Below are 57,671 nucleotides of genomic sequence, written 5' to 3'. Positions count from 1 at the left end.
TCAGGTAGCGGAACTCCTCCGGGGTGAAGTCGAGCTCCTTCAGGAAGCTCCGGTTGCGCAGGTTGAATGCCATGGGCGTGTCCTTACGTGGTGGTGAGGGGTGGGGTGGGACGTCCCGCCCGGCGGGCGCGGGGCTAGATCCCGTCGCGCTCGATCGGGCAGCTCATGCAGCGCGGGCCGCCGCGGCCTCGGCCGAGCTCGCTGCCGCGGATGGTGACGACCTCGATCCCGTTGGCCCGCAGGTGGTTGTTGGTGGTGGTGTTGCGCTCGTAGGCCACGACCACGCCCGGCTCGATCGCCAGCACGTTGCAGCCGTCGTCCCACTGCTCGCGCTCGGCGGCGTGCACGTCCTGCACGGCGGTCAGCACCCTGATGTCGTCCAGGTCCAGCGCGGCGGCGATGGCCTTGTGCATGTCCTCCGGCGCGTGATCGGTGATCTTGAGTTCCTTCTCGTTGTCACCCGGCTCGATCGTGTGCGAGGGCAGCATGCCGAGCCCGGCGTACTTGGTGAAGGTGTCCGCGTCCACCTGGGTCATGACGGTGTCCAGGTGCATGAACGCGCGCGCCTTCGGCAGGTCCAGCGCGACGATCCTCCTCGCGCCGCCCTTGGCGAACAGGCTGCAGGCGAGCATCTCCACGGCCTGGGGCTGGGTGCGCTCGCTCATCCCGACCAGCACGGCGCCGCGGCCGATGACCAGCACGTCGCCGCCCTCGATGGTGGCCGGGGCCGCCGCGGTGCCGGGCATCCAGACGTGGTAGCCGTCCTCGGCGTCGGGCCGGTCGTAGCCGCCGGCGAACATCGGGTGGTAGCGGTAGACGGCCTCGTAGTTGACGGTCTCGCGCTGGCGGGCCTTCTTGCGCATGGCGTTGACGGACACGCCGTTGTAGATCCAGCAGGAGGTGTCGCGGGTGAACAGGTGGTTGGGCAGCGGCGGCAGGACGAAGTCGTCCATGCCCATGGTGTGGAAGGTCAGGCTCCTGGGCTCGGAGGAGAACTCCAGGAACTCGCGCTTGGTGAGGCCGCCGGTGAGGAAGGGCTGGAGCGTCGCCGCGTCCATGGAGTCGAGCGTGTTGCGGATGGCGTCGGTGGCCAGCGGCCCGAACCAGCGCGCGTCGATGCTGCCGTCGAGGATGTGCTTGCGCGCCTCGGGGATCTCGGTGATCGTGCGCATGATGTCGGAGAGCAGGTGCACGGTGATGCCGCGGTCGCGCAGGACCTGCTGCCACTCCTCGTGCTCCTCCATGGCGCGCTGCACCCACAGCACGTCGTCGAAGAGCAGGTCGTCCTTGTTGGACGGGGTGAGCCGCTTCAGCGCCAGGGCGGGCCGGTGCAGGATGACCTGGCGGAGCCTGCCCACCTCGGAGTCGACGTGAAAGGGCATGTCCGGATCTCCTTGATCGGTGTGTGCGGGTCAGGAGGGCGGCGTCGCGGGCGACGCCGGGACCTCGCCCCGCGGGCCGTACTCTCCTCGCTTGGCCTTGACCCAGATGTAGACCGGGATGCCGACGAGCATCATCAGGAAGCCGATGAAGATCGCCTCCATACCGGCACCGTACGTCATCCAGAAGGCGAACAGGATGGCGAGGGTGGTGATGGCGAGGTCGCGGCCCAGCCGGGCGCCGCTGACCCTGCGGGCCCCGGTGACGAGCCAGAACAGCTGGGCGCAGGCGGAGAAGAAGTACGGGATGACGGTGGTGAAGGTGGCGATGAGCAGGATCTGGTTGAAGCCGCTCCCGGTGCCGAAGTAGTTGTAGACGGCGACCAGCGAGGTCAGCGCCGCGCCGAGCACGATGCCGAAGGCGGGCGCGCCGCGGCGGTTCTCGCTGGCGAAGACCTTCGGGAACATGCCGTCCCGGGCGGCGGCCAGCGGCATCTCGGCCACCAGCATGGTCCAGCCGTTGATCGCGCCGATGCCGGAGACGATCGCGCAGGCCGCCATGACGCCGCCGCCGACGCCGCCGCCGAACATGGTGTTGATGGCGTCGGCGAACGGGGCGGTGGAGTCCACCAGCCGCTCGTGCGGGACGGTGCCGAAGACGGCGAACGTGCTGAGCATGTACATCGCGGCGCAGATCAGTACGCCGTAGACGCTCGCCCGGCCGATGTTGCGGACCGGGTCGGTGACCTTCTCGGCCACGATGGTGGCGCTCTCCACGCCGGAGTAGATGAACAGCGTCAGCGCGCCCGCGGTGGACAGGGCGGCCGGCCAGCTGCCGCCGGTGACGTTGAACCCGCCGAAGTTGGCGCCGTCGATGAAGAACAGGCCGACCACGGCCACGAAGACCAGCGGGATGAACTTCAGCACCGCGGTGACCAGCGCGAACCAGCCGATGTTCTTGACGCCGGACAGGTTGATCAGCGCCGGGATCCACAGGGCGACCAGCGCGAGGGCGAGCTGGCCGCCCAGGGACGTCCAGCCCAGGAAGTAGTTGACGTAGTTGACCCAGACCACCGCCATGGCGGCGTTGCCGATCCAGGAGGTCAGCCAGAACGACCAGGCGTTCCAGAAGCCGGAGAACTCGCCGAAGGCGTCCTTGGCGTAGGCGTACGGCCCGCCGCTGGCCGGGACGCGGGCGCCCAGGCGGCCGAAGACCACGGCCAGCGCGATGGCGCCGATCGTGACGACGCCCATCGACAGGATGCTGACCGTGCCGTAGGCCGCCAGCGAGCTGGGGAGCAGGAACACCCCGGTGCCCACGATGTTGCCCACCACGAGGGCGACGGCGGCCGGCAGCCCCAGCTTGCCGGGTCGGGCCACCAGGGCGCCCCCGGGGCCCGCGGGACCCCGGCCGGCCGGGCCCTGCTCGGAAGTGACCGGTCCCTGACGGTGCGAACCAGGTGTCTCCCCCATCGTGCGCCCCCCGACGCTCGGTCCTCCGCGTCACCCGCGTCCGCGGGCGACCCCCGCGGGGATGCCCGTGACGGATGGGGCGAAACGTTCGGTTTTCCCAGGTGAGACGGGTGTGCCGAGGGGGGTCGGGGCGGCCGCCCGGTCCCCGCCGTCGTCCTCGGTCTCCTCGACCTCCAGGGGAGGATCCGGTGGGCGGCGGTCCGCCGGGTGAGCATGGAGACGAACGCGGTGCGGACCACGTGCACCTCGCCCACCCCGTCCTCGCGGGTGGGCCGGTCGGAGGCTTTACCGGGCGAGAGCGCCTGGATGGTGCAGGTATCGTGCCATTTATCATCTTCTGTCGTTATTAGTGTGATAACCGCCCGGTTCTGGGCGGGCGTCCCGCGGCTGGTACCGTGAGGGCGTCGACTTCCTTTAAGACCCGTCCCGTGAGGCGGGAAAGGTGGTGTTCTCCTTGGCCGACGCCGTTTCGCATGCCCGAAGTCAGGTTCCCGACGGGGTCGCGGCGCACGCCGTCCTCGAAGGCCCCGACATCAACCGGGCACTGATCCGCATCTCCCACGAGATCCTCGAACGCACCAAGGGCGGCGAGGACATCGTCCTGCTCGGCATCCCGACCCGCGGGGTCCACCTCGCCCGCCGCCTGGCCGAGCACATCCGGCGCTTCGAGGGCCGGACCGTCCCGGTCGGCTCCCTCGACATCACGATGTACCGCGACGACCTGCGCACCAAGCCCGCCCGGCCGCTCGGGCGCACCGAGCTGCCCGCCGAGGGGGTCGACGACCGGACGGTCGTGCTGGTCGACGACGTGCTCTACTCCGGCCGCACCGTGCGCGCCGCGCTCGACGCGCTGGGCGACCTGGGCCGCCCGCGCGCCGTCCAGCTCGCCGCCCTGGTGGACCGGGGCCACCGCGAGCTGCCCATCCGCGCCGACTACGTCGGCAAGAACCTCCCCACCGCCAAGTCCGAGATCGTCAAGGTCTACGTGGAGGAGACCGACGGCCGCGACGCGGTCGTGCTCCTGAAGGAGGGGGACAAGTGAAGCGGCACCTCATCTCCGCTGCCGACCTGAGCCGCGACGACGCCCTGCTGATCCTGGACACCGCCGACGAGCTGGCGAAGATCTCGGAGCGGTCCATCAAGAAGCTGCCGACCCTGCGCGGCCGCACGGTGGTCAACCTCTTCTTCGAGGACTCCACCCGGACCCGGATCTCGTTCGAGGCCGCGGCCAAGCGCCTGTCGGCCGATGTGATCAACTTCTCCGCCAAGGGCTCCAGCGTCTCCAAGGGCGAGTCGCTCAAGGACACCGCGCTGACCCTCCAGGCCATGGGCGCCGACGCCGTGGTCATCCGGCACGGCGCCTCCGGCGCGCCGCACCGGCTGGCCGGCTGGGTGCGCGGCAGCGTCGTCAACGCCGGCGACGGCACGCACGAGCACCCCACCCAGGCCCTGCTCGACGCCTTCACCATGCGCCGCCGCCTCGGCTCGCTGGACGGCCGGAAGGTCACCGTCGTCGGCGACGTGCTGCACAGCCGGGTGGCCCGCTCGAACGTGCTGCTGCTGTCCACGCTCGGCGCCGAGGTGACGCTGGTCGCCCCGCCGACCCTGCTGCCGGTGAACGTCGACTCCTGGCCCTGCGAGATCTCCTACGACCTCGACGCGGTGCTGCCCAAGTCCGACGTGGTGATGATGCTGCGCGTGCAGCGCGAGCGGATGAACGCCGCGTTCTTCCCCACCGAGCGGGAGTACAGCCGCCGCTACGGCCTCGACCGCGACCGCGTCGCCAAGCTGCACGACGACGCGCTCGTGATGCACCCCGGGCCGATGAACCGGGGCATGGAGATCGCGGCGGAGGTGGCCGACTCGCCGCGCTCGACGATCGTCGAGCAGGTCGCCAACGGGGTGACCACGCGCATGGCCGTTCTGTACCTGCTGCTCGGCGGCGCCAACCTCGGGGGAGAAGACCAGTGAGCATCGTCATCAAGGGCGCGCGGATCTGCGGCGGCGAGCCCGCCGACATCCTGATCGACGGCACCGACATCGCCGAGGTCGGCCGGGGCCTGACCGGCGACGAGACCGTGGACGCCGACGGCCTGGTCGCCCTGCCCGGCCTGGTCGACCTCCACACCCACCTGCGCGAGCCCGGCCGGGAGGACGCCGAGACCGTCGAGACCGGCACCCGCGCCGCCGCGCTGGGCGGCTTCACCGCCGTGCACGCCATGGCCAACACCTCCCCGGTCGCCGACACCGCCGGCGTCGTCGAGCAGGTCTGGCGGCTGGGCCTGGCGGCCGGCCACTGCGACGTGCAGCCGGTCGGCGCGGTCACCGAGGGGCTCGGCGGCGAGCGGCTGGCCGAGCTCGGCGCGATGGCCGACTCCGCCGCCCGGGTCCGCGTCTTCTCCGACGACGGCAAGTGCGTCTCCGACGCGGTGCTCATGCGCCGGGCCCTGGAGTACGTCAAGGCCTTCGACGGCGTGGTCGCCCAGCACGCCCAGGAGCCGCGCCTGACCGCCGGCGCGCAGATGAACGAGGGCTCGGTCTCCGGCAGGCTCGGCCTGACCGGCTGGCCGGCGGTCGCCGAGGAGGCGGTCATCGCCCGCGACTGCCTGCTCGCCGCGCACGTCGGCTCCCGGCTGCACGTCTGCCACGTCTCCACCGCCGGCTCGGTGGAGATCATCCGCTGGGCCAAGTCCAAGGGCTGGAACGTCACCGCCGAGGTGACCCCGCACCACCTGCTGCTCACCGACGACCTCGTCGAGGACTCCCCGCTGGGCGCCTACAACCCGATCTACAAGGTCAACCCGCCGCTGCGCACCCGCGCCGACGTCGAGGCGCTGCGCGAGGCCCTGGCCGACGGCACGATCGACGTGGTCGCCACCGACCACGCCCCCCACCCGGTCGAGGACAAGGAGACCGAGTGGGCCGCCGCGGCGATGGGCATGATCGGCCTGGAGACGGCCCTGTCGGTGGTCCAGGAGGCGATGGTGGAGACCGGCCTGCTCGACTGGGCGGGCGTGGCCGAGCGCATGTCGTACGCCCCGGCGCGGATCGGCCGCCTGTCCGGCCACGGTCGGCCGCTGGAGGCCGGCTCCCCGGCCAACATCACCCTCTACGACCCCTCGGTGCGCGCGCAGGTGGACCCGTCCTCCTACGCCTCCAAGAGCCGCAACACCCCCTACGAGGGCCGCAGCCTGCCCGGCCGGGTCGTCGCGACCTTCCTGCGGGGCCGCCCGACCGTCCTCGACGGCAAGCTCGCGTGACGGCCGTGCCCCGTCCGCCCGCGCATGGCGCGGCGCGTCCCACATCGTGGAGACGCCCCGCGTCCATGCGCCGGATATTTCATACTTTCATTACCAATGACCGAGATGAGTGGGATGCTCTGTGACTGAGCTGAACGAGCGGACCGGCGCCCGGGCGGAGGCAGACGGCGCGCGGGCCGCGGTCCTCGTGCTGGAGGACGGGCGCGTCTTCCACGGAACCCCTTACGGCGCCGAGGGCGAGACCTTCGGCGAGATGGTCTTCAACACCGGGATGACCGGCTACCAGGAGACCCTCACCGACCCCTCCTACCACCGCCAGATCGTCGCGATGACCGCCCCGCACATCGGCAACACGGGCGTCAACGACGAGGACCCGGAGTCCGGGCGCGTCTGGGTCGCGGGCTACGTGGTCCGCGAGCCCGCCCGCGTGCACTCCAGCTGGCGCGCCACCCGGTCCCTGGACGACTACCTCGTCTCGCAGGGGGTCGTCGGCATCGCCGTCCCCGGCACCCGCGCGCTCACCCGCCACCTGCGCGAGCGCGGCGCCATGCGCGCCGGGATCTTCTCCGGCGAGGCCCTGGCCCCGGTGGAGGAGCTCCTGGAGCGGGTCCGGCGCAGCCCCGCGATGGAGGGCGCCGACCTGGCCGGGCAGGTCTCCTGCGCCGAGCCGTACACGGTGCCGGCGATCGGCGCCAGGAAGTACACCGTCGTCGCGGTGGACCTGGGCATCAAGGCCATGACCCCGCACCGGATGGCCGAGCGGGGCTGCGAGGTGCACGTGCTGCCCGCCACCGCCACCGCCGCCGACATCCTCGCCCTCGACCCCGACGGGGTCTTCTTCTCCAACGGCCCCGGCGACCCGGCCGCCGCCGACGGCCCGGTCGCGGCGCTGCGCGGCGTGCTGGAGGCCGGCAAGCCGTTCTTCGGCATCTGCTTCGGCAACCAGATCTTCGGCCGCGCCCTGGGCCTGGGCACCTACAAGCTGCGCTACGGGCACCGCGGGGTCAACCAGCCGGTCCAGGACCGCCGGACCGGCCGCGTCGAGATCTCCGCGCACAACCACGGCTTCGCCGTGCGGGCGCCGCTGGACGGGCCGTTCGACACGCCGTACGGCCGGGCGGAGGTCAGCCACGTCAACCTCAACGACGACTGCGTCGAAGGGCTGCGGCTGATCGACCGGCCCGCCTTCAGCGTCCAGTACCACCCCGAGGCCGCGGCCGGCCCGCACGACTCCGCGGGGCTCTTCGACCGGTTCTGCGCTCTGATGGAGCAGTCGAGGGGACGGGGGAGCGGAGCGGCCGGCGAGGGACGAGCCGTCCGCGCCGCGAGTGAGGAGCCGAGCGCGACCATGAACACAGGGGAGAACGAGCGTGCCTAAGCGGACGGACATCCAGTCGGTCATGGTGATCGGCTCCGGGCCGATCGTGATCGGGCAGGCCTGCGAGTTCGACTACTCCGGCACCCAGGCGTGCCGCGTGCTGCGCGCCGAGGGCTTCCGGGTGATCCTCGTCAACAGCAACCCCGCGACGATCATGACGGACCCGGAGTTCGCGGACGCCACCTACGTCGAGCCGATCACCCCCGAGTACGTCGAGAAGATCATCGCCAAGGAGCGCCCCGACGCGCTGCTGCCCACCCTGGGCGGCCAGACGGCGCTCAACACCGCCATCGCCCTGCACGAGGCGGGCGTGCTCGACAATTACGGCGTCGAGCTCATCGGCGCCGACGTGGACGCCATCCAGGCGGGCGAGAACCGCGAGCGCTTCAAGGAGATCGTCGCCAAGGTCGCCGCCGAGCACGGCCTCAACGCCGAGTCGGCCCGCTCGGTCGTCTGCCACAGCATGGACGAGTGCCTGGCCGCGGCCGAGCAGCTCGGCTACCCGCTGGTGGTGCGGCCCTCCTTCACCATGGGCGGCGTCGGCTCCGGCTTCGCCCACGACGAGGCCGGCCTGCGCCGCATCGCCGGCGCCGGTCTGGACGCCTCGCCGACCACCGAGGTGCTCCTGGAGGAGTCCATCCTCGGCTGGAAGGAGTACGAGCTGGAGGTCATGCGGGATGCGGCCGACAACGTCGTCATCGTCTGCTCCATCGAGAACATCGACCCGATGGGCGTGCACACCGGCGACAGCGTCACCGTGGCCCCCGCCCTGACCCTCACCGACCGCGAGTACCAGAACATGCGCGACGTCGCCATCGCGGTCATCCGCGAGGTCGGCGTGGACACCGGCGGCTGCAACATCCAGTTCGCGGTCGACCCGCGGACCGGCCGCATGGTCGTCATCGAGATGAACCCGCGCGTGTCGCGCTCGTCGGCGCTGGCGTCCAAGGCCACCGGCTTCCCGATCGCCAAGATCGCCGCCAAGCTCGCCGTCGGCTACACCCTCGACGAGATCCCCAACGACATCACCAAGGAGACCCCCGCGTCGTTCGAGCCCACGCTCGACTACATCGTGGTCAAGGTGCCGCGCTTCGCCTTCGAGAAGTTCGCCGGGGCCGACACGACGCTCACCACCCACATGAAGTCGGTCGGCGAGGCCATGGCCATCGGCCGGTCCTTCCCCGAGGCGCTGCAGAAGGCGCTGCGCTCGCTGGAGAAGAAGGGCGCCGCCTTCTCCTGGGCGGGCGAGCCCGGCGACAAGGACGAGCTGCTGGCCGCCTGCCGCGCGCCGCACGACGGCCGGCTGCGCACCATGCAGCAGGCCATCAGGGCCGGCGCCACCATCGAGGAGCTGCACGAGGCCACCTCCGTCGACCCGTGGTTCCTGGACCAGCTCATGGCGATCGACGAGATCGCCGCCGAGGTGCGCGAGGCGGCCCAGCTCGACGCCGCCGTGCTGGAGCGGGCCAAGCGGTACGGCTTCTCCGACGCGCAGATCGGCGAGCTCCGCGGCATGGACGAGGCGCGCGTGCGCGACCTGCGCCACGCCCTGGGGGTCCGCCCGGTCTACAACACCGTCGACACCTGCGCCGCCGAGTTCGCCGCCCGCACGCCGTACCTGTACTCCACCTACGACGAGGAGACCGAGGTCCCGTACGGCGACCGGCAGAAGGTCATCATCCTCGGCTCCGGCCCCAACCGGATCGGCCAGGGCATCGAGTTCGACTACGCGTGCGTGCACGCCTCCTTCGAGCTGTCGGCGGCCGGCTACGAGACCGTCATGGTCAACTGCAACCCCGAGACGGTCTCCACCGACTACGACACCTCCGACCGGCTCTACTTCGAGCCGCTCACCCTGGAGGACGTGCTGGAGGTCGTCCACGCCGAGCAGCAGACCGGTCCGGTCGCGGGCGTCATCGTCCAGCTCGGCGGGCAGACCCCGCTCGGCCTGGCGCAGGCGCTCAAGGACGCGGGCGTGCCGATCGTCGGCACCTCGCCGGAGTCGATCCACCTGGCCGAGGAGCGCGGCGCGTTCGGCCGGGTGCTCGCCGAGGCCGGGCTCCCCGCGCCCAAGCACGGCACCGCGACGACCGAGGCCGAGGCGCTGGAGATCGCCGCGGAGATCGGCTACCCGGTCCTGGTCCGCCCGAGCTACGTGCTGGGCGGCGCAGGCATGGCCATCGTCTACGACGACGACACCCTCGTCACCTACATGTCGAAGGCGGGCGCGGCGAGCGACCACCCGGTGCTGGTGGACAAGTTCCTCGACGAGGCCGTCGAGATCGACGTGGACGCGCTCTTCGACGGCGAGGAGCTGTACCTCGGCGGCGTGATGGAGCACATCGAGGAGGCCGGCATCCACTCCGGCGACTCGGCCTGCTCGCTGCCCCCGATGACGCTCGGCAGCCACGACATCAAGCGCATCCGCGCGGCCACCGAGGCCATCGCGCGGGGCGTGGGGGTGCGCGGCCTGCTCAACGTCCAGTACGCCATGTCCGCTGGCATCCTGTACGTGCTGGAGGCCAACCCGCGGGCCAGCCGTACCGTGCCGTTCGTCTCCAAGGCCACGGCGGTCCCGCTGGCCAAGGCGGCGGCCCGGGTGATGATGGGCGCGACCGTCGCGCAGCTGCGCGCCGAGGGCATGCTCCCGGCCGACGGCGACGGCGGCACCATGCCGCTGGACGCGCCGATCGCGGTCAAGGAGGCGGTGCTGCCGTTCAACCGCTTCCGGGGCGTCGACACGGTGCTGGGTCCGGAGATGCGCTCCACCGGCGAGGTCATGGGCGTCGACGCGTTCTTCGGCACCGCCTACGCCAAGTCGCAGGCGGCGGCCTACGGCTCGCTGCCGACCAAGGGGCGGGCCTTCGTCTCGGTCGCGAACCGGGACAAGAGGGCCATGATCTTCCCGGTGAAGGCGCTGGCGGACCTCGGCTTCGAGATCCTGGCCACCGAGGGAACCGCGGAGGTGCTGCGCCGCAACGGCGTCCGTGCCAAGATCGTGCGCAAGCAGAGCGACGGGACCGGGCCCGACGGCGAGCCGACGATCGGCCGGCGGATCCTGGACGGCGAGGTGGACCTCATCGTGAACACGCCCTTCGGCAGCCCCGGCCAGTCCGGGCCGCGGCTGGACGGCTACGAGATCCGCACCGCGGCCGTGCTGCGGGGCATCCCCTGCATCACGACCGTCCAGGGACTCGCCGCGGCCGTTCAGGGCATTCAGGCCATCGTCCGCGGCGACATCGGCGTACGGTCCCTCCAGGAGCACGCCCAGAGACTGCGGGGATGATGCCCTGAGCGGGAGGTGAGGGAGACGCCTGTCACGCCGGTACAGGTCACGGGCACGGTGCTGACGACGCGCCGGGTCGACGCCTACCATGCGCTGACCGTGGTCGCGCCCGGCATCGTCGAGCGGTTCCGCCCCGGCCACTTCGTGGGGGTGGCCGTCGGCGGGCCGGACACGTCGCTGCTGACCCGGCGCGCCCTCTCCGTCCACGACGTCAAACCCGACTACGGCGGCACGGTGGAGCTCGTCTTCACCGTGCGCGGCCCCGGCACGGCCTGGCTGGCCGAGCGCCGCGCCCGCGACACGCTGGACCTGGTCGGCCCGCTCGGCCGGCCGTTCCCGCTGCCGAGGGACCCGGTGACCTGCGTCCTGGTCGGCGCGGAGTACGGCTCCGCGACGCTCTTCGCGGTGGCCGACGCCCTCCAGCGGCGCGGCTGCCGGGTCGACTTCGTGCTCGGCGGCGCCTCGGCCGACCGGGTCTTCGGCGCCCTGCGCGCCCGCCGGATGGGGGAGACGACCACGCTCACCACCGAGGACGGCTCGCTCGGCATGCGCGGCCGGGTGACCGACGTGCTGCCCGGCGTGATCGCCGACGTCCGGGCCGACGCCGTCTACGCCTGCGGCCCCATGGAGACGCTGCGCGGCGTCACCGCGGTGGCGGTCGAGTTCGACATCCCGGTCCAGGTCGCCGTGGAGGAGCGGATGGCCTGCGGGATCGGCGTGTGCATGACGTGCGTGCTGCCGGTCATCGGCGACGACGGCGCCACCCGGATGGTGCGGGCCTGCGTCGAGGGGCCGGTCTTCCGGGGCGAGCGGGTGCGCTTCGACGACGTGGGGACGATCCCCTTCGACGCGCTCGGGGCGCCCGGCGGGGGCATGCGGCATGCCGGTTGACATGCGGACCTACCTCGGGCACGTGGAGCTGGCCAACCCGATCACCACCGCCGCCGGGTGCGCGGCCTCGGGCGCGGAGCTCGCCCAGTTCTTCGACCTGGGCCGGCTGGGGGCGGTGACCACCCGGTCGATCACGATGGCACCCCGGGCGGGCCGGCCGACGCCCCGGATGGCGGAGACGCCCTCGGGGCTGCTGTCGGCCGTCGGCCTGCAGGGGCCCGGCGTGGACGCGTTCCTGGCGCGGGAGCTGCCCTGGCTCGCCCAGCGCAACATCCGGACCGTGGTCTCCATCGGCGGCGGCACCGTGGCCGAGTACACCGCGCTGGCCCGCAGGCTGACCGACGCCCCCGGGGTGACCGCGGTGGAGGTCAACCTCTCGTGCCCCAACATCGAGGACCGGGGGCGGATCTTCGCCCGGGACGGCGCCGCCTCGGCGGAGGTGGTCGCCTCGGTGCGCTCGGTGATGCGCTACGACGTGCCGGTGGTCGCCAAGCTCGCGCCGGACGCGCTGGACGTGGTGAGCGTCGCCCGCGCGTGCGTGGACGGCGGCGCCGACGCCCTGTCGATGATCAACAACCCGCTGGGCATGAGCATCGACACCGAGACCATGCGCCCCTCGCTCGCCGCGGTCACCGGAGGCCTGTCCGGTCCGGCGATCCGGCCGCTGGCCGTACGCTGCGTGTGGCAGGTCCACGCGGCGCTGCCCAGCGTGCCCATCATCGGCATGGGCGGGGTGCTGACCGGCAGGGACGCCTTCGAGCTCGTCCTCGCCGGCGCCTGCGTCGTCGCCGTGGGCACCGCGCTGTTCCACGACCCCTTCGCCTGCCTGCGGATCCTGCGCGAGCTGGAGGAGCTGCTGGCGGCGCGCGGGTTCCACCGGCTGGCCGACGCCGTCGGCCTGGCCCACCGCCCGCCGGGGGCGACCGCCCGGCACCGTACGGACTTCGAGGAGAGCCCGCTGTGATGCCCGCACCCATCGCCGTCGCCCTGGACGCGCCCGACCTGGAGACCGCGGCCCGCTGGGCGAGCCTGGTGACCCCGCACGTCAGCACCGTCAAGATCGGGCTGGAGCTCTACCTGCGCTACGGGCCGGACGTCGTCGCCTCGGTGCGGGGGGCCAGCGGGGTGCAGGTCTTCCTCGACCTGAAGCTGCACGACATCCCCAACACCGTGGCGGGCGCGGCGCGGTCGGTGGCGCGGCTCAAGCCCGCGATCCTGACGGTCCACGCGGCCGGCGGGCCCGCGATGGTCCGGGCGGCGGTGGAGGCCGCGCCCGCGACGCGGATCGCGGCCGTGACGGTGCTCACGTCGCTCACGGCGGCCGATCTCGACCGGGCCGGGATCGCGGGCCCTCCCGGCGACGCGGTGCGCCGTCTGGCGCTCCTGGCCGTGGAGGCGGGCGCGCGGGCCCTGGTCTGCTCGCCCCAGGAGGTGGCCGCGGTGCGCTCGGAGGTCGGGCCGGACGTCACCCTCATCACCCCCGGGGTGCGCCCCGCCGGCGCCGACACCCAGGACCAGGCGCGGGTGGCGACGCCCGAGCGGGCGCTCGCCGACGGGGCCGACCTGCTGGTGATCGGCCGGCCGATCACCGGTGCGGCGGACCCCGGCGCCGCCGCCGCGGGCATCGCCGCGACGCTCCGCAAGGCCGCCGCCGCGGCCGGGCGGAGTGTGTGATCTTCGTCGCGAAAAAACACCGGGCAGGGCGCCATCTGACCGACGGTGAGCGATATTCCGGCCACGGAGGGTGAAGAAGAGTGCTTTCTGGGCGGAGAAACCGGGGTTGACGTTGCTTGGATCGCGATGACCAGCTAGTTTCCCTTCCCGTCCGAGTACATCCACAGGAAATTCGAGGTGACCCGGCGTGGCTCTTCCTCCCCTTACCCCCGAGCAGCGCGCCGCAGCCCTGGAGAAGGCTGCCAAGGCCCGCCGAGAGCGTGCCGAGGTCAAGAACCGCCTGAAGCACGGCGCGGTCTCTCTGGCTGAGGTCCTCAAGGACGGGCAGGCCGATGACGTCATCGGCAAGATGAAGGTCTCGGCCCTCCTGGAGTCGCTCCCCGGCGTGGGCAAGGTCCGCGCCAAGCAGCTCATGGAGCGGCTGGGCATCGCGGAGTCCCGCCGCGTGCGGGGTCTCGGCGCCAACCAGCGCGCGGCCCTGGAGCGTGAGTTCGGCGGGGCCGAGAGCTAGGACTAGTCTCGGTTCCACGCACGAACGCACGCTCACCCCGCGCAGGCGGGGACGGCATCACGGGGGGTCTGGAGTGGCCGGAACATCACGGCCCGGCGCGAGCCGGGTCCAGGGTGGGACCGCGGAGAGCGGATCCGGCGGCTCCACATCCCCGGCCGGGAGCCCGGAGGAGGCGCGCGCCTCCGCCGGGCGGCCCGGCAACCGCCTGACGGTCCTGTCCGGGCCGTCGGGCGTGGGCAAGTCCACGGTCGTCGCCGAGCTTCGGCGGGCACACCCCGAGGTGTGGCTGTCGGTCTCGGTGACCACCCGCAAGCCCCGCCCGGGGGAGACCCACGGGGTGGAGTACTTCTTCGCCGACGGCGAGGAGTTCGACCGCCTCGTCGCCTCCGGGGGGCTGCTGGAGTGGGCGGAGTTCGCCGGCAACCGGTACGGGACCCCGCGCGCCCCGCTCGAGGAGAAGCTCGCGGCCGGCGTCCCCGCCCTCCTGGAGATCGACCTCCAGGGCGCCCGGCAGGTCCGCGCGTCCATGCCGGAGGCGCTGCTGGTCTTCCTGGCCCCGCCGAGCTGGGAGGAGCTGGAGAAGCGCCTGCGCGGCCGGGGCACCGAGCCGGAGGACGTCATCGCCCGCCGCCTGGCCGCCGGCCGGGTCGAGATGGCGGCCGAGAAGGAGTTCGACGTCACGCTGGTGAACACGTCGGTCCAGGACGTGTGCCACCGGCTGATAACCTTGATGGCCGATGATTCCGAGGCGCCGCGCCCCGGACAGCCACCGAGCCAGGGGGAACACTGACGTGCCGACCACCGCGACCCACGCCGAAGGCATCACCCACCCGCCGATCGACTCTCTGCTCGAGGTCGTCGACAGCAAGTACAGCCTCGTGATCTTCGCGTCCAAGCGCGCCCGCCAGATCAACGCCTACTACTCCCAGCTCGGCGAGGGCCTGCTGGAGTACGTCGGCCCGCTGGTGGAGACCCACGCGCAGGAGAAGCCGCTGTCGATCGCGCTGCGCGAGGTCAGCGAGGGCCTGCTCAGCGCCGAGCCCATCGAGGGCTGAGACCCGCATGGCGGTGGCAGCAGCCGGCGGGCCCCCGGGCGCCCGGCCGGGCGTCGTCCTCGGGGTGAGCGCCGGCATCGCCGCCTACAAGGCGTGCGAGCTGCTGCGCCTGTTCACCGAGTCCGGCCACGACGTCCGCGTGGTCCCGACCCGCGAGGCGCTCCGCTTCGTCGGCGAGCCCACCTGGGCGGCGCTGTCCGGCAACCCGGTGGCCGTCGACGTCTGGGAGTCCGTGCACGAGGTGCCGCACGTCCGGATCGGCCAGGGCGCCGACCTGGTGGTGGTGGCCCCCGCCACCGCCGACGTGCTGGCGAAGGCCGCGCACGGCCTGGCCGGCGACCTGCTGACCAACACCCTGCTCACCGCGCGCTGCCCGGTGGTCTTCGCCCCGGCGATGCACACCGAGATGTGGGAGCACCCGGCGACCCAGGCGAACGTGGCGACCCTGCGCGGGCGCGGCGCGCTCGTGCTCGACCCGGCCGTGGGCCGCCTCACCGGCGCCGACACCGGCCGCGGGCGGCTGCCGGACCCCGTGGAGATCTTCGAGGTCTGCCGCCGGGTCCTGGCCGGGCGCGCCCTCGACCTGTCCGGCCGCCACGTGGTCGTCTCCGCCGGGGGCACCCGCGAGGCCATCGACCCCGTCCGGTTCATCGGCAACCGCTCCTCCGGCCTGCAGGGTTACGCCCTGGCCCGCACGGCCGCCGCCCGGGGCGCCCGCGTCACGCTGGTCGCCGCCAACGTCGCGCTGCCCGACCCCGCGGGGGTCACGGTGGTCGGGGTCGAGTCGGCCCTCCAGCTGCGCGAGGCCGTGCTGGAGGCGGCGGCAGGCGCCGACGCCGTGGTGATGGCCGCGGCGGTTGCGGACTTCCGCCCCGCCGCGCGGAGCGAATCGAAGATCAAGAAGACCGCGGCCGAGCCCGAGGCGATCCACCTGGTGAAGAACCCCGACATCCTCGCCGAGCTGGGCGAGCGCCGGCGCGAGGGGGGCAAGCCGTGCCCCGCGGTGATCGTGGGGTTCGCGGCCGAGACCGACGACGTGCTGGCGAACGGGCGGGCCAAGCTCGCCCGCAAGGGCTGCGACCTGCTCGTCGTCAACCAGGTGGGGGAGAACCTCGCCTTCGGCACCCCCGACAACGCCGCGGTGGTCCTGGCCGCGGACGGCGAGCCGGTGGAGATCCCGCGCGGGCCCAAGGAGGAGCTGGCCGACGTGGTCTGGGACCTCGTGGCCGCGCGCCTTCCCTGATCCGCTTGCCGGAGATCGCCGCCCGGCGGATACTGCGTCGGAGAGCGACCCGGAACGCCGTGCCAGGGGAGGATCCGACATGCCCGTGCCGGCCGCCGTCAGGGCGCGTTGCCGCGCGCTGCTCCCTTCCGGGCAGGACATCCGCTACGTCCTGCCCGCGCTGTCGGTGGGCCCGCCGGGGACGGCTGCCTTCCTGATCGTGGTGACCGACCAGGCGATCTACGTGCTGTCCACCACCTTCTTCGACCGGAACGTTCCGACCGCGATCCACGCCACGTACGCCCGGCGGACCCGGATGGGACCGGTGGAGTTCGCCGCGGGCGCGGCCATCGAGCTCGGCGGCACGGTCTTCGAGATCGACGAGGAGTACGCCGCGGTGGTCCACGCGGCCGACGCGGAGGTCTTCGCGCCGGAGACGCTCCCGCCCGACCCGCTCCCCGAGCTGTGACCCGGCGCCCCCGCTCCCGGCCCGCGGACGGCCGCGCGGCGGACGGGGACGGGCGGCCGGGGCGGGGCCCGGGTCCGGGTGCCGCCGGGGAGCGGTCCGGGTGCGGGACCGCCGCGGCGGACGGCCGGATCCCCGGTGCGCACGGCCTTCGCGGGCACGGCGAGGAGGCGGAGGGCAGGCGGAAGCCGGACAGGGGAATCACGGACGGCCTGCGAGCGCTAGACTTCGGCGAAGCGCTCCCGGCACCCGTGTGCCGGAAGCCCTTGCCGCCAGCAGCCGCTGCATGAGGAGCCACTGACTTGTCCCGTCGCCTGTTCACCTCCGAGTCGGTCACCGAGGGCCACCCGGACAAGATCGCAGACCAGATCAGCGACGCGATTCTCGACGCCATGCTCAAGGGCGACCCCAAGAGCCGGGTCGCGGTCGAGACGCTGATCACCACCGGTCAGGTCCACGTCGCCGGGGAGGTGACGACGGAGACCTACGTCGACATCCCGGGTCTCATCCGCGAGAAGATCCTGGAGATCGGCTACGACGCCTCGCACAAGGGGTTCGACGGCGCCTCCTGCGGTGTGTCGGTGTCCATCGGCGCCCAGTCGCCGGACATCGCCCAGGGCGTCGACGCCGCCTACGAGGCCCGCGAGGGCGAGGCCGGCGACGAGTTCGACCGGCAGGGCGCCGGCGACCAGGGCCTGATGTTCGGCTACGCCTGCCGGGAGACCCCCGAGCTGATGCCGCTCCCGATCCAGCTGGCGCACCGCCTGGCCCAGCGGCTGTCGCAGGTCCGCAAGGACGGCACCGTCCCCTACCTGCGCCCCGACGGCAAGACCCAGGTCACGATCGAGTACGACGGCGACAAGCCGGTCCGTCTGGACACGGTGGTCGTCTCCACCCAGCACGCCGCGGAGATCGACCTCAAGGAGATGCTCGCGCCGGACATCAAGGAGCACGTGGTCGACCCGGTCCTGGCGGGCCTGGAGATCGAGACCGACGGCTACCGGCTGCTGGTCAACCCGACCGGCCGCTTCGAGATCGGCGGCCCGATGGGCGACGCCGGCCTGACCGGCCGCAAGATCATCGTCGACACCTACGGCGGCATGGCCCGCCACGGCGGCGGCGCCTTCTCCGGCAAGGACCCGTCCAAGGTCGACCGCTCGGCCGCCTACGCGATGCGCTGGGTCGCCAAGAACATCGTGGCGGCCGGCCTCGCCGACCGCGCCGAGGTCCAGGTCGCCTACGCCATCGGCAAGGCCAAGCCGGTCGGTGTGTTCATCGAGACCTTCGGCACCGAGAAGACCGACGTCGCCAAGATCCAGGAGGCCGTGCTCCAGGTCTTCGACCTGCGCCCCGCCGCCATCATCCGCGACCTCGACCTGCTCCGCCCGATCTACTCGGAGACCTCCGCCTACGGCCACTTCGGCCGGCCGGAGTTCTCCTGGGAGGCCACCGACCGCGCCGACGCGCTGCGTGCCGCCGCCGGCCTGTAGGCCGCAGAGCACCCCGGGAGCCCCCGGTGAGCACCGCCTCACCGGGGGCTCCCGCGCGTCCGCCCGCCGCGCCGCCGGCCGCGCCGCGGAACGCCGCCGCACCCGCCCGGCGCCCCGGGGGCGTCCCCGCGCCGGAGCACGGGACCGGGCGGCCCCGCGCGGGTGCCGTCAGGCGTGCGCGGCCCCGGCGAGGACGGAGCCGTACTGGATGGCGACCAGGTCGCGGATCGGGATCACCTCACCGGGGGTGTCGGCCTCGGCCTCGGCGCACCACGCCGCGTAGGTCTCGCGCAGCGCGCCGGTGTGCGCCCGGATGGCCGGGGTGCCGTTGCCGATGGCCAGCTCGCCCTCCAGGGCGCGCAGCAGCATGCCGCCGAACCGGAGGCGGGAGCTGTGCACCGCCTCCCGGCAGGACTGCCGCTCGGCCGCGGTGGCGGGCCGGCCGGCCTCCGGCTCCTGCGCCCGCTGCTCGGCCAGGGCGGCCGCCTCGGCCACCAGGGGGAGGAAGAACCTGCTCGCCCGGATGAACGGGGAGCGGGCCGTCAGGTCGCCCGCCACGGCGGTCAGCGCGGTGTCGAGCACGGTGAACGTCTCCCGCAGCTGCCCGGCCTGGATCCGGAGCAGCTCGCCGTGGGCGGCCCGGACGGGGGAGCGGTCGCCGGCCGCCGGGTCGCGCCAGTAGGGCAGCTCGGCGGTCAGGGAGAGCGTGCCGTAGCGGGCGGCGTAGGAGTCGCTGGCCCCGCCCCCGATCTGGTCGGCCGGGTCCTGCCCGAGCGCCTCGATGTAGTCGTAGAGGTCCTCCATGCGCGGGGTCAGGAAGACGGCCTCGTCCAGCGAGCGCACCGAGGGGTGCTCGGGGTCGCCGGCGTGCAGCGGCACGCCGTACCGGACGGGCAGGGCCCGCAGCACGGCGTGCAGCTCGGGCACCGGGCGGCTGATGTAGAAGTACGCCCCGCCCAGCTCGCTGTTGTGCAGGGTGGTCATGAACGCCGGGCGCGTCTCGTCGATCAGCCGCATCAGCGCCAGGGTCTCGGGCATCACCCGGTCGAAGTAGGCGCGCTTGTAGGCGAACGGGAAGGTCCACTCGACCTGCTCGTCCCCGGCGGGGCGGTAGAAGTGCCGCCCGTAGTGCGCCTTGGTGAACGGCCCGGCGAACCACCCCTCGTTGAGCCGGGTCCCGTCGGGGTCCAGGCAGCCCACGATGTGCCAGGTGCAGCCGGTGGCCCGGCGCAGGGCGGCGTCGGCGCACAGCCTGCCCGCCAGGTGGATCGCGGTCAGGCCGCCGATCGGCTCGTTCGGGTGCGGCAGCGCGCCGACCAGCGCGTGGCGCGGCCCGTCGCCGACGGTCAGGCACCAGATCGGCTCGCCCAGGGTGGAGCTGCCCACCCGCCGCAGCGAGGCGGCGCCGGGATGGGAGGCGGCCAGCCGGGACAGGGCGGCCGTGATCTCGTCCACGGTGGCGAACCGGTCGTGGTCGGGGACGGAGTCGAGTTCGGCGGCGAGCATGGGATCGAGCACCCTCATAGTCTGCCGACACCCGGCGGCCGCGCGGTCCGCCGGTGCCGTCCCGGGGCGGCGCCCGCCCCGCCGCGGGGCCGCCTGCGGGGCCGGGGCCGCCTGCGGGGCCGGGGCCGCCCCGCGGGCGGGCGGCCCGCTCCTCTAGTGTCGGGCCATGGGTTCTCTGCTGCTGCGCAACGGGCGGATCGGTCCCGGCGGCCCGCTCCGCCACGTCCTGGTCGCCGACGGCCGGATCGCCGCCGTGAGCGACGAGCCGCCGCCCTGCGACGAGTCGGTCGACCTGCAGGGCGGCACCGTCCTGCCCGGCCTGTGGGACTGCCACGTGCACTCCGTGCAGTGGGCGCAGGCCCGGCTCCGGATCGACGTGGGCGCCGCCCGCTCGGCGCGCGAGGCGGTCGATCTCGTCGCCCCGCACGCCGGGGGCTCCGAGGCCGCCGCGGTCACGGTCGGCTTCGGATTCCGCGACGCCCTGTGGCCTGACGCGCCGGACAAGTCGCTGCTGGAGGCGGTGCTGCCCGGCCGGGCGGTCGTGCTGCTCAGCAACGACCTGCACACCGCGTGGTTCAGCCCCGCGGCGCTGGCGGCGGTCGGCCGGGGCGGGCACCCCACCGGGGTGCTGACGGAGCAGGACTGCTACGACGCGGTGGCCGCGCTGCCCCCGCCGCCGGAGGAGGAGCTGGACCGCCGGGTGGCCGAGGCCGTCACCGCCGCGGCGGCCCGGGGCGTGGTCGGTGTGATCGACTTCGAGTTCGCCGACAACGTCACCGACTGGGCCCGGCGGCTGCGGAGGGGGCGGATCGACGCGCGGGTGATCTGCTCGATCCCCAGGGACCGGCTGGAGGAGGCGATCGGCCGGGGCCTGCGCACCGGGGACCCGGTGGCCGGCTCCGGCGGGCTGCTGGAGGTCGGCCCGGTGAAGATCTTCTCGGACGGCTCGCTGAACACCCGCAGCGCCTACTGCGAGGACCCCTACCCGGATACGGGCTCCCACGGGGCGCCGGTGATGTCCCCCGAGGAGCTGCGGGGCGTGATGTCCCTGGCCGCCGCGCACGGCGTCCACCCGGCGGTGCACGCCATCGGCGACCTGGCGGTGGGCATGGCGCTGGACGCCTTCGAGGCGGTCGGCTGCCCGGGCCGGATCGAGCACGCCCAGCTGGTCCGCCCGGCCGACTTCGCCCGGTTCGCCCTGCCCGGCCTCATCGCCGGCGTGCAGCCCGCGCACGCCCCCGACGACCGGGACGTGGCCGAGCGGCTCTGGCCGGGCCGGACCGGCCGCGCCTACGCCTACGCGGGCCTGCTCGCCGCGGGGGCGAGGCTGGAGCTGGGCTCCGACGCCCCGGTGGCGCCGCTGGACCCGTGGGACGCGATCGCCGCGGCCGTGGCGCGGACCGACGACGAGCGCCCGCCGTTCCACCCCGAGCAGGGCCTCACGCTCCAGGCGGCGCTGGCGGCCGCGGCCCGGGGCCGCAGCGGCCTGCGCCCCGGCGACCCCGCCGACCTGGTGGTCACCGGGCGCGACCCGGCCGGCCTGGACGGCGACGGGCTGCGCCGGATGCCGGTCCTGGGGACCCTGCTCGGCGGCCGGTGGACCCACCGGGACTCCATCTGAGGCGCCCGCCCGGCCCGGGGCCGCCGCACGGGCCCGGGCCGGGCGGATCCGGTAAGACGCCCCCGCGGCGTCTGGTAGGACATGGGGGTGCCCCACACCAGCCTCCCGCCCGACGACGGCGCCCTGCTCCCGCTCGACGCCGTCCGCGGGCGCTCCGCGCCCGCCCGCGCCCTCGCGGCGCCGGGCGGGGCCGCCGGCGCGGCGCGGGCGGTGGTCAAGGGCGTGCCGGAGCCGGCCGCCGAGCTGCCGGTGGCGCGGGTCGCCGTGGACACGCCCCTGCCCCACCTGGACCGGCCGTTCGACTACCTCGTGCCGGCCTCGCTGGCGGCCGAGGCCGTGCCCGGCTGCCGCGTCCGGGTCCGCTTCGCCGGCAAGCTCGCCGACGGGTTCCTGCTGGAGCGGGTGGAGGCCAGCGAGCACACCGGGAAGCTGGCCAGGCTGGAGCGGGTGGTCTCCGCCGAGCCGGTGCTGGCCCCCGAGATCGCCGCGCTGGCCCGCGCCGTCGCCGACCGCTACGCCGGAACGCTGGCCGACGTGCTGCGCCTGGCGATCCCCCCGCGCCACGCCAGGGCGGAGGCCGAGCCCCCGGAGGCCGGGGCGGAGGTCCCCGCCGGGCCCGCCGGGGACGGCGGGCCGGGGCCGTGGTCGCACTACCCGGGCGGGGAGGCGTTCCTGGCCGAGCTGGCCGCCGGGCGCGGGCCGCGGGCGGTGTGGACGGCGCTGCCGGGCATCGGCCCGGAGGGCCCGCACTGGCCCGAGGCGGTGGCGACGGCGGTGCGCGAGACGCTGCGCGGCGGCCGGGGGGCGCTCGTCGTGGTGCCCGACGGCAAGGACGTGGCGCTGGCCTCCTCGGCGCTGGCGGCGGCCCTGGGGCCGGGCGGGCACGTGGCGCTCACCGCCGACCTGGGGCCGGCCGAGCGCTACCGCAGGTGGCTGCGGGTCCGCCGGGGGGCCGTCCGGGTGGTGGTCGGCACCCGGGCGGCGGCGTTCGCCCCGGTGCGGGACCTGGGGCTGGCGGTCATCTGGGACGACGGCGACGACCTGCACGCCGAGCGGCTGGCGCCGTACCCGCACGCCCGGGAGGTGCTGGCCCTGCGCGCCCACCAGTCCCGCGCGGGCCTGCTCGTGGGCGGTCACGCCTGCACGGCGGAGGCCGCCCGGCTGGTGGCCACCGGCTGGGCCGGAGCGCTCGGCGCGCCCCGCCGCACGGTCCGCTCCCGGGCGCCGCGGGTACGGCCGGCCGGCGACGACGCGGAGCTGGCCCGGGACGAGGCGGCGCGGGCGGCCCGGCTGCCCAGCCTCGCCTGGCGCACGCTGAAGGCCGGGCTGGAGCACGGACCGGTGCTGGTCCAGGTCCCCCGGCGGGGCTACCTGCCCGCGCCGGCCTGGGCCGGCTGCCGGGCCGCGGCGCGCTGCGGGCACTGCGCCGGGCCGCTCGCGCTGCGCGGCGGCCACGCGGCGCCGTACTGCCGCTGGTGCGGCCGGATCGCGGGCGACTGGCGCTGCGCGGCCTGCGGCGGGGTGCGGGTCCGTGCCCGGGTCGTCGGCGCCCGCCGTACGGCCGAGGAGCTCGGGCGGGCCTTCCCCGCGGTCCCGGTCCGCACCTCGGGCAGGGACGGCGTGCTCGCCTCGGTCGGGGCGTCCCGGGCGCTCGTGGTGGCCACCCCCGGGGCCGAGCCGGTGCCGGAGGGCGGGTACGCGGCCGCGGTGCTGCTGGACGGCTGGGCCGTGCTCGGCCGGCCGGACCTGCGGGTCGCGGAGGAGGCGCTGCGCCGGTGGATGAACGCCGCGGCCCTGCTGCGGCCCGGGGCCGGGCTCGTCGTGCTCGCCGACTCCTCCCTCCCCGTCGTGCAGGCGCTGCTGCGGTGGGATCCGGTCGCCCACGCCGAACGGGAACTGGCCGACAGGACAGAACTCGCTTTCCCTCCGGTGGTAAGAATGGCCACGCTGACCGGGTCGCCGGCGGCGGTGCGGGAAATGCTGGCGGAGACGGCGCTGCCGGAGGGCGCGCAGGTGCTCGGGCCCGTCCCGGTCGAGACGCCCAGGGGCGACCAGGTGCGGGAACGCGTCATCGTGCGGGTGCCCCGGGAGGCCGGGCCCGCGCTCGCCGCGGCGCTGAAGAGCGCCTCCGGAGTGCGTTCGGCGCGTAAGGCGCCCGAGGTGGTCAGGGTATGCATCGACCCCATGGACGCCATTTGAGCAGTTTCCCCGATTCGCGGCGCTGACAGTAAGCCGTTAATTTCTCCCTGTGTCGATTGAATGGGTGAATCGGGCCATCGACGAGCTGCGCGCCTGGGGGCGGGCGGGCGGCCGGGACGTGGACGCGGACGAGGTGCGCCTGCTCTGCGACTACGCGAGCGATTACCTGGATGTGAACGAGCTGGGTGATTTCACCCCGGCCACTTTCGAGGAGCTGCTGCTCAACATCTACCCGCGCAAGGTCATCGCGCCCCCGGAAAGCGCACCCGAGACGGTCGCCGCCGCCCGGACCCTGGTGGACTTCCTGCTCGAGACCGAGGAGATCGGCGGCAAGATGGCCGCGCGCATGCGCGCGACGCTGGACCGGATCGAGCCCGAGATGCCGGTCGCGCTGGCCGACACCTCCCGGTTCGGCATGGCCAAGAGCCTGTTCAGCGCGATGGGCGCCGACGCGCTGGAGCAGGACGTGTCCCTGCCCGCGGCCGCGGAGGCCTCGGAGGCCGGGGAGGCCGGGGCGGAGCCCTGCGACTGCCCGGGCTGCTCCCCGCTCCCGCCGGTACGGCTGGCGTCCCGCGAGGCGCTGGCCGAGGCCGCGCTCCGGGTCCCGCTGCTGACCGACGCCCGCCGCCTGGTCCAGTGGATGCTGGCCGGCGGGCGCACCCTGGACCCCGGGGGCGGGCTGCGGGACGGCGACGCCGCCGAGGCGGCCGCCCAGCTGTCCGTCGCCGCCCCGGCCTTCCTGTGGGAGCTGGCCGTGCGCGCCGGCCTGGTCGAGGTGGCGGGCACGGCCGTCTTCGACGCCGACCACGCCGACCCGCTGGAGGTGTGGGCCGCCGCGGTGCGCTTCGCCGTGGAGGGGGACACCGGCGGGCACGTCACCGGCGAGCCGCTCCTCGACGAGGAGCTGTACGCCCTGCTGGACCTGTTCTACCGGGTGCAGGCGCCGGTCCCGCTCGACGCCGTGCGGGAGTACCTCGACGACGACCTGGACATGGCGGACCGCGGCGGGGCGGACCTGGAGGCGGTCGCGCGGCGGCTGGTCTACTGCGGCCTGCTCCAGGAGGGCGACGGCACGCTGGAGCTGACCCCGCTGGCGGTCTGGGGCCTGCACGAGCTCTACGAGGACTTCGAGATGGAGCCGTCGCGGCTGCCCGACCTGGCCGAGGCCGACGCGGCCGACCTGATCGACGGGCTGCTGGCCGGAGTGCTCCCCGAGGTGGCCGAGGCCGACATCACCGGCTGGCTGGCCCGCAGGACGCCCGCCCAGGCCGCCACCGAGCTGCTGGAGGCGGTTTCCGGCGCGCCCGCCGTCGCCCGGGGGGTCGCGGTCACGATCGTGGACCGGCTCGGCGCGGAGGCGGAGGAGGCCGTGCGCGCCTTCCTGGAGGACGAGGAGCTGCGCCCGCACGCCGCCCACTGGCTCACCGCGCGCGGGCTGGCCGCCCCCGCCCTCACGCAGGACGAGGTGCTCTGGATGAGCGTGGACATGCTCGCCCTGGCCCTGCCGGCGGCCGAGGAGGACCCGGAGACGTTCGCCGAGAACATGGCGGCCTCCGGCCCTCCGTCGCACGTGATCGAGGAGATGTGGCGGGTGGACCACCCCGACCTCGTCGACGTGCTGGAACTGCTCGGCCGATCCCTGCCGGACCAGAACGCCGCCAAGGCCGCGCGCAAGGCGGCCTTCAAGGCGCGTTCCCGCGCGATCGGCTGAGCCGTACATCCGTGGGGCCGGTGTGGAGTAAGTTTCACGGGTGGCAAAGAGCGGGAACACGGGCAACGTCTTCGATCTCGGCGAGCTGCGCAGGCTGGTCGACGAGCTGGGCACCGCGCCCCGGGAGGCCCGGGCGGCCGTGCTCGACGAGGCCGTCGCGGGGGAGACCGGGGGCGAGGAGTGCGACTGCCCCGGCTGCGGCGCCGAGGCGCTGAGCTTCCCCCCGGTCGAGCTGGCCCCCGCCGAGGAGCTCGCCCGGGCCGTGCTCGACGTCCCGCTGGTGCGCGACGCCCGGCGCCTGGCGGTCTGGACCGGCACCCGGCGGGTCACCGCCGAGTGCCTGCTGCCCGACCCCGCCGGCGCGGCCGCCGAGCTGGGCCTGCCGGGACCCGACCGGCTCCACCTGCTCTGGGTCGTGGCGGTCAACACCGGCATGCTCCGGATCTCCCGGGGCACGGCCGCGCCCGGGCCGTTCACCCCGGCCGGCGACCTGCCGCCGCAGGAGCTGCTGGAGTTCTGGGACGGCGTGGTCATGGACGTCCTCGACCGTGCCGACGAGAGCCTGACCGGCTCCGCGGTGGTGGACGAGCACCTCGCCGAGATGCTCGCGACGCTGTACGCCATGGGCGACGGCCTGGCCCCGGCCACCCTGGTCAAGGGCATCCTCCAGTCGCACGAGGTGGCCTGCGAGGCCAGCCCGGCGCAGATGCGCCGGCTGGCGGCGGCGCTGCCGGGCGAGCTGGCGGCCGCGCTCGACCTCCTCGGCTACTGCGGCCTGATCGAGTGGTCGCCCGCCGGCCGGCCCCGGCTGACCCCGCTCGGCGTGTGGGCGGTCCGCCAGGACCTGATCAGGGAGGGCCACGACGCGCCCACCGGCGCCGAGGTCGCGGTCTTCGCCGACCTCGGGGCGGACGAGCTCGTCGAGGCGGTCATCAAGGGCTCCGCGGGGCCCAGCGCCGTCACGGTGTGGCTGGAGTCCCGCACCCCCGAGGCCGCCGCCCGCGAGCTGATCCGGACCGCCGCGTCCGGCGACGCCGGCCGGCGCGGCGTCGTCAACACGATCCTGGAGGAGCTCGGCCCGGAGGCCGAGGCCCCCGTCCGGGAGGCGCTCGCCGAGCCCTGCCTGTGGCGCTACGCCGCCTCCTGGCTGCACATCCGCGACCTGCCAGCGCCGGCGCTGACGCCCGCCGACAACACCTGGATCGCGGTCGACACGCTCGCCTCGCTGATCCACCGGGGGACGGCCCCGGAGGGACTGGGCGAGTTCGCCGCGCTCCAGCCGGGCGAGGACCTGGTGCGCATGGTCGAGGAGATGGCCCTCGTCGGCCACCCCGACGCGATCGTGGTGCTGGACATGCTCGGCGCGCACCACGCCGACGCGGCCGTGGCCAAGGCCGCCCGCAAGGCGGTCATGAAGGCCCGCTCCCGGTAGGCCCGGCGGTCCCGTCCCGCGGCCGGGCAGGCGGCCGCGGCCCGCGCCGCGGCCCCCGGCGGCCGCCGGGAGCGGTCCGCGCCGCGGCGGACCCGTAAACTGAGGGGATCCCGTGGAAGGAGCCCTGTTGGCCATTCAGTCAATCCGCCTGTTCGGCGACCCGGTGCTGCGCACCCCGGCGGCGCCGGTGACGGACTTCGACAAGGAGCTGCGCAAGCTCGTCAAGGACCTCACCGACACCATGCTGGACGCGCCCGGAGCCGGTCTGGCCGCGCCGCAGATCGGGGTCGGGCTGCGGGTCTTCACCTACTACGTGGACGACCAGCTCGGCCACCTGGTCAACCCGAGTCTCGACCTGTCCGACGAGATGGACGAGGAGGGCGAGGAGGGCTGCCTGTCCTTCCCCGGCCTGTCCTACCCCACGCCCCGGGCGATCCGCGCGGTGGCCAAGGGGTTCAACATGCACGGCGAGCCCGTCACCCTGGAGGGCACGGACCTCATGGCCCGCTGCTTCCAGCACGAGACCGACCACCTGGACGGCATCCTGTTCATCGACCGGATGGACCCCGAGCAGCGCAAGCTCGCCAAGAAGGCGATCCGCGAGGCCGAGTGGTTCGGGACGCCCGCGCCCACGTTCAAGCTGTCCCCGCACGCCACCCACGGGAAGGCTCTGTAGGAACCTTGCGCCTGGTCTTCGCCGGAACCCCGGACACCGCCCTGCCCTCGCTGCGGACCCTGCTCGACTCGCCGCGCCACGAGGTGGCCGCCGTGGTCACCCGCCCGGACGCCCCGTCGGGACGGGGCCGGAAGGTCCACCCGAGCCCCGTCGCCGAGCTGGCCGAGGAGGTGGGCATCGAGGTCCTCAAGCCGCTCAAGGCGGGCGACCCCGCGTTCCTGGAGCGGTTGCGCGCGATCGCGCCGGACGCCTGCCCGGTGGTCGCCTACGGGGCCCTGCTGCCGCAGGCGGCGCTGGACATCCCGCGCCACGGCTGGATCAACCTCCACTTCTCGCTCCTGCCCGCGTGGCGGGGGGCCGCCCCGGTGCAGCACGCCGTGCTGCACGGCGACGAGATCACCGGTGCGAGCACCTTCCGGATCGTCAGGGAGCTGGACGCCGGCCCGGTCTACGGCGTGCTCACCGAGAAGATCCGCGCCGCCGACACCAGCGGCGAACTGCTCGCCCGGCTGGCCGAGTCCGGCGCCGAGTTGCTGCTGGCGACCCTCGACGGGGTCGAGGACGGCACGCTGGAGGCCAGGCCGCAGCCCGGTGAGGGGGTGACCCTCGCCCCGAAGATCACCGTCGAGGACGCCCGCGTCGACTGGACCGCCCCGGCGATGCGGGTGGACCGCCTGGTCCGGGCCTGCACGCCCGCGCCGGGCGCGTGGACCGAGTTCCGCGGCCAGCGGGTCAAGCTCGGCCCGGTACGGCCCGCGCCCGAAGCCCCCGTGCTCGCCCCCGGGCAGGTCGCGGCGGGCAGGAGCTCCGTCCTGGTCGGCACGGCCACCCACCCGGTGGAGCTGGGCGAGGTCCAGCCCCAGGGCAAGCGCCTGATGACCGCGGGCGAGTGGGCGCGCGGCGTGCGGCCCTCCGACAGCGATCGGCTGGTCTGAGGCGCATGGGTGAGCGGGGGAACGGCGGTGCTCCGCGCGGCGGAGGCCGCGCCGGGGGCTCCGGTGCTTCCGGCGGAGGCCGGGGCGGAGGGCACGGTGCGGGCCGCGGCGGAGGAAACGCCGGAGGACGCGGTGGGAGCCGTCCGGGTGGCGGTTCCGGCGGGAGCGGCCGGGAAGGGCGCGGTGGGCGCGGCGGCGCGGGCGGGAGCCGGAGCGGCCGTCCGTCCCGGCCGGTCCGCGACGAGGCCCGCAACGCGGCCTACGACCTGCTGCGCGCGGTGGACGAGCGGGACGCCTACGCCAACCTGCTGATGCCCGCGCTGCTGCGCGAGCGCGGACTGTCGGGGCGCGACGCGGGGCTGGCGACCGAGCTGGCCTACGGCACCCTGCGCGGCCTGGGAACCTACGACGAGGTCATCGCCGCCTGCAGCGACCGGGCCCCGCACGACCTGGACCCGCCGCTGCTGGACGCCCTCCGGCTGGGCGCGCACCAGCTGCTCAAGACCCGGGTGCCCCCGCACGCGGCGGTCGGCACGACCGTCGACCTGGTCCGGCTCCGCGTCGGCGCGGGCCCGGCCAAGTACGCCAACGCGGTGCTGCGCAAGGTCGCCACCCGCTCCCTGGAGCAGTGGCTGCCGATCGTGGCCCCGGATCCGGCCGGCGACCCGGTCGGCCACCTGGCCGTGGCGCACAGCCATCCCCGGTGGGTCGTCACCGCGCTGCGCGACGCCGTCGGCGGCGACCTCGCCGAGACGGCCGCCCTGCTGGCCGCCGACAACGAGCGGCCCCGGGTCACGCTGGTGGCCCGCCCGGGCCGCTGCTCGGTGGCGGAGCTGCTGGACGCGGGCGCCGCGCCGGCCGACTTCTCCCCGTACGCGGCCTACCTGCCCGAGGGCGACCCGGGGACGGTCCCGGCGGTGGCGCAGGGGCGCGCCGCGGTGCAGGACGAGGCGAGCCAGCTGGTGGCGCTCGCCCTCACCCGGGTCCCGGTGGAGGGGGGCGACTCCCGCTGGCTCGACATGTGTGCCGGGCCCGGCGGCAAGGCCGGCCTGCTCGACGCGCTCGCCGTCCAGGAGAGCGCCCGGCTGCTGGCGGCCGAGCTCCAGCACCACCGGGCCCGCCTGGTCCGGCAGGCCGTCGGCGAGGCGGCGGTGGTCACCGCCGACGGCCGGGTCCCCGCCTGGCGGCCCGGCGTCTTCGACCGGGTCATGCTCGACGCCCCCTGCACCGGGCTGGGCGCGCTGCGCCGCCGCCCGGAGGCGCGCTGGCGCCGCGACCCGGCGAGCCTTCCCGAGCTGGGCGCCGTCCAGCGCGACCTGCTCGGCTCCGCGCTCGACGCGGCCCGCCCCGGCGGGGTGGTGGCCTACGTGACCTGCTCGCCGCACCTGGCGGAGACGGCCGTCGTGGTCGGCGACGTGCTGCGCCGCCGCGACGACGCCGAGGTCCTGGACGCCCGCGCGTACCTGCCCGAGGCCGAGGGCCTGGGCGAGGGGCCGTACGCCCAGTTCTGGCCGCACCGGCACGGCACCGACGCCATGTTCCTGGCCCTGCTGCGCCGCCGCTGACCGTTCCGAGGGCCCTCGCCCCGCTCCCGGAGCGGGACGGGGGCCGGGAGCGGATCCGCCCCGGAAACGGGGCGGCCCGGTGCGGAGGGGCGGCGGGGGGCGGACAGGGGGCGCCAATAGACTCGGGGGCATCATGGCCGTACAGATCTCGCCCAGCATCCTGTCCGCCGACTTCGCCCGCCTCGCCGAGGCGGTCGCGGCGGTCTCCAACGCCGACTGGATCCACGTCGACGTCATGGACAACCACTTCGTGCCCAACCTGACGCTCGGCCTGCCGGTCGTCGAGTCCCTGCTCAAGGCGACGTCCACGCCGCTGGACTGCCACCTGATGATCGAGGACCCGGACCGCTGGGCCCCCGCCTACGCCGAGGCCGGGGCGGGCAGCGTGACCGTGCACGCCGAGGCGGCCAGGGCCCCGGTCCGCACGCTGCGCCAGATCCGCGCCGCCGGGGCCCGCGCCGGGTTCGCGCTGAACCCGGCCACGGCGGTCGAGCCGTACGAGGACCTGCTCGGCGAGATCGACATGCTGCTGCTGATGACCGTCGAGCCCGGGTTCGGCGGGCAGAAGTTCCTCGACGTGGTCCTGCCGAAGATCCGCCGGGCCCGGGCGCTCATCGAGCGGCACGGCGGCGAGGTGTGGCTCCAGGTGGACGGCGGCGTCTCGGCCGAGACCATCGAGCGCTGCGCGGAGGCGGGCGCCGACGTCTTCGTGGCGGGCAACGCCGTCTACGGCGCCGCCGATCCGGCCCGCGCGGTGGACGAGCTGCGCGCCCTGGCCGCCGAGGCCTGACCCCTCTCCGGTGCCTTCTCCACCGCCTCCCCGGCCTGCGGGGAGGCGGTGGCCGGCCTGCCGCGGCCGCGTCCCGCGAATGTGACGGTCCTGGTACACATCGCCCACGGTGGGTAGGGTAACCAGTCACTTACAAGGGAGGTGGGCCATGGACCACGGACTCTTCGGGCCGGGCTCGGTGACCTGGCGGGTGATGGGGGAGCCGATCCTGCTGGTCGGCGGCTTCCGGGCGCTGCTCATGCAGGGGCTGCACCCGCGTGCGATGCGCGGGGTCGCGCAGAACTCCGCGCTGATGGACCCCGGCGAGGCGTGGGCCCGCTTCCAGCGGACCACCGAGTTCGTCCGGGTGCGCACCTACGGCACGCTGGAGGAGGTCGAGCGGGCCGGCGCCCGGGTCAGGAAGATCCACGCGAGCCTCAGCGCCGTCGATCCGGACACCGGGGAGCGCTTCCGCCTGGACGACCCCGAGGCGCTGCGCTGGGTCCACATCGGGGAGGTCGACTCCTACCTGTCGGTGGCCCGCCGCGCCGGGGTGGGCCTGAGCGACGCCGACGCCGACCGGTTCGTGGCCGAGTGGCGGCGCGCCGCCGAGGTCGTGGGCCTGCGCGCCGACGACGTGCCGGGCTCGGTGCGGGAGATGCGCGACTACATCCGCAGCCGCCGCCCGGGCCTCTACTTCGCCCCGGAGGTCCCGCACCCGCTCCGCCAGGCGCTCAACGCCCCGCTGCCGCGCTACCTCTTCCCGCTCAAGCCGGTCTTCCCGGGGTTCGTCCTGTTCGCCTTCGGGACGCTGCCCCGCTGGGCCCGCAGGCTGTACGGCCTGCCCGCCACGCCCATCGAGGACCTGTGGACGACGGCGGCGCTGCGCGCGCTGCAGGCCGGGATCGGCCTGGTGCCCGCGCCCGTCCGGTACGCCCCGGACGCCCGCCGGGCCCGGAAACTCAGCGCCGCCTGATCCCGCCCCGGCGGGATCCGGGCGGGAGGTGCCCGTGCCGACGGGGCCCGCGGCGCGGCCCCGCCGGCCGTCTCACCCAGTGGAGGGGCGTGCCGCCCGGTTTGCCGGGCATGGCACACTGATGTACGGGACCCGCCTCATCGCGAGGCGGTGTGCCCGAATGCACAAGCAGCGTGCTCCGGGGTCGGTGAAAGTCCGAACCGGCGGTGACAGTCCGCGACCCGGCCGAAGCCATCGGCCGGTTGACCCGGTGGAATTCCGGGACCGACGGTTAAAGTCCGGATGGGAGGCAGCGCGCGAGCGGACAGTGCCGTCCAGGCACCCTCCGCTGACGGACCCGTGGGGTCCGTCGCCCCCGGGGCCCGCCGTGGCAGGAAGCTACTGGCGAGTAGGAGGCCCCCCGGATGTTCACCGGAATCGTCGAGGAACTCGGCGAGGTCGCGGCGATCGAGCCGCTCAAAGACGCCGCGCGGATCGCGATCCGCGGCGCGACCGTCACCGCCGACGCCCGGCACGGCGACTCGATCGCGGTCAACGGCGTCTGCCTGACCGTGGTCGGCGTCGACGGCGAGGTGTTCACCGCCGACGTCATGAAGGAGACCCTGGACCGCAGCAGCCTGGGCGTGCTGCGCCCCGGCTCCCCGGTCAACCTGGAGCGCGCCGTCCGCGCCGACGCGCGCCTGGGCGGGCACATCGTGCAGGGCCACGTGGACGGCACCGGCGTGCTGCTGTCGCGGGAACCCGGCGAGCACTGGGAGGTCGTGCGGATCTCGCTGGCGGCCGGGCTGGGCCGCTACGTGGTGGAGAAGGGCTCCATCGCGGTGGACGGCGTCAGCCTGACCGTGGTGGCGGTGGACGGCGAGGCGTTCTCGGTCAGCCTGATCCCCACCACCCTGAAGCTCACCACCCTCGGCGCCAAGCGGCCCGGCGACCCGGTGAACCTCGAGGTCGACGTGGTCGCCAAGTACGTGGAGCGGCTCGTCGGCTCCTACGTGCCGGGAGGCCGGGCATGAACTGGGCGCACGCGGGATTCGAGCTGTTCGGGGTCGAGGTCCTCTGGACCGACCTGGTGGGCAACGTGGCCGCGCTGGCCACCGTGCTGCTGGCGATCCGCAAGTCGATCTGGACCTGGCCGGTGCAGCTCACCGGCGCGGTGCTGCTGCTGATCGCCTCGCTCAGCGCGCACATCACCGGCAACGCGCTCAAGCAGGTGATGTTCGGCGCGCTGGCCGTCTACGGCTGGTGGAAGTGGTCGCGCGGCACCTCCGGCGGCCAGGAGCTGGCCGTACGGCCCGCGACCGGGCACGAGCGGCTCGCCCTGATCTGGTCCATGCTGGCGGGCACCGCCGTGGTGGCCGTGCTGTTCTACGTGTTCAAGCTGTCGTGGGGCGTGCGCACCCCGGGGGTCGAGGGCTACCTCCTGGTCGCCGCCGACGCCTACATCTTCGTCGGCAGCGCCGTGGCGACCTGGGCGCAGGGCCGCGCGCTGGTCGACTTCTGGATCATCTGGGTCGCGGTGGACCTGGTCGGCGTGCCGCTGGCGTTCAGCTCCGGCCTGGTCGTCTCCGGCGCCGTCTACGGGATCTTCTTCGTGCTGGTCCTCGTCGGGTTCGCCAACTGGCTCAAGGAGTACCGCTCCCGGACCGCGACCGTCTCCGAGGAGGCCGTGTGAGCACCGTGCTGGACCCCGTCGAGCGGGCGATCGCCGACATCCGCGAGGGCAGGCCCGTCGTGGTCGTCGACGACGAGAACCGGGAGAACGAGGGCGACGTCATCTTCGCCGCGGCCAGGGCCACCCCGGAGCTGCTGGCCTTCACCATCCGGCACACCAGCGGCGTCATCTGCGTGTCGATGCCGGGCGAGGACCTCGACCGGCTCGGCCTGCCGCTGATGGTCAACGACAACCGCGAGCGCATGCGCACCGCCTACACGATCAGCGTCGACGCCCGGGACGGCGTGACCACCGGCATCTCCGCCGCGGACCGGGCCAGGACCATCCGCACCCTGTGCGACTCGGCGACCGAGCCGTTCGAGCTGGTCCGGCCCGGGCACGTCTTCCCGCTCCGCTACCGGGAGGGCGGCGTGCTGGCCCGGCGCGGCCACACCGAGGCGGCCGTGGACCTGGCCCGGCTGGCCGGGCTGGCCCCGGCGGGCGCGCTCGCCGAGGTGGTCAACGACGACGGGAGCATGAAGCGCCTGCCGGAGCTGCGGGAGTTCTGCGACGAGCACGACCTGGCACTGATCTCCATCGAGCAGCTGGTGGAGTTCCGGCGCAGGACCGAGCGGATGGTGACCCGGGTCGCCGAGACCCGCATCCCCAACGCCTACGGCGTCTGGCGCGCCTACGGCTACGCCAGCGCGCTGGACGGCGGCGAGCACCTCGCCCTGGTCTACGGCGACCTCGGCGACGGCGAGAACGTCCTGGTGCGGGCGCACTCGGAGTGCCTGACCGGCGACGTGCTCGGCTCGCTGCGCTGCGACTGCGGGGTGCAGCTCGACCACGCGATGGCCGAGATCGCCGCCGAGGGGCGCGGGGTGGTGGTCTACCTGCGCGGCCACGAGGGCCGCGGGATCGGCCTGCTGGCCAAGCTCCGGGCGTACGGCCTGCAGGACGCCGGCAGCGACACCGTCGACGCCAACCTGGAGCTCGGCCTGCCGGTGGACGCCAGGGAGTTCTCCAACGCCGGGCAGATCCTCGCCGACCTGGGCGTGAAATCGGTCCGGCTGCTGACCAACAACCCCGCCAAGCTGCGGGGCATGGACGGCTACGGCGTCAAGGTGCTGGGCCGCGAGCCGATGCCGGTGGCGGTGAACCCCTACAACGAGCGCTACCTGGCGGCCAAGCGCGAACGCCTCGGCCACGACATCCAGGAGGAGGCCGAGGTCCCGTGAGCGGACGGAGCGTGCGGGCCGCGGGGCGTGCCCGCGGCGGGAGGAGACGGGACGCATGAGCGGTGAGGGACGTCCGGCCGCGGAGGCGGTCGACGCCGGAGGGCTGACGGTCGGGATCGTGGCCGCCCGCTGGCACGAGGAGATCACCGACCGGCTCGTGGAGCGGGCCGTGCGGGCCGCCCGGGACAGCGGCGCGGTCGCGACCGTGGTCCGGGTGGCGGGGTCCCTGGAGATCCCCGTGGTCGCCCAGGCCCTGGCCCGCAGGCACGACGCGGTGGTGGCGCTCGGCGCGGTGATCCGCGGGGAGACCGCCCACTTCGACTACGTCTGCGAGTCGGTGACCTCGGGCCTGACCCGGGTCTCCCTCGACGAGGGGACCCCCGTCGGCAACGGGGTGCTGACCTGCGAGACGGTGGAGCAGGCCCTGGACCGGTCGGGGCTGCCGGGCAGCCGCGAGGACAAGGGGTACGAGGCCGCCGTCGCCGCGCTGGAGACCGCCGTGCTCCTGCGCGGCCTGCGGGGCTGAGCCGCCCGCGGGGGCGGGCGGGGCGTGCGGTAGGTTGCGACCGCGGGCCCCCGTCCCGCCCCGGCGGGCCGCGGGGCCCGGCCGGAGTCCCATGAGGAAAGTGATCGTCGATTGAGCACCGAGGACGTCCCGCCGCCCGATCTGCCCGTCGTGTGGCGGCCGCAGAAGGGGCGGGTCGTGGCCTACGCCCTCGCCGCCCTGATCATGCTGGGGGCGCTGCTGATGGCGCTCTTCCTGCCGGCGCCGTTCGCGATCGCCGACAGGGTGGCGGTGGTCGCGCTGGCCGGGCTGGTCGCCTGGGTGCTGCACCTGCTGGGGCGCTGCCGGGTGGAGGCGGACGAGCGGGGGATCACCCTGGTCAACGCCCTGCGGGTGCACCGCCACGAGTGGCCGGAGGTGCTCGCGGTCACCCTGGTCGAGGGCGAGCCCTGGGCGAAGATCGACCTCGCCGACGGGACGACCGTCGGGGCCATGGGGCTGCAGGGCTCGGAGAAGGGCCGCACCGCGCGTCAGGTCCGTGAGCTCGCCGCGCTCATCCGCGAGCGGGGAGAGGCCCGGGAGGACGACTGAGCCGCGGCCTCAGGTCTCCTCGGAGAAGCGCTCCGTCCCGTCGGTGTCGCCCGCGACGAGCAGGGTGTCGCCGGAGCCGATGACGGTCTCCGAGGTGGCGTAGGTGAACCTCGCGCCGGGCTTCTTGACCGCGACCACGGTGACGCCGTACTCCGTGCGGATGCGCAGCTCGCCCAGCGTCCGCCCGGCGGCCCAGCCGGGCGCCTTGGTCTTGACGAGGGCGTAGTCCTCCTCCACCTCGATGTAGTCGAGCATCCGGCCGGTGACCAGGTGCGCGACCCGCTCGCCCATGTCGGCCTCCGGCTGCACCACGTGGTGGGCGCCGACCCGCTCCAGGATGCGGGCGTGCTGGCGGCTGATCGCCTTGGCCCAGATGTCGGGCACGGCGAGGTCGGTCAGGATCGAGGTGGTCAGGATGCTCGACTCGATGTTGGTGCCGATGCCGACCACCACCCGGCCGAAGTCGGCCAGGCCGAGCTGCGCCAGCGCCTCCGGGTCGGTGGAGTCGGCGCAGACGACGTGGGTGAGCCTCGCCGAGAACTCCTGCACGTTGCGGGAGTCGCTGTCCACGCCGAGGACCTCGACGCCGCGCCGGATGAGCTCGTCGGCGATCGCTCCGCCGAACCGGCCGAGGCCGATGACCGCCACGGCGTCGCCGCGGTCGTCGCGGTTCTTCTTGTCAGCCAACGAGTGGACGCTCCTCCGGGTAGCGGAACCTTCGGGTCTGCACGCGCAGCGCGAGCGCGGTGCCGAGGGTCACCGGGCCGAGCCGGCCGATGAACATCAGGGCGGTGAGCACCACGTGCCCCGCCGTGCCGACGTGGGGGGTGATCCCCGTGGACAGGCCGACGGTGCCGAACGCGGAGACCACCTCGAAGAGTACGCGATCGAGCGGGAACGGTGTGATCATCATCATGGCGAGCGTGCCGGCGACCACGGCGGCGACGCTGACCAGCGCGATGGTGAGGGCCTGCCGCTGCAGGTGCTCGGGGATGCGGCGGCGGCCCGCCGTGACGTCGGGCTCGCCGCGGATCTCGGCCAGGATGACGTAGCCGAGCAGCGCGAAGGTCGTGACCTTGATGCCGCCGCCGGTGCTGGCGCTGCCCGCGCCGATGAACATCAGCACGTCGCTGATCAGCCAGGAGTTCTCGTGCATCTGGGAGGTGTCGACCGAGTTCAGGCCGCCGCTGCGGGTCATCGCGCTGTGGAAGAACCCGGCCAGGATCCGCAGGCCGGGGGAGAGGGGGCCGAACGTCGCGGGGTTGGTCCACTCCGAGACCGTGATGGCCAGGGCGCCGCCGAACAGCAGGACCGCGGTCATGCCCAGCGTCATCTTGGCGTGCAGCGACCACCGGGAGGGCCGCCGCCAGTGCCGCCGGAGGGCGGCGTAGACCGGGAAGCCCAGGCCGCCGATGACCACGGTCAGCGCCAGCGGGAGGCAGATCCACACGTCGCGCACGAACCGCATCACGCTGTCCGGCCAGAGCGCGAACCCGGCGTTGGTGAACGCCGAGACCGCGTGGAAGACCCCGAGGTAGGCGGCGCGGCCGAGCGGCTCGCCGTAGGCGGTGGCGAGGCGGACGGTGAGGATCGCGGCCGTGACCGCCTCCACCGCCAGCGTCACCTTGGCCACGCCCAGAAGCACCCGGCGGACCTCGCCGGGGCCGAGGCTCTGGGTCTCGGCCTGCGTGGTGAGCCGGGCGCGCAGTCCCAGCTTGCCGGAGACGAGCAGGGCGAGGATCGAGGCGAGGGACATGATCCCGAAGCCGCCGATCTGCATCAGCACGAGGATCACGGTCTCGCCGAAGACCGACCAGTGCCCGGCCGTGTCCACCGCGGCGAGGCCGGTCACGCACACCGCCGAGGTCGCGGTGAACAGCGCCGAGGACCACGACGCCTCCCGGCCCTCCGCGACGGCGACGGGCAGCGAGAGCAGTGCCGTGCCGGTGAGGACCGCGCCGAGGAACGCGATGACGACCGCTCGCGACGGCGAGTTGACCTTCCGGGCCGGATAGCTCACCGGGAGAGGATATCGGCGGCGACGGCGGTGGCGGCGGTGGCCGCCCGTGCGGCGGCGAGCCGCGCGGTCGTGGCCGTCCGTGCGGGGGCGGGCCGCGCGGTCGTGGGCCGTGTGCTGGTGAGTCGCACGGCGGTGAACCGTGCGGTGGTGAACCGTGCGGCGGCCGGACCGGCGGTGCGCCGCCGTCCCGGGCGGCGGACCCTGGATTCCCGCCGTTCCCGGCGCGTACTCTGAACCGGTGGTGCGGCGGACGAACACGACATCCGGCCTGTCCGATCTCGCCTCGCCCGGGCGGCTCGCCGAGCTGCTCGACCGGCGGGACTACCTGGCCGACGAGGGGCTGGCCACCGCGGCCTTCCTCGCGCTGCGGATGGGCCGCCCGCTGTTCCTGGAGGGCGAGGCGGGCGTCGGCAAGACCGAGCTGGCCAGGGCGCTCGCCGCGGTGCTGGACGCGCCGCTCATCCGCCTGCAGTGCTACGAGGGGCTGGAGGGCTCCCAGGCCCTCTACGACTGGGACTTCGCCCGTCAGCTGCTCCACCTGAAGGTCGCCGAGGCGAGCGGGACCGCCGACGCGGCCCGGCTGGAGGGCGAGGTCTACGACCGGCGCTTCCTGATCGCCCGGCCGCTGCTGCGGGCGGTCGAGACCCAGCCCAGCGTGCTGCTCATCGACGAGATCGACCGGGCGGACGTGGAGTTCGAGGCGATCCTGCTGGAGGTCCTGTCCGACTTCGCGGTCTCCGTCCCCGAGCTCGGCACGATCCGCGCCCGGACGCCGCCGGTGGTCGTGCTGACCTCCAACCGCACTCGCGAGGTGCACGACGCGCTCAAGCGGCGCTGCCTCTACCACTGGCTGGAGCACCCCTCCTTCGAGCGGGAGGTGGAGATCCTGCTGCGCAGGCTCCCCGAGTGCTCCCGGACCCTCGCCGGGCAGGTCGCCGCGGCGGCCGGACGGCTGCGCGGGGCCCGGCTGGTCAAGCCGCCCGGGATCGCCGAGACCCTCGACTGGACCGAGGCCCTGCTCGCCCTGGGCGCCCGGGAGCTGGACCCCGGCCCGGCGGCGGCCGCGCTGGGCGCGCTGCTCAAGCACCGCGAGGACCACGAGGCGGTGCTCGCGGACGGGCTCCTCGATGGCCTCCGCGGCTGACCTCCCCGGCGCCGGGCCGCGCGGGCGGGACCCGGCCGGGCCGCCCCCCGGCGCGGCGGAGGCGGGCCCGGAGGCGGCGGGCGCGGATCGGATGGACGGGGGGCCGGGCGGCGCGGACCGGGCGGACGGGGGCCCCGGGGCGGCGGAGCTCGTCGAGATCATGACGGGGTTCGCCCGGGCGCTGCGGGCCGCCGGGGTCCCGGCCGACCACGAGCGCACCCGGAACCTGCTGCGCGCCCTGGCCCACCTGGACGCCGCCCGCCCCGGCGACGTCTACCGGGCGGGCCGCGCCACCCTGTGCGCGTCCGCCGAGGACCTGCCCCGCTACGACCGGGTCTTCCGCGCCTACTTCGGGGGCCTGCGCGCCGGTCCCGGGCGGCCGGCGGAGGTCACCGTCGCCCGGTACGCGCCCCTGGGGGGCGGACCCGGGGGCGGGACGGGCGAGGAGTCCCCGACGGCGGCCGGGGCGAGCCCGCAGGAGGTGCTGCGCACCCGCGACGTGGCCGGGATGACCGCGGCCGAGCTGGCCGAGGTGCACCGGCTGTTCGCGCTGCTGCGGGCCGGGCGCGAGCGGCGCGCGTCACGGCGGTTCCGCCCGGCCCGCCGGGGGCGGCTCGACGTCCGGCGGACGGTCCGCGAGGCGCTGCGCAGGGGAGGCGAGCCCGTCCGGCTGCACCGCCGCGCCCGCCGGACCCGCCCCCGCCGGGTCGTGCTGCTGGTGGACGTCAGCGGCTCCATGGGCCCCTACGCCGACACCCTGCTCCGCCTGGCCCACGCGCTGGTCAGGTCCGAGCCGCGCGCCACCGAGGTGTTCAGCGCGGGCACCCGGCTCACCCGGCTCACCGCCGAGCTGCGCCGGCGCGACCCGGAGGCGGCGATGGCCGCGGTCTCCCGCGCCGTCCCCGACTGGCGAGGCGGGACCCGGCTGGGCGAGGAACTGCGGGAGCTGCTGCGCGCCGGCGACGCCCGGGGCGCGACCGTGGTGATCGCCTCCGACGGCTGGGAACGCGGCGACGTCTCGCTGCTGGGCGCCCAGATGGCCAGGCTCTCCCGCACGGCGCACCGGGTCGTCTGGGTCAACCCGCACAAGGGCCGGGCGGGCTACCGGCCGCTCACCGCCGGGATGCGCGCGGCGTGGCCGTACATCGACGACTTCGTGGCCGGGCACAGCCTGGCCGCCTACGAGGAACTGGCCCGCTTGCTGGGAGGCGCCCGTGCGTGACGTGCTGTCGCGGATCCTGCCGTGGTGGGAGTCCGGCCGGACCTTCGGTCTGGCCACCGTGGTGGAGACCTTCCGCAGCGCGCCCCGCCCGCCGGGCGCGTCGATGGCCGTGCTCGACGGCCAGGCCGAGGGGAGCGTCTCGGGCGGCTGCGTCGAGGGGGCCGTCTACGAGCTGGCGGGCGAGGTGGTCGCCTCCGGCACGCCGGTCCTGCAGCGGTACGGCGTGAGCGACGACGACGCCTTCGCCGTCGGCCTGACCTGCGGCGGCATCCTGGACGTGTTCGTCGAGCCGGTCTCGAAGGAGACCTTCCCCGAGCTGGGGGGGATCGCCGCCTCGGTGCGCGGGCACGAGCCGGTGGCGGTGGCGACCGTGCTGTCCGGGCCGGGGCGCGCCGGGGCCCGGCGGGTCGTCTGGCCGGACCGCTCGTCGGGCTCCCTCGGCTCCGTCCGGCTCGACGAGGCGGTCGACGACGACGCGCGCGGCATGCTCGCGCAGGGGCTCACCGGCGTCCGCAGGTACGGCGCGCACGGCGAGCGGCGCCTGGACGAGCTGGCCGTCTTCGTGCACTCCTTCGCCCCGCCGCCCCGCATGCTGGTCTTCGGCGCGATCGACTTCGCCGCCGCGGTGGCCCGGATCGGCAAGTTCCTCGGCTACCACGTGGTGGTCTGCGACGCCCGGCCGGTCTTCGCCACCGCCAGGCGCTTCCCCGAGGCCGACGAGGTGGTGGTCAGGTGGCCGCACGACTACCTGGCCACGGCCGCCGTGGACGAGCGGACCGTGATCTGCGTGCTCACCCACGACCCGAAGTTCGACGTCCCGCTGCTGGAGGTGGCGCTGCGCACCCCGGCGGGCTACGTCGGGGCGATGGGCTCGCGCCGTACGCACGCCGACCGGCTGGAGCGCCTGCGCCGGGCGGGGCTGACCCGGCAGGAGCTGGCCCGGCTGCGCTCGCCGATCGGCCTGGACCTGGGCGCCCGCACCCCCGAGGAGACCGCGGTCTCCATCGCGGCGGAGCTGATCCAGCTCCGCTGGGGCGGTTCCGGGCGGCCGCTCACCGGCGGGTCGGGCCGCATCCACGGGGAGGCGCCGTGAGCCCGGGGGCCCGGGGGGCCGCGCGGGCGCGGCCGGGGCGGGAGGCGCCGTGAGCGCGCGGGGCGCCGGGGCCGGCGGCGGCTGCGCGGGGCTGCTGCTGGCCGCGGGGGAGGGCTCGCGCCTCGGCGTGCCGAAGGCGCTGCTGGAGTTCGGCGGGGAGCGGCTGGTGGACCGGGGGGTCCGGGCGCTGCACGGCGGCGGCTGCCACCCGGTGGTGGTGGTGCTCGGCGCCGCGGCCGCGCAGGTGCGCGGGGCGGTGGCCGTGCACCATCCCGGCTGGCGCCGCGGGCTGGGCTCCTCGCTCCGCGCCGGGCTGGACGTGCTCCCGCCGGAGGCCGGGCACGTGGTGGTGGCGCTGGTGGACCAGCCGTTCGTGGGGGCCGAGGTGGTCGGGCGGCTCGTGCGGGCGGCGCGGGACGGCGCGCGGGTCGCGGTCGCCACCTACGGCGGCGCGCGGCGCAACCCGGTGCTGATCGCCCGGGAGCACTTCGCCGAGGTCGCGCGGCTCGCCGTGGGCGACGCCGGGGCCCGGCCGTTCCTGCGGGCCCACCCCGAGCTGGTCGTCGAGGTGCCCTGTGACGGCCTGGGCGACCCGGCCGACATCGACACCCCCGCTGATCTCGCGAAGCTGTCGGCCCTCGCCCGGGAGGGCTGGAAGGGCCGGGAGGGCTGGAACGGCTAGAAGCGGAACGACGCGACGGCGGCGCGGTGGTCGCTGCCGACGGCGGGCTCGACGCCCGCCTCGGTCGCGGCCAGCCCCCGGTAGAGGATGTGGTCGGGCCGGGTGACCGGGAACGACGCCGGCCAGGTGAAGCCGAAACCGGTCCCGGCCTCCTGCTGGGCGTCGGCGAGCGGCGGCACCAGGTGGGCGCGCTTGCGGTCGGTGGTGGCGGTGTTGAGGTCGCCGAGGAGCAGCAGGTGCTCGCTGTCGTCGGCGTCGACCAGCCGCCGGGCCTGGACGAGGGTCCGGTCGCGCTGGGCCGTCTCGCCGGGCCGGGCCGAGGCCAGGTGCACGACGTAGACGGTGACCATCCCTCCGGGGGTCTCCACCACGGCCCGCAGCGCCCGCACCCAGTCCAGGCCGATGTCCGCCTTGCCCTGTTCGACGATGGGGAAGCGGCTCCACAGCCCGACGGTGCTGATCTGCACCTTGTGCGGGAAGAGGGCGTCGAGCTCCTCGGCAGCGGGGCCGCCCGGGGTCAGCTCCTGGGCGGCGAACAGGTCGCGCCCCCGGGCGACGTCCCGTACGGCCCGCCCGGAGGCGTCGTTGGTCACGCCGACGTTGAGGGTGGCGACCGACAGGTCGTGCGGGCCGCCCGGCGGGGTGCGCAGCAGGACCGGGCCGAACATGACGCCCCAGACCGCCGCGGGCGCCAGCGCCGCGGCGGCGGCGAGCCGGGACCGGGCCAGCAGGGCGCCCAGGAGCAGCAGGGGGACGGCGGCCCCCAGCCAGGGCAGCAGGCTCTCCAGCACCGGGGTGAAGCCGCCGAGCTCCGGCAGCAGCCGGTGCCCCCCGAGCACCAGGGCCAGCAGCACCGCCACCGCGACGATCACCCGTCCCAGCACACCGCTCCTCGTCGTCCACCGCGCAGGCAACCGTTGACCGCGCGGACGTGATCCGCCGCGCGGACAGAGGCGTTCCATGCCCCGGAACGCGTAGGGTACTCGCCCCGGGCGCGGAGGCCGTCGCCGTCTCCGGCGGGGACCCGCGCCGGGTGCGGGGCTTGGTGGGCGGTGGCGGACTCGATAGCCTTTGTTGCGAACACAACGGAACAACATTCGGTTCCATCGCGCCCGCGGAAGGACGATCACACGATGCGCATCGGTATGGCCCTGAACTACTCGGGGGGCTTCAAGGAGACGGTGGCCGAACTGGCCGACTACGAGAAGGCCGGTCTCGACATCGTCTTCGTCGCCGAGGCCTACAGCTTCGACGCGGTCAGCCAGATGGGCTACATCGCGGCCAGGACCGAGCGGCTGCAGATCGCCTCGGGCATCCTGCCGGTCTACTCCCGGACCCCGACCCTGCTGGCGATGACCGCCGCCGGCATGGACTACGTCTCCGACGGCCGCTTCACCCTCGGACTGGGCGCCTCCGGGCCGCAGGTCATCGAGGGCTTCCACGGCGTGCCGTACACCGCCCCGCTGGGCCGCACCCGCGAGGTCATCGAGATCTGCCGGCAGGTCTGGAAGCGCGAGCGCGTCACCTACGAGGGCAAGCACTACACGATCCCGCTCCCTGCGGATCAGGGCACCGGCCTCGGCAAGCCGCTGAAGCTCATCAACCACCCGGTCCGCGAGCGCATCCCCGTCGTGATCGCCGCCATCGGCCCCAAGAACGTCGAGCTCGCCGCGGAGATCGCCGAGGGCTGGGAGCCGATCTTCTACATGCCGGAGAAGGCCGCCGACGTGTGGGGCGCCTCCCTGGCCGCGGGCAAGGCCAAGCGCGACCCCGGGCTCGGCGAACTGGACGTCATCGCCCAGGCGAGCCTGGCCATCGGCGACGACGTCTCGGGCTGGCTGGAGCTCGGCCGGCCCATGGCCGCGCTCTACATCGGCGGCATGGGCGCCAAGGGCAAGAACTTCTACAACGACCTGGCCCGCCGCTACGGCTACGAGAAGGAGGCCGAGCAGATCCAGGAGCTCTACCTGTCGGGCAAGAAGGACGAGGCCGCCGCGCTCGTCCCGCAGGAGCTGCTGGAGTCGATGTCGCTGATCGGCTCGGAGGGCTTCGTCCGCGACCGGATCCAGGCGATGCGGGAGTCGGGCGTGACGACCGTCAACGTCACCCCGCTCGCCCGCACGCACGAAGAGCGCATCCGGCTCATCGAGAAGGTCCGCGAGCTCGCCTCCTGACCGCTCCCCGACCCGTTCCGGCCCGGACCCCGCGCGAGCCCCGCCCCGCCGCCCCCTCGCGGGGCGCGGGGCGGGCCTCGCGCGCTCCCGCGGCGTCTCCGCGGCGCCCCCTGTGACCCCTATCACGCGGGAGCCGGGGAATGCCCCCGCGGGCGGAGGCGTTGCCACCCCCCGTGAGGTTCTCAGTGGTACCCGTACGGCTGGTCGAGCGGCTGCACGTCGACCTGTGCCGTCTCAACGGCACCCTCTGTCGCTGAACGCGCCTTCGAGTCCTTTTCCTCACCCCCGCGTGCCGTGTCCGGTCCGGCATGCCCTTTCTCGGAAGTCACGTTCGTGAAGAGATTCTCCTTCTCCCTGCAGCTCCTGCTCGGCCTGGTCGCCGGTGTCGCGCTCGGCCTGGTCGCCCGCGCCGCGGAGGCCGCCTGGCTCGCCACCACGCTGACCCAGGTCGGCTCGATCTTCGTCCAGCTCCTCAAGCTCGCCGTCCCGCCGCTGGTCTTCACCGCGGTCGTGGTCAGCGTGGCCAATCTGCGCAACGTCAACGGCGCCGCCCGGCTCGCCGGCAAGACGCTCGGCTGGTTCATGGCGACCTCGCTGGCCGCGGTGGCGGTCGCGATCGGCCTCGGCCTGCTGATCGACCCCGGCCGGGGCGTCACCATCGCCCTCGACGGCGCCAAGGCCGTGGACCTGGAAGGCGCCGGCACCTGGACCGACTTCCTGACCGGCATCGTCCCGACCAACATCGTCACCGCGTTCGCCGACGTCAAGGTCCTGCAGATCGTCTTCCTCGGGGTCGTGCTCGGCGCCGCCGCGCTGGCGGCGGGCGAGAAGGCCGAGCCCTTCCTCGCCTTCAGCCGCTCGGTCCTGGAGCTGGTCCAGAAGGCCCTGTGGTGGGTCATCCGGCTGGCCCCGATCGGCACCGCGGGCCTGATCGGCAAGGCCGTCGCCACCTACGGCTGGGACCTGCTGGCCCCGCTGGCCAAGCTCAGCGCGGGGGTGTACGCCGGCTGCCTCGCGGTCCTGCTGGTGATCTACCCCCTGCTGCTCTCCCTCGTCGGCAAGGTCAGCCCGCTCACCTTCTACCGCAACGCCTGGCCGGCCATCGAGCTGGCCTTCGTCTCCCGCTCCTCGGTCGGCACGATGCCGCTGACCCAGCGCGTCACCGTCGACCGCCTCGGCGTCGACCGCGACTACGCCTCCTTCGCGGTGCCGTTCGGCGCCACCACGAAGATGGACGGCTGCGCCGCGGTCTACCCGGCGCTCGCGGCGATCTTCGTGGCCCAGGTCTTCGGCGTCCCGCTCGAACTCCACCACTACCTGCTGATCGCCTTCGTGTCGGTGGTCGGCTCCGCCGCCACCGCAGGACTGACCGGCGCGATCGTGATGCTCACCCTGACCCTGAGCACGCTCGGCCTCCCGCTGGAGGGCGTCGGCCTGCTGCTGGCCATCGACCCGATCCTCGACATGATCCGCACCGCCACCAACGTCGCGGGGCAGATGGTCGTCCCGGTCCTGGTCGCGCGCTCGGAGGGCCGGCTGGACGAGGGCGTGCTGAACGCCCCGCCGCAGGACCTCGACGAGGCTCCCGCCGAGCGGCGGGACCGGGCCGCCGGGACCCCCGAGCCCGAGCCCGCGCTCGCCTGAGGGCCCCGCCGGCGCGGCGGCCCGCGCCCCCGCCCGGGGGCGCGGGCCGCGGCGCGTTCGCGGACGCCGCCGAACGTCCCCGCCGGTTCCCCGCCGACGGGGAACCGGCGGGAACGTCCGGCGGGCCCCCGTCTGAGGCGCCGGAGCGCGGGCGCGGGCACGGTAGACTAGACGACCGGGTTCCGTTCACCGCCTCACCCGGGCCGACCGCCCCGGCGGGCGGCCGCGCCGAGAAAGGCTCGCAGCGCGTGAGGGCCGGAGCTCCCCGCACGGACGACCGAAGAGCTGCTTGTCCCCAAGAGCGGCCGTACGCAGGAGAAATTCAGTGGCGACGACGAACGACCTCAAAAACGGCCTCGTGCTCAAGCTCGAGGGCGGTGAGCTCTGGACGGTGGTGGAGTTCCAGCACGTCAAGCCCGGCAAGGGCGGTGCGTTCGTCCGCACCAAGCTCAAGAACGTGCGCTCCGGCAAGGTCGTCGACAAGACCTTCAACGCCGGCGTCAAGGTCGACACGGCCAGCGTCGACAAGCGCGAGATGCAGTTCTCCTACATGGACGGCGACGAGTTCGTCTTCATGGACACCGAGACCTACGACATGCTCCACGTCTCCCGGGCCGCGGTCGGCGACGCCGCCAACTACCTGCTGGAGAACATGCTCGCCACCGTGGCGGTGCACGAGGGCGAGGTGCTCTACGTCGACCTCCCGGCCGCCGTCGAGCTGCTCATCGCCGAGACCGAGCCCGGCCTGCAGGGCGACCGCTCCACCGGCGGCACCAAGCCCGCCAAGCTGGAGACCGGCGCGGAGATCAAGGTCCCGCTGTTCATCACCACCGGTGAGAAGGTCAAGGTCGACACCCGCACCGGCGAATACCTCGGCCGCGCCTGATGTCGGCACGGGGGAAGGCGCGCAGGCGCGCGCTGGACATCCTGTTCGAAGCCGAGGCGCGCGGCGAGGACGCGCTCAAGGTGCTCGCCGAGCGCCTGGAGCGGGCCGAGCCGCCGGTCAACGAGTACACCGCGGCGATCGTCGAGGGCGTGTGCCGGCACCGGGCGCGCATCGACGAGCTGATCACCACCTACGCCGAGGGCTGGACGCTGGAGCGCATGCCCGCGGTCGACCGCAACCTGCTCCGCGGCGGCACCTACGAGCTGCTCTGGATGCCCGACGTCCCCGAGGGCGTCGTCATCAGCGAGTGGGTCGGCCTGGCCTCCGAGCTGTCGACGGACGAGTCCCCGCAGTTCGTCAACGGCCTGCTGGCCAGGTTCAAGCAGCTCAAGCCCTCCCTGGCGCTGTAGCCGCCGGGGCCGGCGGGCCCCGGCGGGAGGCGTGCCTTCCGGCGGCGGGCCGCCGTGTCCTCCCCGCGCGTCGCCGGTTCCCCCGGCGCGGCGTAGGCTGGGCATCGTCACCGATGCAAGGAGGCGATCGGAAGTTGCACGCCGTAGGCACCTCGCGGCAGGCCGGCGCTCCGGCGGTCCGCACCGCCGTCGTCTGGGACGTCCTGCGGGCGGCGCTGGCCGATCGCGTGGCCGTGACCGGCCGTGACCGGCTCGACATCGTCGACGCCGGGGGCGGCACCGGGGGCTTCGCCGTGCCGCTCGCGGCGCTCGGGCACGCCGTCACGGTCGTGGACCCCAGCCCGGACTCGCTGGCCGCGCTGGAGCGCCGCGCCGCGGAGGCGGGCGTGACCGTGCGGGCCCTGCAGGGGGACGCCGCCGACCTGGCGGACCTCCTGCCGGCCGGCGGCACCGACCTGGTGCTCTGCCACAGCGTCCTGGAGTACGTCGAGGACCCCGGCGGCGCGCTGGCCGCCATGGCCCGGCTGCTGCGCACCGACGGCATGATCAGCGTGCTGGCGGCCAACCCGCTGGCCGCCGCGCTGCACCGCTCCGCCGCCGGCCGGTTCGACGAGGCGCGCAGGGTCCTCGGCGACCCCGACGGCCGCTGGGGCGACCGCGACCCCACCCCGCGGCGCTTCACCCGCGAGTCCCTGCTGCACCTGCTCGGCGCCGCGGGCCTGCGGCCGGACGGGATCCACGGGGTACGGGTCTTCGCCGACCTGGTGCCGAGCCGGTTCCTCGACGGCGAGCCCGGGGCCGCCGCCGCGCTGATCGCCCTGGAGCAGGTCGCCGCCGAGCATCCGGTCCTGCGGGACATCGCCTCCCAGCTGCACGTCCTCGGACGCCGATGAGGCGTGCACCGAACGCCTGTTCCCATAAGATGACACCGTGTCGAGGAAGCAGCAGGTGCCGCGCCCGGGTGTCGACCTGGGCGACGACGACACCGGCTGCCCGATCCTCCACGTGGACATGGACGCCTTCTTCGCCAGCGTCGAGCTGCGCGAGCGTCCCGACCTCGCCGGCGCGCCCGTCATCATCGGCGCCCCCGGCCCGCGCGGCGTGGTGCTCAGCGCCACCTACGAGGCCAGGAGGTACGGCGTGCACTCGGCGATGCCGATGACGCGGGCCCGCCGCCTCTGCCCGCACGCGACGGTCATCCCGCCGAGCCACGGCAAGTACTCCGAGGTCTCCCGGGGCGTCATGGCGATCTTCCGGGACGTCACCCCCGAGGTGGAGCCGGTCGCCTCCGACGAGGCGTTCCTCGACGTCTCGGGGGCGCGCAGGAGGCTCGGCAGGCCGGCCGCGATCGCCGCCCTCATCCGGGAGAGGGTCGCCGCCGAGCACGGGATCACCTGCTCGGTCGGGGTGGCGAGCAGCAAGTTCGTGGCCAAGCTCGCCTCGCGGCACTGCAAGCCCGACGGGCTCTTCGTGGTGCCGGCCGACCGGGTGGTGGACTTCCTCCACCCGCTCCCGGTGGCCGCGCTGTGGGGCGTGGGGGAGCGCACGGAGCGCTCCCTGGCGCGGCTCGGCATCCGGACCGTCGGCGACCTCGCCGGGACCCCCCTGGCGACCCTCCAGCGCGAGCTCGGCCGGGCGGCCGGCGCCCACCTGGCGGAGCTGGCCTGGGGGCGCGACGAGCGCCGGGTGACCCCCCACGCGCCCGACAAGAGCATCGGCGCCGAGGAGACGTTCGCCGCAGACGTGGACGACCCGGTGGAGATCCGCAGGGAGCTGCTCCGCCTCTCGGAGCGGGTCGCCGCCCGCCTGCGGGCGGGCGGCCACGTCGGCCGCACGGTCGGCGTCAAGCTCCGCCGGGCCGACTTCAGCACGCTCACCCGCTCCCGGACCCTCGCCGAGCCCACCGACGTGGCGCGGGAGCTGTACACCGTCGCCTGCGACCTGTACGCCGCCTCCGGCCTGGAAGGGACGCTGATCCGCCTGGTCGGGGTGCGGGTGGAGAACCTGCTCCCGGCCGCGGGCGCGCCCCGGCAGCTGAGCCTCACCGAGCGGGAGGCGGGCTGGCGGGAGGCCGAGCGGGCGATGGACCGGGCGGCGCGGAGGTTCGGCCGCGACGCGGTGCTGCCCGCCTCGCTCGTCCGCCCCCGGCAGGAGGGGGAATAGCCGTGGCCACCCCTCCGGTTTGGACTACGTTGGACGTTTTCTTTCGTCTACGTCTACAGGCTCGTATTCTGGGGATAACCGACCGCGAGGTTCGGACACCCCGTGTCGTCCGTCACCGTTTTCCCCGTCCTGGGGCTGTCCTTGGGAGGCGCCGTGCCGCTCTCTGAGCACGAGCAGCGCCTGCTCGACCAGATCGAGCAGGCCCTCTACGCCGAGGACCCGAAGTGGGCCAATACCGTAAGGATCAGTGATCCCCGCAGTCACTACAAGCGGCGTCTGGTGAAGGCCTCGATCGGCTTCCTCCTCGGCGTCGTCCTGTTGATGGTCGGCGTTGTGATCAATTCCTTCCCCCTCGGTGTCGTCCTCGGCGTAGGCGGTTTCGTGGTCATGCTGGCCGCGTGTCTGTGGGGTCTGTCCTGTTGGAAGCGGATGAACGGGTTCGGTGACGGCGCCGCCGCCGCGGGCCAGCGGGGAGGCGGCCGGGCGGGGCAGCGCGGTGGCTCCCGCCAGAGCTTCATGGAGCGGATGGAAGAGCGCTGGCGCCGCCGCCAGGACGAACGCTGACCTCCTTCCGGGCCCCGGCCGCCGCAGGCGGCCGGGGCCTCGGCGCTGCCCGCCCCGGGCGTGACCGCCCGGTCCCCGGCGCCGGGCCCTCCCGGTCTCTCCTCCCTCGGCGGCGTCCCGGGGCACCGCGGGCCCGGGACGCCGCCGAGGACCTCAGGCGTCCCTGCGGGCCGGGAGCCTGAGCCGGATGCTCCCCAGCCGCTCGAACCCGTCGAGCAGCCGTGCGCCCGCGGCCCGCATCCGCAGCAGGGTGGACGGGGGCAGCAGCACCGCCCTGACGCGCCTGCCACGTGAGACGGTGGCCGCCAGCGCCCGCCGTACCCGCCGGACGTCCTCGCGCAGCGGGCCGGTCTCACCGGGCGACCTGGCGAAGAGCATGCGCTCCACCGCCCAGGCGATCTTCTCCATGGAGGCCCTGGCCTCGGCGTCGAAGCCGTACTCCCGGGCCAGGCGCACGGCCAGCGCCCGGGGGCTCTCACTCGGCTGCCGCGCCATGCCGTAGTCGCACAGCGCGTCGTCGAGTTCGGCCCAGGCAGCCGCGGCGGCCGGCTCTCCCGCCACGGACCTGACCGCCACGACCCCGGTCGCGTCCGGTGCCGCCGGGGTCTCGGCGCGCACCGCCGTACGGGAGTAGGCGCGCTGCCTGCGCAGCCGCGTCTCCCAGCGGAGCAGGGCCGGGACCAGGAGGACCAGCAGGGCGAGCGCCACGCCGATCGCGATCTTCGCGGCGACCGGCACGCCCTCGTCCACCGCCAGCGGCGCGCCGCCGAAGTCGCGGTCGAGCATGGGGTTGCGGGGGGCCTGGGACGGCCCGCTCGACGGGTCCGCGCCGGTGGTGCCGGTGCTGGGGGAGGTGCTCGGCTCGTCGTCGGCGTCGGTCACGACCTCCGGGAAGGTGTAGGACGGCCGGGACGCGCTGGCCTGGCCGGTGGGGCCGGAGGGGGTGGGTTCGAAGCGCAGCCAGCCCACGCCCTCGAAGTAGAGCTCGGGCCAGGCGTGCGAGTCGCGCGTGCGCACCTCCCACTGGCCGGAGGCGCTGATGCCGCCGGTGTAGCCGATGGCGACCCGGGCGGGGATGCCCAGGACCCGCGCCAGCACCGCCATCGAGGCGGCGAACTGCTCGCAGTAGCCCGCCCTGCTGCGGAACAGGAAGTCCGACAGGGCGGAGCCGCCGTGGCCCTGCGTCTGCAGGGTGTAGGTGAACCCGCCGTCCGTGGTGAAGAAGTCCTGGAGCTGGACCGCCTTCTCGTAGGGGGTGGCGCCGGACTCCGTCACCGCCTCGGCCAGCTGCCGGATCTCGGACGGCAGGTCGCCGGGGAGCTTCAGGTACCGCTCGCCGATCGCCTCCGGCGCGGAGCCGGCGGCCTTGAGCAGGGCGGGGGTGGGCTTGGGCTCGGCGCTGACGACCTCGTAGCTCAGCCCTCCGGCGGTGTCGGTGTGGGAGAACACCATGAGCGTGTCCCGGTCGGGCCGCCAGTCGCCCTCGATCCGGACCCTGCTCGGCGGGTACGGCAGCGGCAGGAACTTCAGGTCCAGGACGTCCTCGCTCACCGCGATCCGGGTGGTCACCTGGTCGGCGGGCACCCGGGCGCCCAGGCCGGGCGCGGGGGGCAGGGGCTTGTCGGAGGTGCGGTCCTCGGCCCGGCCGACCGGCTTCGTCATCGTCCACTGCTCGCCGTCGAAGACGTCCAGGGAGTACAGCCGCAGGTAGCGGGGGGTGTTGTCGCTGCTCCGGTAGGTGAGGACGGTGGCCTCGGCCGGCAGGGTGAGCTGCCTGCGCAGGCTGGCCACCGGGTTCGGGAAGCTGATCGTGCCTCCGGTCCCGCCCTTGCCGTTCCCCACGCCGAAGCCGAACAGCGGGTCGGGCTCCAGGGTGGGCAGCAGCGAGGGCAGCAGGATGGCCAGCGCGACGGCGGCGAACCCGACCCGCTTGCCCGACAGCCGCAGCCCCGAGGTGTCCGCGGGCCGGGGGGCGACGAAGGACGGGGCCCGGCGCACCAGCACCGGCCTGCCCCAGCGGCCGACCCGCTCCCGCCCGTCGGCCGCGAGCAGCCCGAGGAAGCCCAGCGCGGCGACCACGACCACCGGCCAGGACAGCGGGTCGCCGAGGAACGAGGCGGGCACCACGAACAGCGCCAGCAGCGGCAGGCCGGCCAGCGCGGCCCGCCGTACCCGCGCGGCGAAGAAGTCGACGAGTACCGCGATCAGCCCGACGCCCCCGCAGGTCAGCAGGATGATCCCGGGGGCCGGGGGGACGGGCACGGCGAACCGCTGGATGTCGTCGAACCCGTCGGCGGCCAGGAGGGCCAGCGCGACGGCCGAGTCCGTGGTGGGCACCACCCGGCCCCAGGCCTCCCCGCCGGTGAACACCGCCGTCAGGTAGACCCACAGCGCGAGCAGCTGGGCCGGCGGCGCCACCCAGTAGGGCAGCGTGGAGCGGCCGGTCAGCACGCCGACGGCGGTCACCGCCAGCACGGCCCCGAAGCTCGCCCAGAACCACGTGCCCCCCGCGAAGAGGGGGTGGAGCGAGAGCGCGACCGCTCCCGTGGCCACGCCCGACATGACCGGAAGTCTCATGAACCGCCCCCGCTGAGTGCGAATCGGCCGCGCTGCGCCGCGTCCGGCCACGCGCTCGCGATCGAGGCGCCCGCGGGCAGCCGTACGATCCGCCAGCCCGCTCCGGCGAGCACCGCCTGCGCCGCCTGGTATTCCTTGCCGTCGCGCAGCTCGGGCCGGTCCCATCCGGCCACGTCCAGCATGACGGCCACGCCCGTGACGTTGCCGTGCCGGAGCCGGGCCAGGGACTGCGCCTCCTCCGGGCCGACGCCGCCGAGCACGGCCACGATCAGCCCGTCGCCGCCGCCCTGCCGCAGGGCGGCGACGCCGAGCTCCAGCGACCGCGCCGAACTGGTCCGGACCACGGACAGGGCGTCCAGCAGGGACCAGCCCAGCCCGGTGTCGGGCAGGTGCTCGGCGCCCTGGTCGGTGACCAGGCGCAGGCCGAGGCCCTCGTGGGCCAGCTGGACGCCGATGGAGGCCGCGGCCGAGACCGCCACCTCGAAGGAGGACCGGGGCCCCTCGCCCCGGTGCGCGTATCTGCGGGTGTCCAGCAGCAGCGCGCCCCGGCTCTGCCACTGCTGCTCCTCGCGCCGGACCATCAGCTCGCCGCGCCTGGCGGTCGAGCGCCAGTGCACCCGCCGCAGGTCGTCGCCCTGCCGGTACTCGCGCGGCGCGACGTCGTCGTCCCCGGCCGCCGCCACGCTCCTGGTACGGCTGTCGCCCCCGCCGGTCCACTCGCCGGACAGGCGGACGTGGGGCAGGGGCACCACCTGCGGGGTCACCACCAGCGTGTCGCCGGCGGTGAACGACCGGGTCAGCTCCACCAGGCCGAAGGGGTCGCCGATCCGGACCGAGAGGGGTCCGATGGGGAACCGGCCGCGCAGGTCGGAGCGGACGCGGTAGTCGATCTCCCGGACGCCCCGCGGCTCCACCCGGTCCAGGACGAACCGGGGGCGGGCGCCGAGCGCGTAGGGGACGGTGTCCTCGATCATCAGCAGGCCGGTGGGCAGCCGGGTGACGTTCTCCAGGCGGAGGGTCACGGTGGCCTCGCCGCCCACCTCGGCCCGCGGCGGGTCGAGACGCCGCGCGCAGCTCAGCCGGTAGCGGGTGCGCGCCACCACGACCGCGGCGATCAGGGGCAGGGAGACGACCAGCACCCCGACGCGGAGCAGGTCGTGCTCCCCGATGAAGAAGGCGCACGCCAGCGCGGCGAGCCCTGAGGCGAGGAAGGAGCGGCCGCGGGTGGTGAGCGCTTTCAGGCCGGGCACCGCGTCACCTCCCGGGCCGGCGGGGCGGTCGTGCCGGCGGCCCGCCGCGCCCGCGGGCCCCGCCGCCCGTCCCGCCCGCTCATCGGGCCTGGGCCTCGGGTACGGGCACCCGGCGGACGAGGTCGGCGACCACCTGCTCGGGCAGGCGGCGCTGGCCCTGGGCCTCGACGCTGGGCAGCAGCCGGTGGGCGAGGACGGGGACGGACAGCGCCTGCAGGTCGTCGGGGATGACGTAGTCGCGTCCGGCGAGCGCGGCGTGCGCCCGCGCGGCGCGGACCAGCTGCAGGGTCGAGCGCGGGGAGGCGCCCAGCCGCAGCTCGGGGGAGGTCCGGGTGGCGGTGACCAGGTCGATCGCGTACTTCTTGATCGGCTGGGAGACGTAGACCGCGCGCACCGCCTCGATGAGGGCGCGCACCTCGGCGGTGGTGGCCACCGGCTCCAGCTTGTCGATCGGTGAGGTGGCGCCGTGCACGTCGAGCATCTCCAGCTCGGCGGAGGGCTCGGGGTAGCCCATCGCGATCCGGGCGGTGAAGCGGTCGCGCTGCGCCTCGGGGAGGGGATAGGTGCCCTCCATCTCGATCGGGTTCTGGGTGGCGATCACCATGAAGGGGGCCTCGAGCCGGTAGGTCGTGCCGTCGACGGTGACCTGGTGCTCCTCCATGCACTCCAGCAGGGCCGACTGGGTCTTGGGCGAGGCCCGGTTGATCTCGTCGCCGACCACGATGTTGGCGAACACCGGTCCCGGCTTGAACTCGAACTCCATCGTCTGCTGGTTGTAGGCGCTCACGCCGGTGATGTCGCTGGGCAGCAGGTCGGGGGTGAACTGCACGCGGCGCACGGGGCAGTCGATGGACCGCGCCAGCGCCTTGGCGAGCATGGTCTTGCCGACCCCGGGCACGTCCTCGATGAGCAGGTGGCCCTCTGCGAGCAGGACGGTCAAGGTCAGCCGGATGACGTCGCTCTTGCCCTCGATGACCGACTCGATCGCCTCGCGGATCCGGCGCGCGGTGGCGACCAGGTCGTCGAGTCGGGGCGGGACGTCATGGGTTACTGCCACCAGGCCTCCATGAGGGTGCGGCGGTTGCGCGCCGGGGGTACGTGTTGCAGGGGACCGTCTGGTCCCTCTCCCATTGTGAGTGCCGACACTACGTCTCTGCGGGTTCCTCGGCGACTTTATGCGGGCATTGGGGCTTATTCCGGATGAATGGGCCACGGTATCCATGGCCGATGCGCCGTTCCGGCCGCGCCCGGCGCACCGTTTCCGTGACGTCTTCCGGGGCGTCCTCCCCGACGGGTTCCGCGATGTCCTCGTGACGCCTCGGTGATGTGCCGACGGCGGCCCGGGGGCGTCCGCGCGACGCCTCCGGCACCGTCTCCGGGATGCGCTCCACTCTCCTCCGCCGGCGGTCCCGTCCCCCTGCCTCCGCCGCCCGGGCGGGCCCCGGTCCCGGGCGGGAGGCGCCGTGCCGACACGCCCGCGGCGTGTGGGGCCCCGCGTCCGCCCCCGGGGCACGCCCCGCTCCGCTCCACCGGCTCTGAGCTGGGGAAATATCGGCCATTCCGGGCGCGGAGCGCGGCGGAATCAGTTGACGGTGGAGAGAAGTGGAGTATGGTGGTGCGCAGTGGAGGGCAGGGGCTGCGGAGGAGTTTTGCGGCACTGGGCACTCCGCTGGGCACGGGAGGTGGGGGCCGATGTTCCTCGGCACTCACTACCCGCGTCTCGATGACAAGGGACGGCTGTTCCTGCCGGCGAAGTACCGCGAGGAGCTGGCGGAGGGTCTGGTGATCACCAAAGGCCAGGAGCGCTGCCTCTACGTCTTTCCCGTAGAGGAGTTCAAGCGCATCACCGAGGCTCTGCGGGCCGCGCCGGTGACCGCCAAGGCGGTCCGTGACTACAGCCGTGTCTTCTTCGCCAGCGCGTCCGACGAGTTCGCCGACAAGCAGGGCCGTGTCACCATCCCGCAGGCTCTGCGTGAATACGCGCGTCTGCAGCGTGACTGCGTGGTCATCGGGGCCAACACCCGGTTGGAGATCTGGGACGCGCAGGCCTGGGAGACCTACCTGGCCGACCAAGAGCAGGCGTTCGCTGATCTGTCGGAGGAGGTGCTGCCAGGGATTCTGTGATTTCACGGTCGATTCATCGGTGAACACGTCGTTCGGCGAGGTCTCCACCCGCAACCACCCACGCGCCAGCTGATGCACCTTCCCCGGTGTCAGGTGGCGCGCGGACGCGCGGGTGCGGATGGGGACCTGGCCGGGCGGCCCCCGGGGGGCCTGTCAGAGCCTGCATCGCGAACCCCGTACGCTGCCGTGGTGACGCCGTCCCGGCGTCTCCGCGCGCCGTCGCCTCGCTCCAGTGGACGCCCCGCCGCGCCCGCGTCCGTCGCGGGTCCGGTGGCGCCGGCGGGCGTTCACGACCGGGACGCCTCCTCGCCGCGGCCGGTCCGTCCGCCGGACGCCGCGGCAGGCGAGGCGCCGCGTAGCAGGTTCCACGACACCGATGAGCGTCCGCCGCACTTCCGCGAGCGAGGCGGCGAAGGGGGGGTGTGCTCAATGCGCGCCGAGAACGACAAGCGTGATCTCCAGAGTCCGGGCGGGCACGTGCCCGTGATGCTCGGCCGCGTGCTCGACCTGCTGGCCCCCGCGCTGGACCGCCCCGAGCCCGTGCTCGTCGACGCGAACCTGGGCCTCGGCGGCCACGCCGAGGCCCTGCTGGCCGCGCACCCCGCCCTCCACCTCGTCGGGATCGACCGCGACCCCACCGCGATCGAGCGCTCCACGGCCAGGCTCGCGCCGTACGCCGACCGGATCACGCTGGTCCGCGCGGTCTCCGACGAGCTCGCCGACGTGCTGGCGGACATCGGCCGTCCCCGGATCGACGGGGCCCTGTTCGACCTGGGCGTCTCCTCGCCCCAGCTCGACGAGGCCGGCCGGGGCTTCGCCTACTCCTACGACGCGCCGCTGGACATGCGCATGGACCCGGACCAGGAGCTGACCGCCGAGGGCGTGGTCAACACCTACCCCGTCGCCGAGCTGATCCGGATCCTGCGCGACTACGGCGAGGAGAGATTCGCCCCGCGTGTCGCGCACCTCATTGCCAAGGAACGGGCCAGGGAAGCCATAACGTCTACCAAGAGGCTTGCGGAGATCGTCCGGACGGCGATCCCCGCGGCCACGAGGAGAACCGGGGGAAACCCCGCGAAAAGGACGTTTCAGGCGTTGCGGATCGAGGTGAACGCGGAGTTGACGGCACTGGAACGCGCGCTGCCCGCCGCGCTCGATGCGCTGACGCTCGGCGGGCGCGTCGTCGTGCTCGCCTACCACTCCCTCGAGGATCGGCTGACCAAGCAGATCCTCGCCGAGCGAACCAGGGACACCAGCCCCCCCGGCCTGCCCGTCCCGCTCCCGGCCCACCAGCCCAGGTTCGCCCTGCTGACGAGGGGAGCGGAGCTTCCGAGCGAAGAGGAGGTGGCCCGCAACCCGCGGGCGGCCTCCGCCAGGTGCCGGGCGGCAGAAAGGATCCGTGAGGCAGTTGACGAGAGTTGAGTCGGATGTCCGCCGCGCCGCGCCCGGCCGGGACGGGCGACCCGGCCGCGCTCCCCGGGCGACGCCGCGGGGCCGCAGGCCCGGGCCGGCCAGGGTCGTCCCCGCCGCCGCGCCCGCCGCGCCGGCGGCTCGGGCTCAGGCTCGGGCGGCCCGGGCGCAGGCGGGCCCCCGCCCGGGACGGGCGCCGCGGGCCCCGTTCGTCCTGCTCGTGGTGGGCCTGCTCTGCGGCGGCCTGGTCACGCTGCTGCTGCTGAACACGGTGCTCGCCCAGAACTCCCTGAAGGAGAGCGAGCTGCGCGCGCAGATCAAGCAGCACCTCCTGGAGAAGGAGCGGCTCAAGAACGAGAACATGCAGCGGGAGATGCCCGGCGAGCTCGCCGAGGCGGCCGACCGGCAGGGGATGCTCCCCGACGACTCCGCCCGCGTGATCACTCCCGGCGGCTCCGCCGACAGCCGCGTCGCCAGCGAGGGCCAGGCGCCCGCCGGGCAGGAGCGCGAGCCGGACGCGGGTCGATGAAGGACGGCGGCGGTCGCGGGCCCGGCCGGCGGCAGGGCGGTTCCGGCCGTCGCGATCCGGGCCGTCCCCAAGGCGCGGGCCGTCCCGAGGGCGCGGGCCGCGGCGGTCCGGAGGGCACCGGCGGGCCCGGCCGCTCCGCCGGGGAGCCGGGCAGGTCCGCGGCGTCCGGCGGGCGCGGCAGGCCGGGCCGCCCCGACGGGCCGGGGCGCTCCGAGCGGACGGGCCGGGACGGCGGCACCCGCCGTGCCGAGGGCGCGGGGGGTCCGCGGCGCCCCCAGGGGCAGGGGAAGGCCGACGGGCAGCGTGACCGGGGACC

The 57,671-nt window shown here is 74.5% G+C and carries 52 protein-coding genes and 1 riboswitch (1 of these 53 running past the window's edge); of the genes, 42 read left to right on the top strand and 10 right to left on the bottom strand.

Going from position 1 to position 57,671, the window contains the following annotated elements; translation table 11 throughout:
- The 3 genes from argF to ABD823_RS25115 all read right to left on the bottom strand — a co-directional run.
- Window positions 1-73: the 5' portion of an ornithine carbamoyltransferase gene (argF, locus tag ABD823_RS25125; protein WP_344863656.1), read on the bottom strand. It extends 932 nt beyond the left edge of the window; 73 of the gene's 1,005 nt are visible here — the first part of the coding sequence; the start codon lies at window positions 71-73; its stop codon lies beyond the left edge, outside the window.
- A gap of 61 nt (window positions 74-134) precedes the next feature.
- Window positions 135-1,382: an arginine deiminase gene (locus ABD823_RS25120; protein ID WP_344863655.1), complete on the bottom strand. Its 1,248-nt coding sequence runs from the start codon at window positions 1,380-1,382 to the stop codon at window positions 135-137.
- A gap of 30 nt (window positions 1,383-1,412) precedes the next feature.
- Window positions 1,413-2,759: an amino acid permease gene (locus ABD823_RS25115; protein ID WP_344863654.1), complete on the bottom strand. Its 1,347-nt coding sequence runs from the start codon at window positions 2,757-2,759 to the stop codon at window positions 1,413-1,415.
- A 547-nt stretch (window positions 2,760-3,306) separates the two neighbouring features.
- Here ABD823_RS25115 and pyrR point away from each other — a divergent pair.
- The 14 genes from pyrR to metK all read left to right on the top strand — a co-directional run bounded on the left by pyrR (window position 3,307) and on the right by metK (window position 18,085).
- Window positions 3,307-3,894: a bifunctional pyr operon transcriptional regulator/uracil phosphoribosyltransferase PyrR gene (gene pyrR, locus ABD823_RS25110; protein WP_344863653.1), complete on the top strand. Its 588-nt coding sequence runs from the start codon at window positions 3,307-3,309 to the stop codon at window positions 3,892-3,894.
- A complete protein-coding gene (locus ABD823_RS25105; protein ID WP_344863652.1) occupies window positions 3,891-4,823 on the top strand; it encodes an aspartate carbamoyltransferase catalytic subunit in 933 nt (310 codons plus the stop codon). Before pyrR ends, ABD823_RS25105 begins: the two co-directional genes overlap by 4 nt.
- The gene (locus ABD823_RS25100) at window positions 4,820-6,112 is read left to right on the top strand and encodes a dihydroorotase (protein WP_344863651.1); all 1,293 of its coding nucleotides are present in this window, start codon (window positions 4,820-4,822) and stop codon (window positions 6,110-6,112) included. The genes ABD823_RS25105 and ABD823_RS25100 overlap by 4 nt, the downstream gene beginning before the upstream one ends.
- Before the next feature lie 130 nt (window positions 6,113-6,242).
- Window positions 6,243-7,490: a glutamine-hydrolyzing carbamoyl-phosphate synthase small subunit gene (carA, locus tag ABD823_RS25095; RefSeq protein ID WP_425566656.1), complete on the top strand. Its 1,248-nt coding sequence runs from the start codon at window positions 6,243-6,245 to the stop codon at window positions 7,488-7,490.
- Window positions 7,483-10,776: a carbamoyl-phosphate synthase large subunit gene (carB, locus tag ABD823_RS25090; RefSeq protein WP_344863649.1), complete on the top strand. Its 3,294-nt coding sequence runs from the start codon at window positions 7,483-7,485 to the stop codon at window positions 10,774-10,776. The genes carA and carB overlap by 8 nt, the downstream gene beginning before the upstream one ends.
- Before the next feature lie 15 nt (window positions 10,777-10,791).
- A complete protein-coding gene (locus tag ABD823_RS25085; protein ID WP_344863648.1) occupies window positions 10,792-11,667 on the top strand; it encodes a dihydroorotate dehydrogenase electron transfer subunit in 876 nt (291 codons plus the stop codon).
- Window positions 11,657-12,631, top strand: a complete 975-nt coding sequence (locus tag ABD823_RS25080) for a dihydroorotate dehydrogenase (RefSeq protein ID WP_344863647.1) — start codon at window positions 11,657-11,659, stop codon at window positions 12,629-12,631. Before ABD823_RS25085 ends, ABD823_RS25080 begins: the two co-directional genes overlap by 11 nt.
- Entirely contained in the window at window positions 12,631-13,341 is a 711-nt protein-coding gene (pyrF, locus tag ABD823_RS25075; protein WP_344863646.1) for an orotidine-5'-phosphate decarboxylase, read from the top strand. Before ABD823_RS25080 ends, pyrF begins: the two co-directional genes overlap by 1 nt.
- 187 nt (window positions 13,342-13,528) lie before the next feature.
- Window positions 13,529-13,852 (top strand): integration host factor, actinobacterial type, encoded by a 324-nt coding sequence (mihF, locus tag ABD823_RS25070; RefSeq protein WP_344863645.1) that lies wholly within the window; start codon window positions 13,529-13,531, stop codon window positions 13,850-13,852.
- A 205-nt stretch (window positions 13,853-14,057) separates the two neighbouring features.
- On the top strand, window positions 14,058-14,642 hold the full coding sequence (gmk, locus tag ABD823_RS25065) for a guanylate kinase (RefSeq protein WP_344863660.1): 585 nt from the start codon (window positions 14,058-14,060) through the stop codon (window positions 14,640-14,642).
- A 1-nt stretch (window position 14,643) separates the two neighbouring features.
- Window positions 14,644-14,907 carry a DNA-directed RNA polymerase subunit omega gene (rpoZ, locus tag ABD823_RS25060; protein WP_344863644.1) on the top strand — a complete coding sequence of 88 codons (264 nt, stop codon included), beginning with the start codon at window positions 14,644-14,646 and terminating at the stop codon, window positions 14,905-14,907.
- Between the two features lie 7 nt (window positions 14,908-14,914).
- Window positions 14,915-16,150 (top strand): bifunctional phosphopantothenoylcysteine decarboxylase/phosphopantothenate--cysteine ligase CoaBC, encoded by a 1,236-nt coding sequence (gene coaBC, locus ABD823_RS25055; RefSeq protein ID WP_344863643.1) that lies wholly within the window; start codon window positions 14,915-14,917, stop codon window positions 16,148-16,150.
- 79 nt (window positions 16,151-16,229) lie between these two features.
- Window positions 16,230-16,598 carry a hypothetical protein gene (locus ABD823_RS25050; protein ID WP_344863642.1) on the top strand — a complete coding sequence of 123 codons (369 nt, stop codon included), beginning with the start codon at window positions 16,230-16,232 and terminating at the stop codon, window positions 16,596-16,598.
- Window positions 16,599-16,897: 299 nt separating this feature from the next.
- Complete coding sequence (metK, locus tag ABD823_RS25045; protein ID WP_344863641.1) at window positions 16,898-18,085, top strand: methionine adenosyltransferase; 1,188 nt, start codon at window positions 16,898-16,900, stop codon at window positions 18,083-18,085.
- A gap of 168 nt (window positions 18,086-18,253) precedes the next feature.
- On the opposite strand, the gene ABD823_RS25040 is transcribed toward metK, so the two are convergent.
- Window positions 18,254-19,603 carry a M14 family zinc carboxypeptidase gene (locus tag ABD823_RS25040; protein ID WP_344863640.1) on the bottom strand — a complete coding sequence of 450 codons (1,350 nt, stop codon included), beginning with the start codon at window positions 19,601-19,603 and terminating at the stop codon, window positions 18,254-18,256.
- Window positions 19,604-19,757: 154 nt separating this feature from the next.
- Here ABD823_RS25040 and ABD823_RS25035 point away from each other — a divergent pair, with 154 nt between their 5' ends.
- The 14 genes from ABD823_RS25035 to ABD823_RS24970 all read left to right on the top strand — a co-directional run bounded on the left by ABD823_RS25035 (window position 19,758) and on the right by ABD823_RS24970 (window position 35,463).
- Window positions 19,758-21,212, top strand: a complete 1,455-nt coding sequence (locus tag ABD823_RS25035) for an amidohydrolase (protein ID WP_344863639.1) — start codon at window positions 19,758-19,760, stop codon at window positions 21,210-21,212.
- An 87-nt stretch (window positions 21,213-21,299) separates the two neighbouring features.
- Window positions 21,300-23,411, top strand: coding sequence for a primosomal protein N' (locus ABD823_RS25030; protein WP_344863638.1), 2,112 nt, complete (start codon window positions 21,300-21,302; stop codon window positions 23,409-23,411).
- 64 nt (window positions 23,412-23,475) lie between these two features.
- Complete coding sequence (locus tag ABD823_RS25025) at window positions 23,476-25,122, top strand: hypothetical protein (RefSeq protein ID WP_344863637.1); 1,647 nt, start codon at window positions 23,476-23,478, stop codon at window positions 25,120-25,122.
- A 40-nt stretch (window positions 25,123-25,162) separates the two neighbouring features.
- Window positions 25,163-26,554 carry a hypothetical protein gene (locus tag ABD823_RS25020; protein ID WP_344863636.1) on the top strand — a complete coding sequence of 464 codons (1,392 nt, stop codon included), beginning with the start codon at window positions 25,163-25,165 and terminating at the stop codon, window positions 26,552-26,554.
- Between the two features lie 127 nt (window positions 26,555-26,681).
- A complete protein-coding gene (gene def, locus ABD823_RS25015) occupies window positions 26,682-27,230 on the top strand; it encodes a peptide deformylase (RefSeq protein WP_344863635.1) in 549 nt (182 codons plus the stop codon).
- A 5-nt stretch (window positions 27,231-27,235) separates the two neighbouring features.
- On the top strand, window positions 27,236-28,165 hold the full coding sequence (gene fmt / locus ABD823_RS25010; protein ID WP_344863634.1) for a methionyl-tRNA formyltransferase: 930 nt from the start codon (window positions 27,236-27,238) through the stop codon (window positions 28,163-28,165).
- A 5-nt stretch (window positions 28,166-28,170) separates the two neighbouring features.
- Complete coding sequence (locus tag ABD823_RS25005; RefSeq protein ID WP_344863633.1) at window positions 28,171-29,730, top strand: RsmB/NOP family class I SAM-dependent RNA methyltransferase; 1,560 nt, start codon at window positions 28,171-28,173, stop codon at window positions 29,728-29,730.
- 133 nt (window positions 29,731-29,863) lie between these two features.
- On the top strand, window positions 29,864-30,520 hold the full coding sequence (gene rpe, locus ABD823_RS25000) for a ribulose-phosphate 3-epimerase (protein ID WP_344863632.1): 657 nt from the start codon (window positions 29,864-29,866) through the stop codon (window positions 30,518-30,520).
- A gap of 148 nt (window positions 30,521-30,668) precedes the next feature.
- Window positions 30,669-31,475 (top strand): oxygenase MpaB family protein, encoded by an 807-nt coding sequence (locus tag ABD823_RS24995; RefSeq protein ID WP_344863631.1) that lies wholly within the window; start codon window positions 30,669-30,671, stop codon window positions 31,473-31,475.
- Between the two features lie 169 nt (window positions 31,476-31,644).
- A riboswitch (FMN riboswitch) is annotated at window positions 31,645-31,775 on the top strand.
- A 104-nt stretch (window positions 31,776-31,879) separates the two neighbouring features.
- Complete coding sequence (locus ABD823_RS24990) at window positions 31,880-32,488, top strand: riboflavin synthase (protein WP_344863630.1); 609 nt, start codon at window positions 31,880-31,882, stop codon at window positions 32,486-32,488.
- Complete coding sequence (locus ABD823_RS24985) at window positions 32,485-33,147, top strand: nicotinamide mononucleotide transporter family protein (protein WP_344863629.1); 663 nt, start codon at window positions 32,485-32,487, stop codon at window positions 33,145-33,147. The genes ABD823_RS24990 and ABD823_RS24985 overlap by 4 nt, the downstream gene beginning before the upstream one ends.
- Complete coding sequence (locus ABD823_RS24980; protein WP_344863628.1) at window positions 33,144-34,367, top strand: bifunctional 3,4-dihydroxy-2-butanone-4-phosphate synthase/GTP cyclohydrolase II; 1,224 nt, start codon at window positions 33,144-33,146, stop codon at window positions 34,365-34,367. Before ABD823_RS24985 ends, ABD823_RS24980 begins: the two co-directional genes overlap by 4 nt.
- Before the next feature lie 55 nt (window positions 34,368-34,422).
- Window positions 34,423-34,893, top strand: coding sequence for a 6,7-dimethyl-8-ribityllumazine synthase (gene ribH, locus ABD823_RS24975; protein WP_344863627.1), 471 nt, complete (start codon window positions 34,423-34,425; stop codon window positions 34,891-34,893).
- Window positions 34,894-35,004: 111 nt separating this feature from the next.
- On the top strand, window positions 35,005-35,463 hold the full coding sequence (locus tag ABD823_RS24970) for a PH domain-containing protein (protein ID WP_344863626.1): 459 nt from the start codon (window positions 35,005-35,007) through the stop codon (window positions 35,461-35,463).
- A gap of 9 nt (window positions 35,464-35,472) precedes the next feature.
- Here ABD823_RS24970 and ABD823_RS24965 read toward each other — a convergent pair whose 3' ends face one another.
- Together ABD823_RS24965 and ABD823_RS24960 are read right to left on the bottom strand one after the other, a co-directional pair.
- Entirely contained in the window at window positions 35,473-36,150 is a 678-nt protein-coding gene (locus tag ABD823_RS24965; protein WP_344863625.1) for a potassium channel family protein, read from the bottom strand.
- Window positions 36,143-37,483 (bottom strand): TrkH family potassium uptake protein, encoded by a 1,341-nt coding sequence (locus tag ABD823_RS24960; RefSeq protein WP_344863624.1) that lies wholly within the window; start codon window positions 37,481-37,483, stop codon window positions 36,143-36,145. Before ABD823_RS24960 ends, ABD823_RS24965 begins: the two co-directional genes overlap by 8 nt.
- 238 nt (window positions 37,484-37,721) lie before the next feature.
- Here ABD823_RS24960 and ABD823_RS24955 point away from each other — a divergent pair, with 238 nt between their 5' ends.
- The 4 genes from ABD823_RS24955 to ABD823_RS24940 all read left to right on the top strand — a co-directional run bounded on the left by ABD823_RS24955 (window position 37,722) and on the right by ABD823_RS24940 (window position 41,624).
- Window positions 37,722-38,627 (top strand): AAA family ATPase, encoded by a 906-nt coding sequence (locus tag ABD823_RS24955; RefSeq protein WP_344863623.1) that lies wholly within the window; start codon window positions 37,722-37,724, stop codon window positions 38,625-38,627.
- A 91-nt stretch (window positions 38,628-38,718) separates the two neighbouring features.
- Window positions 38,719-39,849 (top strand): vWA domain-containing protein, encoded by a 1,131-nt coding sequence (locus tag ABD823_RS24950; protein ID WP_344863622.1) that lies wholly within the window; start codon window positions 38,719-38,721, stop codon window positions 39,847-39,849.
- On the top strand, window positions 39,842-40,942 hold the full coding sequence (locus ABD823_RS24945; protein ID WP_344863621.1) for an XdhC family protein: 1,101 nt from the start codon (window positions 39,842-39,844) through the stop codon (window positions 40,940-40,942). Before ABD823_RS24950 ends, ABD823_RS24945 begins: the two co-directional genes overlap by 8 nt.
- Before the next feature lie 49 nt (window positions 40,943-40,991).
- Entirely contained in the window at window positions 40,992-41,624 is a 633-nt protein-coding gene (locus tag ABD823_RS24940; protein ID WP_344863619.1) for a nucleotidyltransferase family protein, read from the top strand.
- Here ABD823_RS24940 and ABD823_RS24935 read toward each other — a convergent pair.
- Window positions 41,621-42,508, bottom strand: coding sequence for an endonuclease/exonuclease/phosphatase family protein (locus ABD823_RS24935; protein ID WP_344863617.1), 888 nt, complete (start codon window positions 42,506-42,508; stop codon window positions 41,621-41,623). The genes ABD823_RS24940 and ABD823_RS24935 overlap by 4 nt on opposite strands.
- A gap of 249 nt (window positions 42,509-42,757) precedes the next feature.
- On the opposite strand from ABD823_RS24935, the gene ABD823_RS24930 reads away from it, so the two are divergent.
- The 7 genes from ABD823_RS24930 (at window position 42,758) to ABD823_RS24900 (ending at window position 49,465) form a co-directional block, all read left to right on the top strand.
- Window positions 42,758-43,798, top strand: a complete 1,041-nt coding sequence (locus tag ABD823_RS24930) for an LLM class F420-dependent oxidoreductase (RefSeq protein ID WP_344863615.1) — start codon at window positions 42,758-42,760, stop codon at window positions 43,796-43,798.
- A gap of 333 nt (window positions 43,799-44,131) precedes the next feature.
- Window positions 44,132-45,442, top strand: a complete 1,311-nt coding sequence (locus ABD823_RS24925) for a dicarboxylate/amino acid:cation symporter (RefSeq protein WP_344863613.1) — start codon at window positions 44,132-44,134, stop codon at window positions 45,440-45,442.
- Between the two features lie 325 nt (window positions 45,443-45,767).
- Window positions 45,768-46,328, top strand: a complete 561-nt coding sequence (gene efp / locus ABD823_RS24920; RefSeq protein ID WP_344863611.1) for an elongation factor P — start codon at window positions 45,768-45,770, stop codon at window positions 46,326-46,328.
- Window positions 46,328-46,738 carry a transcription antitermination factor NusB gene (nusB, locus tag ABD823_RS24915; RefSeq protein WP_344863609.1) on the top strand — a complete coding sequence of 137 codons (411 nt, stop codon included), beginning with the start codon at window positions 46,328-46,330 and terminating at the stop codon, window positions 46,736-46,738. The genes efp and nusB overlap by 1 nt, the downstream gene beginning before the upstream one ends.
- Before the next feature lie 134 nt (window positions 46,739-46,872).
- The gene (locus tag ABD823_RS24910; protein WP_344863607.1) at window positions 46,873-47,631 is read left to right on the top strand and encodes a class I SAM-dependent methyltransferase; all 759 of its coding nucleotides are present in this window, start codon (window positions 46,873-46,875) and stop codon (window positions 47,629-47,631) included.
- A gap of 37 nt (window positions 47,632-47,668) precedes the next feature.
- Window positions 47,669-48,901 carry a DNA polymerase IV gene (locus ABD823_RS24905; protein ID WP_344863605.1) on the top strand — a complete coding sequence of 411 codons (1,233 nt, stop codon included), beginning with the start codon at window positions 47,669-47,671 and terminating at the stop codon, window positions 48,899-48,901.
- A gap of 153 nt (window positions 48,902-49,054) precedes the next feature.
- Entirely contained in the window at window positions 49,055-49,465 is a 411-nt protein-coding gene (locus ABD823_RS24900) for a DUF3040 domain-containing protein (protein ID WP_344863659.1), read from the top strand.
- 153 nt (window positions 49,466-49,618) lie between these two features.
- Here ABD823_RS24900 and ABD823_RS24895 read toward each other — a convergent pair whose 3' ends face one another.
- The 3 genes from ABD823_RS24895 to ABD823_RS24885 form a co-directional block, all read right to left on the bottom strand.
- Window positions 49,619-52,042 carry a transglutaminase TgpA family protein gene (locus ABD823_RS24895; protein ID WP_344863603.1) on the bottom strand — a complete coding sequence of 808 codons (2,424 nt, stop codon included), beginning with the start codon at window positions 52,040-52,042 and terminating at the stop codon, window positions 49,619-49,621.
- On the bottom strand, window positions 52,039-53,292 hold the full coding sequence (locus ABD823_RS24890; RefSeq protein WP_344863602.1) for a DUF58 domain-containing protein: 1,254 nt from the start codon (window positions 53,290-53,292) through the stop codon (window positions 52,039-52,041). Before ABD823_RS24890 ends, ABD823_RS24895 begins: the two co-directional genes overlap by 4 nt.
- A 79-nt stretch (window positions 53,293-53,371) precedes the next feature.
- A complete protein-coding gene (locus tag ABD823_RS24885) occupies window positions 53,372-54,349 on the bottom strand; it encodes an AAA family ATPase (RefSeq protein WP_344863600.1) in 978 nt (325 codons plus the stop codon).
- Window positions 54,350-54,984: 635 nt separating this feature from the next.
- Here ABD823_RS24885 and mraZ point away from each other — a divergent pair.
- From mraZ to ftsL, 3 genes are all read left to right on the top strand, one after another.
- Entirely contained in the window at window positions 54,985-55,416 is a 432-nt protein-coding gene (mraZ, locus tag ABD823_RS24880; RefSeq protein ID WP_344863598.1) for a division/cell wall cluster transcriptional repressor MraZ, read from the top strand.
- Between the two features lie 429 nt (window positions 55,417-55,845).
- A complete protein-coding gene (gene rsmH, locus ABD823_RS24875; RefSeq protein WP_344863596.1) occupies window positions 55,846-56,838 on the top strand; it encodes a 16S rRNA (cytosine(1402)-N(4))-methyltransferase RsmH in 993 nt (330 codons plus the stop codon).
- A complete protein-coding gene (gene ftsL, locus ABD823_RS34780; RefSeq protein WP_486352087.1) occupies window positions 56,816-57,355 on the top strand; it encodes a cell division protein FtsL in 540 nt (179 codons plus the stop codon). Before rsmH ends, ftsL begins: the two co-directional genes overlap by 23 nt.
- The last annotated feature ends 316 nt before the right edge of the window (window positions 57,356-57,671 follow it).

The organism is Planomonospora alba (genome assembly GCF_039534085.1).
Taxonomy (GTDB): Bacteria; Actinomycetota; Actinomycetes; order Streptosporangiales; family Streptosporangiaceae; genus Planomonospora_B; species Planomonospora_B alba.
Note: the sequence above shows the minus strand (reverse complement) of the source record. Positions and strands in the feature narration are given on the sequence as shown.

What these genes read in the sequence shown, in the direction of transcription:
- ABD823_RS25120 (WP_344863655.1), bottom strand. Translation starts at nt 1,382, where the DNA reads ATGCCCTTTCACGTCGACTCCGAGGTGGGCAGGCTCCGCCAGGTCATC.
- ABD823_RS25080 (WP_344863647.1), top strand. Translation starts at nt 11,657, where the DNA reads ATGCCGGTTGACATGCGGACCTACCTCGGGCACGTGGAGCTGGCCAAC.
- pyrF (WP_344863646.1), top strand. Translation starts at nt 12,631, where the DNA reads ATGCCCGCACCCATCGCCGTCGCCCTGGACGCGCCCGACCTGGAGACC.
- coaBC (WP_344863643.1), top strand. Translation starts at nt 14,915, where the DNA reads ATGGCGGTGGCAGCAGCCGGCGGGCCCCCGGGCGCCCGGCCGGGCGTC.
- ABD823_RS25050 (WP_344863642.1), top strand. Translation starts at nt 16,230, where the DNA reads ATGCCCGTGCCGGCCGCCGTCAGGGCGCGTTGCCGCGCGCTGCTCCCT.
- ABD823_RS25035 (WP_344863639.1), top strand. Translation starts at nt 19,758, where the DNA reads ATGGGTTCTCTGCTGCTGCGCAACGGGCGGATCGGTCCCGGCGGCCCG.
- ABD823_RS25005 (WP_344863633.1), top strand. Translation starts at nt 28,171, where the DNA reads ATGGGTGAGCGGGGGAACGGCGGTGCTCCGCGCGGCGGAGGCCGCGCC.
- rpe (WP_344863632.1), top strand. Translation starts at nt 29,864, where the DNA reads ATGGCCGTACAGATCTCGCCCAGCATCCTGTCCGCCGACTTCGCCCGC.
- ABD823_RS24995 (WP_344863631.1), top strand. Translation starts at nt 30,669, where the DNA reads ATGGACCACGGACTCTTCGGGCCGGGCTCGGTGACCTGGCGGGTGATG.
- ABD823_RS24990 (WP_344863630.1), top strand. Translation starts at nt 31,880, where the DNA reads ATGTTCACCGGAATCGTCGAGGAACTCGGCGAGGTCGCGGCGATCGAG.
- ABD823_RS24985 (WP_344863629.1), top strand. Translation starts at nt 32,485, where the DNA reads ATGAACTGGGCGCACGCGGGATTCGAGCTGTTCGGGGTCGAGGTCCTC.
- ribH (WP_344863627.1), top strand. Translation starts at nt 34,423, where the DNA reads ATGAGCGGTGAGGGACGTCCGGCCGCGGAGGCGGTCGACGCCGGAGGG.
- ABD823_RS24950 (WP_344863622.1), top strand. Translation starts at nt 38,719, where the DNA reads ATGGACGGGGGGCCGGGCGGCGCGGACCGGGCGGACGGGGGCCCCGGG.
- ABD823_RS24930 (WP_344863615.1), top strand. Translation starts at nt 42,758, where the DNA reads ATGCGCATCGGTATGGCCCTGAACTACTCGGGGGGCTTCAAGGAGACG.
- nusB (WP_344863609.1), top strand. Translation starts at nt 46,328, where the DNA reads ATGTCGGCACGGGGGAAGGCGCGCAGGCGCGCGCTGGACATCCTGTTC.
- ABD823_RS24895 (WP_344863603.1), bottom strand. Translation starts at nt 52,042, where the DNA reads ATGAGACTTCCGGTCATGTCGGGCGTGGCCACGGGAGCGGTCGCGCTC.
- mraZ (WP_344863598.1), top strand. Translation starts at nt 54,985, where the DNA reads ATGTTCCTCGGCACTCACTACCCGCGTCTCGATGACAAGGGACGGCTG.
- rsmH (WP_344863596.1), top strand. Translation starts at nt 55,846, where the DNA reads ATGCGCGCCGAGAACGACAAGCGTGATCTCCAGAGTCCGGGCGGGCAC.